Annotated in this window: 43 protein-coding genes (1 of these 43 only partly in view); 12 read left to right on the top strand and 31 right to left on the bottom strand. The window is 39.4% G+C overall.

Annotated features, from left to right (window positions below; genetic code table 11):
- Window positions 1–369: 369 nt before the first annotated feature.
- Window positions 370–1,146, bottom strand: a complete 777-nt coding sequence (locus RM549_RS04190; RefSeq protein ID WP_311681861.1) for a sterol desaturase family protein — start codon at window positions 1,144–1,146, stop codon at window positions 370–372.
- A 145-nt stretch (window positions 1,147–1,291) separates the two neighbouring features.
- Window positions 1,292–1,888, bottom strand: a complete 597-nt coding sequence (locus RM549_RS04185; protein ID WP_311682239.1) for a Crp/Fnr family transcriptional regulator — start codon at window positions 1,886–1,888, stop codon at window positions 1,292–1,294.
- 240 nt (window positions 1,889–2,128) lie between these two features.
- Here RM549_RS04185 and nirK point away from each other — a divergent pair, with 240 nt between their 5' ends.
- The 3 genes from nirK to RM549_RS04170 are packed head-to-tail and all read left to right on the top strand — an operon-like array spanning window position 2,129 to window position 5,004.
- Window positions 2,129–3,583, top strand: coding sequence for a copper-containing nitrite reductase (nirK, locus tag RM549_RS04180; RefSeq protein WP_311681859.1), 1,455 nt, complete (start codon window positions 2,129–2,131; stop codon window positions 3,581–3,583).
- A gap of 14 nt (window positions 3,584–3,597) precedes the next feature.
- Entirely contained in the window at window positions 3,598–4,374 is a 777-nt protein-coding gene (locus RM549_RS04175) for a formylglycine-generating enzyme family protein (RefSeq protein WP_311681857.1), read from the top strand.
- A gap of 12 nt (window positions 4,375–4,386) precedes the next feature.
- Window positions 4,387–5,004, top strand: coding sequence for an SCO family protein (locus RM549_RS04170; RefSeq protein WP_311681855.1), 618 nt, complete (start codon window positions 4,387–4,389; stop codon window positions 5,002–5,004).
- A 152-nt stretch (window positions 5,005–5,156) separates the two neighbouring features.
- Here RM549_RS04170 and RM549_RS04165 read toward each other — a convergent pair whose 3' ends face one another.
- Window positions 5,157–6,197, bottom strand: coding sequence for a helix-turn-helix domain-containing protein (locus RM549_RS04165; protein ID WP_311681853.1), 1,041 nt, complete (start codon window positions 6,195–6,197; stop codon window positions 5,157–5,159).
- A 240-nt stretch (window positions 6,198–6,437) separates the two neighbouring features.
- Between RM549_RS04165 and RM549_RS04160 the strand changes: the two genes are divergently transcribed.
- Window positions 6,438–6,644, top strand: coding sequence for a hypothetical protein (locus tag RM549_RS04160; protein WP_311681849.1), 207 nt, complete (start codon window positions 6,438–6,440; stop codon window positions 6,642–6,644).
- 146 nt (window positions 6,645–6,790) lie between these two features.
- On the opposite strand, the gene RM549_RS04155 is transcribed toward RM549_RS04160, so the two are convergent.
- The 28 genes from RM549_RS04155 to RM549_RS04020 form a co-directional block, all read right to left on the bottom strand.
- A complete protein-coding gene (locus RM549_RS04155; protein ID WP_311681848.1) occupies window positions 6,791–7,990 on the bottom strand; it encodes a hypothetical protein in 1,200 nt (399 codons plus the stop codon).
- Window positions 7,991–8,101: 111 nt separating this feature from the next.
- On the bottom strand, window positions 8,102–10,369 hold the full coding sequence (locus tag RM549_RS04150) for a nitric-oxide reductase large subunit (RefSeq protein WP_311681847.1): 2,268 nt from the start codon (window positions 10,367–10,369) through the stop codon (window positions 8,102–8,104).
- Window positions 10,370–10,491: 122 nt separating this feature from the next.
- Window positions 10,492–11,214 carry an iron-sulfur cluster repair di-iron protein gene (ric, locus tag RM549_RS04145; RefSeq protein WP_311681846.1) on the bottom strand — a complete coding sequence of 241 codons (723 nt, stop codon included), beginning with the start codon at window positions 11,212–11,214 and terminating at the stop codon, window positions 10,492–10,494.
- A 275-nt stretch (window positions 11,215–11,489) separates the two neighbouring features.
- Window positions 11,490–13,067 (bottom strand): NADP-dependent glyceraldehyde-3-phosphate dehydrogenase, encoded by a 1,578-nt coding sequence (locus tag RM549_RS04140; protein WP_311681844.1) that lies wholly within the window; start codon window positions 13,065–13,067, stop codon window positions 11,490–11,492.
- 269 nt (window positions 13,068–13,336) lie between these two features.
- Complete coding sequence (fucP, locus tag RM549_RS04135; RefSeq protein WP_311681840.1) at window positions 13,337–14,653, bottom strand: L-fucose:H+ symporter permease; 1,317 nt, start codon at window positions 14,651–14,653, stop codon at window positions 13,337–13,339.
- A 161-nt stretch (window positions 14,654–14,814) separates the two neighbouring features.
- Window positions 14,815–16,053, bottom strand: coding sequence for a tagaturonate epimerase family protein (locus RM549_RS04130; RefSeq protein ID WP_311681833.1), 1,239 nt, complete (start codon window positions 16,051–16,053; stop codon window positions 14,815–14,817).
- Between the two features lie 11 nt (window positions 16,054–16,064).
- Entirely contained in the window at window positions 16,065–16,871 is an 807-nt protein-coding gene (locus RM549_RS04125) for an SDR family oxidoreductase (protein WP_311681830.1), read from the bottom strand.
- Between the two features lie 185 nt (window positions 16,872–17,056).
- The gene (locus tag RM549_RS04120; RefSeq protein ID WP_311681826.1) at window positions 17,057–18,250 is read right to left on the bottom strand and encodes a Gfo/Idh/MocA family protein; all 1,194 of its coding nucleotides are present in this window, start codon (window positions 18,248–18,250) and stop codon (window positions 17,057–17,059) included.
- A gap of 11 nt (window positions 18,251–18,261) precedes the next feature.
- On the bottom strand, window positions 18,262–19,878 hold the full coding sequence (locus RM549_RS04115; RefSeq protein WP_311681823.1) for a UxaA family hydrolase: 1,617 nt from the start codon (window positions 19,876–19,878) through the stop codon (window positions 18,262–18,264).
- Window positions 19,879–19,896: 18 nt separating this feature from the next.
- Entirely contained in the window at window positions 19,897–21,360 is a 1,464-nt protein-coding gene (locus RM549_RS04110; protein ID WP_311681821.1) for a tagaturonate reductase, read from the bottom strand.
- A 15-nt stretch (window positions 21,361–21,375) separates the two neighbouring features.
- Entirely contained in the window at window positions 21,376–22,665 is a 1,290-nt protein-coding gene (locus RM549_RS04105) for a TRAP transporter large permease (protein ID WP_432264696.1), read from the bottom strand.
- A complete protein-coding gene (locus RM549_RS04100; protein ID WP_311681819.1) occupies window positions 22,662–23,129 on the bottom strand; it encodes a TRAP transporter small permease in 468 nt (155 codons plus the stop codon). The genes RM549_RS04105 and RM549_RS04100 overlap by 4 nt, the downstream gene beginning before the upstream one ends.
- Before the next feature lie 4 nt (window positions 23,130–23,133).
- Complete coding sequence (locus RM549_RS04095; protein WP_311681817.1) at window positions 23,134–24,117, bottom strand: TRAP transporter substrate-binding protein; 984 nt, start codon at window positions 24,115–24,117, stop codon at window positions 23,134–23,136.
- Window positions 24,107–24,784, bottom strand: coding sequence for a bifunctional 4-hydroxy-2-oxoglutarate aldolase/2-dehydro-3-deoxy-phosphogluconate aldolase (locus RM549_RS04090; protein ID WP_311681816.1), 678 nt, complete (start codon window positions 24,782–24,784; stop codon window positions 24,107–24,109). The genes RM549_RS04095 and RM549_RS04090 overlap by 11 nt, the downstream gene beginning before the upstream one ends.
- Window positions 24,785–24,798: 14 nt before the next feature.
- On the bottom strand, window positions 24,799–25,824 hold the full coding sequence (locus tag RM549_RS04085; protein WP_311681815.1) for a sugar kinase: 1,026 nt from the start codon (window positions 25,822–25,824) through the stop codon (window positions 24,799–24,801).
- Complete coding sequence (gene uxaC, locus RM549_RS04080; RefSeq protein WP_311681813.1) at window positions 25,824–27,227, bottom strand: glucuronate isomerase; 1,404 nt, start codon at window positions 27,225–27,227, stop codon at window positions 25,824–25,826. The genes RM549_RS04085 and uxaC overlap by 1 nt, the downstream gene beginning before the upstream one ends.
- Before the next feature lie 86 nt (window positions 27,228–27,313).
- Window positions 27,314–28,075: an SDR family NAD(P)-dependent oxidoreductase gene (locus tag RM549_RS04075; protein WP_311681810.1), complete on the bottom strand. Its 762-nt coding sequence runs from the start codon at window positions 28,073–28,075 to the stop codon at window positions 27,314–27,316.
- Window positions 28,076–28,083: 8 nt separating this feature from the next.
- Window positions 28,084–28,920 (bottom strand): 5-dehydro-4-deoxy-D-glucuronate isomerase, encoded by an 837-nt coding sequence (gene kduI / locus RM549_RS04070; RefSeq protein WP_311681802.1) that lies wholly within the window; start codon window positions 28,918–28,920, stop codon window positions 28,084–28,086.
- 291 nt (window positions 28,921–29,211) lie between these two features.
- A complete protein-coding gene (locus tag RM549_RS04065; protein WP_311681794.1) occupies window positions 29,212–31,344 on the bottom strand; it encodes a hypothetical protein in 2,133 nt (710 codons plus the stop codon).
- A gap of 160 nt (window positions 31,345–31,504) precedes the next feature.
- Window positions 31,505–33,325: a rhamnogalacturonan lyase gene (locus RM549_RS04060; RefSeq protein ID WP_311681788.1), complete on the bottom strand. Its 1,821-nt coding sequence runs from the start codon at window positions 33,323–33,325 to the stop codon at window positions 31,505–31,507.
- A gap of 99 nt (window positions 33,326–33,424) precedes the next feature.
- Window positions 33,425–34,900, bottom strand: coding sequence for a glycoside hydrolase family 28 protein (locus RM549_RS04055; protein WP_311681785.1), 1,476 nt, complete (start codon window positions 34,898–34,900; stop codon window positions 33,425–33,427).
- Window positions 34,901–35,038: 138 nt separating this feature from the next.
- Window positions 35,039–36,457, bottom strand: a complete 1,419-nt coding sequence (locus RM549_RS04050; protein ID WP_311681783.1) for a purine-cytosine permease family protein — start codon at window positions 36,455–36,457, stop codon at window positions 35,039–35,041.
- Between the two features lie 3 nt (window positions 36,458–36,460).
- Window positions 36,461–37,042, bottom strand: a complete 582-nt coding sequence (locus RM549_RS04045) for a LutC/YkgG family protein (RefSeq protein WP_311681782.1) — start codon at window positions 37,040–37,042, stop codon at window positions 36,461–36,463.
- Window positions 37,035–38,402 (bottom strand): lactate utilization protein B, encoded by a 1,368-nt coding sequence (locus tag RM549_RS04040; protein WP_311681778.1) that lies wholly within the window; start codon window positions 38,400–38,402, stop codon window positions 37,035–37,037. The genes RM549_RS04045 and RM549_RS04040 overlap by 8 nt, the downstream gene beginning before the upstream one ends.
- Window positions 38,399–39,139 carry a (Fe-S)-binding protein gene (locus RM549_RS04035; protein ID WP_311681775.1) on the bottom strand — a complete coding sequence of 247 codons (741 nt, stop codon included), beginning with the start codon at window positions 39,137–39,139 and terminating at the stop codon, window positions 38,399–38,401. The genes RM549_RS04040 and RM549_RS04035 overlap by 4 nt, the downstream gene beginning before the upstream one ends.
- A 20-nt stretch (window positions 39,140–39,159) precedes the next feature.
- Window positions 39,160–40,545: an FGGY-family carbohydrate kinase gene (locus tag RM549_RS04030; protein ID WP_311681773.1), complete on the bottom strand. Its 1,386-nt coding sequence runs from the start codon at window positions 40,543–40,545 to the stop codon at window positions 39,160–39,162.
- 13 nt (window positions 40,546–40,558) lie between these two features.
- On the bottom strand, window positions 40,559–41,839 hold the full coding sequence (locus RM549_RS04025; protein ID WP_311681758.1) for a sugar isomerase: 1,281 nt from the start codon (window positions 41,837–41,839) through the stop codon (window positions 40,559–40,561).
- Window positions 41,840–41,945: 106 nt separating this feature from the next.
- Window positions 41,946–44,042 (bottom strand): bifunctional aldolase/short-chain dehydrogenase, encoded by a 2,097-nt coding sequence (locus tag RM549_RS04020; protein ID WP_311681754.1) that lies wholly within the window; start codon window positions 44,040–44,042, stop codon window positions 41,946–41,948.
- Window positions 44,043–44,213: 171 nt separating this feature from the next.
- On the opposite strand from RM549_RS04020, the gene RM549_RS04015 reads away from it, so the two are divergent.
- The 8 genes from RM549_RS04015 to RM549_RS03980 all read left to right on the top strand — a co-directional run.
- Window positions 44,214–45,260 (top strand): GntR family transcriptional regulator, encoded by a 1,047-nt coding sequence (locus RM549_RS04015; RefSeq protein ID WP_311681747.1) that lies wholly within the window; start codon window positions 44,214–44,216, stop codon window positions 45,258–45,260.
- 165 nt (window positions 45,261–45,425) lie between these two features.
- Window positions 45,426–46,805, top strand: coding sequence for a 3-keto-disaccharide hydrolase (locus RM549_RS04010; protein WP_311681744.1), 1,380 nt, complete (start codon window positions 45,426–45,428; stop codon window positions 46,803–46,805).
- 9 nt (window positions 46,806–46,814) lie between these two features.
- The gene (locus tag RM549_RS04005; RefSeq protein WP_311681742.1) at window positions 46,815–48,155 is read left to right on the top strand and encodes a Gfo/Idh/MocA family protein; all 1,341 of its coding nucleotides are present in this window, start codon (window positions 46,815–46,817) and stop codon (window positions 48,153–48,155) included.
- 442 nt (window positions 48,156–48,597) lie between these two features.
- Window positions 48,598–49,908, top strand: coding sequence for a rhamnogalacturonan acetylesterase (locus RM549_RS04000; RefSeq protein WP_311681740.1), 1,311 nt, complete (start codon window positions 48,598–48,600; stop codon window positions 49,906–49,908).
- 16 nt (window positions 49,909–49,924) lie between these two features.
- On the top strand, window positions 49,925–52,792 hold the full coding sequence (locus RM549_RS03995; protein ID WP_311681738.1) for a glycoside hydrolase family 2 TIM barrel-domain containing protein: 2,868 nt from the start codon (window positions 49,925–49,927) through the stop codon (window positions 52,790–52,792).
- 10 nt (window positions 52,793–52,802) lie between these two features.
- Window positions 52,803–54,323: a rhamnogalacturonan acetylesterase gene (locus tag RM549_RS03990; RefSeq protein ID WP_311681734.1), complete on the top strand. Its 1,521-nt coding sequence runs from the start codon at window positions 52,803–52,805 to the stop codon at window positions 54,321–54,323.
- 37 nt (window positions 54,324–54,360) lie between these two features.
- On the top strand, window positions 54,361–57,351 hold the full coding sequence (locus RM549_RS03985; protein ID WP_311681732.1) for a glycoside hydrolase family 2 protein: 2,991 nt from the start codon (window positions 54,361–54,363) through the stop codon (window positions 57,349–57,351).
- Window positions 57,344–57,671, top strand: partial view of a glycosyl hydrolase 115 family protein gene (locus tag RM549_RS03980; RefSeq protein WP_311681730.1) — the beginning only. 2,555 nt of this gene lie beyond the right edge of the window; the window shows 328 of its 2,883 coding nt (coding positions 1–328); the start codon lies at window positions 57,344–57,346; its stop codon lies off the right edge, out of view. The genes RM549_RS03985 and RM549_RS03980 overlap by 8 nt, the downstream gene beginning before the upstream one ends.

The raw sequence follows: 57,671 nt of genomic DNA, 5'->3' as shown, positions 1-57,671 counted from the left end.
AAATAAATTTAGAATGGTTAATAATAATTTTCTGTGTACCAACCGGCATCTCTTTATAATTAAGATCACCTGTATATACATATATCCAAGTTAGGAAAAGCAATAAGCTCTCACCGTTAATCACGTACTAAACTAATGTTACAAAAACAATAAAAAAGATAAGACGGCTAGTTCTAGTGACTATAGCTAGTGAAAGATATTTCTGGAAGAATAAAATTTAGTATAGAATTACTCCTACCTATTCCTGATCAGGAATGTGAAAGTTTAAATAGCTATGTTGATTGGATGTATCATTTCTTCTGCGGAATATAAATTTCTTAATGAAACCAAACAGCCTTCGAGGCTATTCAACGATAGCTATCCCCTGCTCTACGCCTTTCCCTGATTAGTATCTTCGGAAACTTCCATTTTTGAGCTTTCGGTTTTCATCCACTTATCCCAAAATGTAAAATAAAGTCCGTAGTTCGTTTTGAATTCTTCATGATGGTAATGATGATGTGTAGCACCTATAAACAGTTTTCCGAATTTACTATTCTGAAAAGAGACAGGGTAAATTTCAATATCCAGATGGTTTATTACACTGCTCAAAGTCATTAGTAACAAATAAGTTCCCAACACAAAAATATGAACAGGAATAAAAATAAGAATCAGAGGTAAAATTAATGCCTCCAGCAAAGATTCCCAGGGGTGAAAGGAAAAAGCAGTCCAGGGAGTAGGCGTCAAACTATCATGATGAACTTTATGTACTTTTCTGAAAATTTTTGGATGATGCATCCATCTGTGCACCCAGTAATAATAGGTTTCATGAATAAACAAAATAACCAAAAGACTAACCGGCAGATACCAGTACCCGAATTCAGAAAGATTTAAGTAAATAGCCGTAAAGTCGTTTTGCCAAAGCCAATAGGCACATGCCCCGAAAAAGGCAAATATCGCCGAAGAAATTATACTCCAGCGAATTTCCTTCTTCAACTGGTTTTTTCGTAATTTCCTGCGGCTCAACACCCTTTCTTTAAATTTGCTGGAGTTCCAGACAAAATAATAATAATAAAAAACCCCTGCCGCCAGCAAATATCTTACAAGCACGGCAAAGAATAATATCGCAAGGCATATCAGGAATCCGGTTGGTTGATTTACGTCAATCATTACTAAAATTATGTACAAGAATATTGTAAGAACTCAAGATAACAGAAAAAATCAGGTTAAGATTATTTGACGGAAATTATAACAATTGTTTATTAAAATGAAGTGTCGCAGTTACGAGGATCGTTCCGCTACAGATTTAGCTAAATTATCTAAACACTTTTCTCTGTACAATTTTTAGTTCCCCTTTCTTCTGAAGCGACTTTGTTGCCCTGATAACGGTCTCCACTCTAAGTCCGGTTAAATCTGCGATTTGCTGCCTGGTGAGGTCCACCTTAAAACTAAAAGCTCCTTCTGTTTTATGAACATGTTTCTTCAGGTAATCAAGTACGCGCAAAATACGATGCTCCGGCTCCTGGCTGGAAATTTCGGAAGCCATTATAGCTTTGTAATACAATCGTTTGGCTAAGGTTTCCGTCACCTTCAGGTGCATTTCCGGTTTTGCTTTTAAAAGATCCAGAAATCCTGGCTTATGAAGTTTAAAGACTTCACTTTCTATTATAGCTTCAGCATTGGCAGGATAATTTACATTGGCAAATAAAGGAGGTTCCCCAAAGCTCTGGCCAGCTGTGAAAATTCCCTGAATAAACTCTTTTCCATCTGCATTGTAATTGTTCATTTTCACCTCTCCCGAAGAAACCTGATAATAGTTTACTGCTGTATCTCCTTCCCTAAAAAGCTGATCGCCTTTAGAAAAAACATCTCTTTTTGCGCCAAATTCCAACAGAATATCTTCTTGTATCATCACTTTTCTTCCTTTAATTTCAAATATGCTATAGAAATTGTTCTTTTTCTATGACCAACGTCAGATTTCTATTAAACCAGAAATTGTTTTTTTTAATAATTTCATATTTAACATCCTCTCACTTCCTTCAATTTTTACAATCCCTCAAAATTCCATCATAAGTTTTGCCAATATGATTATAATCATAATCTACAAGGCAGGTAATATTCATCTTTGTCACAGAATATTAAACATCAGATCATGAAGAATTTAAATCGAATTTCACCAAGAGGCTTTTCCCTTATTCTTTTTGCCATTGCGCTTTCCTTTGGACTCTTTACTTCCTGTAAAAAAGCCGAAGCCACCAGTAAGAAAGATCCAGAAACAATGAAGATATATGGAGAAATGGAAGCTGAATTGACTGCCCCTCCCCTTGTACCCAGATCTGTGGGAAACCGGGCAGCAACTAAATTAGTTATAAATATGGAAGTTGTCGAGAAGGAAATGGAGATGACAGACGGCGTTAGTTATGTCTACTGGACCTTTGATGGTACAGTTCCCGGAAGTTTTATAAGGACCAGAGTTGGGGATGAAATAGAATTCCACCTTAAAAACCATCCGGACAGTAAACTACCGCATAATATAGATTTACACGCAGTAACCGGACCAGGTGGTGGGGCAGAATCTTCTTTTGTTGCCCCGGGTCGTGAGGCTATATTTAACTTTAAAACTATGAATCCGGGTCTTTACGTGTACCACTGTGCTACTGCCCCTGTGGGAATGCACATTGCAAACGGAATGTACGGGCTTATTCTTGTAGAACCGGAAGGTGGTTTACCTCCTGTGGACAAAGAATATTATATCATGCAGGGCGATTTCTATACTAAAGGTAAAAACGGCGAAAGAGGATTACAGCCTTTCGACATGCAAAAAGCTGTAGATGAAAATGCAGATTATGTAGTCTTTAATGGTAAAGTGGGTGCTTTAACCGGCGATAATGCCATCACTGCAGAAGTTGGAGAAACTGTGAGACTTTATGTTGGAAACGGTGGACCAAACCTCGTTTCTTCTTTCCATGTAATTGGGGAAATATTTGACAAGGTATTTGTAGAAGGAGGTGATATGGTTAATAAAAATGTACAGACTACTCTTGTACCTGCCGGTGGTGCCGCTATAGTAGAATTTAAAGTTGAGGTTCCCGGAGAATTTATACTTGTTGATCACTCCATCTTTAGAGCTTTTAACAAAGGTGCTTTGGGTGTATTAAAAGTTGAAGGAAGAGAAAATACCAGAGTTTTTTCCGGTCAGGTTGAAGAAAAAGCTTACCAGCCAAATGCTGTTGCTTCTAATGAAATTAATGATGAAGTAATTGAAGCTCATCTTGACGGTGCTTTGGGTGAGCAAATGGAACGCGGAAAAAGTATTTATGCTCAAAATTGTCTTGCCTGTCATCAAGCTACAGGAGCAGGGATTCCTAATGCCTTCCCTCCGCTTGCCAGTTCAGATTATCTAAACGCAGATGTACATAGAGCTATAGAAGTAGTAAAAAGAGGCCTTAACGGCGAGATAGAAGTTAACGGCAATGTTTACAACAGCGTAATGCCAAAAATTAATATTTCTGATGAAGAGGTTGCAGATGTACTTACCTATATCTATAACAACTGGGGCAACAACAAAACCCTTGTAACTACCGAGATGGTAGGTAAAGTAAAATAATTAAAGAAACTATCATGGCAGCTTTAAGACTGGTAATCATCTTCGCAGTATTTTTTCAAAGCACGGCTTTTTGCCAGTCTTCTGCGATGGTAGAAATAAAAGGAGGGGAATTTATCCCACTCTACGGAACAAAAGAAGAAGTAAAGGTCAACGATTTTTTAATGGATGTTTATCCTGTGACCAATAAAGAATTTCTGGAATTTGTAAAAAGTAATCCGCAATGGAAGAAGTCACAGGTAAAAAAACTTTTTGCAGATGAAAGTTATCTTTCCGGGTGGAAAAATGATGAAGACTTTGGAGACAATCAACTTCCCAATGCCCCGGTAACGCACATTTCCTGGTACGCAGCCAAAAACTACTGCGAATGCCAGGGCAAAAGACTACCTACGGTAGATGAATGGGAGTATGCTGCCATGGCCAACGAGAAGGTGCCAGATGCAAGAGAAGAAGCTTCTTACAACCAGTTTATCCTGGAGTGGTATGAAACTCCAAATGCCTACAGAAATCCTATTGGAGAAACTTTCAAAAATTACTACGGCGTCTATGATCTTCATGGTCTGGTTTGGGAGTGGACGATAGATTTCAACTCCGTATTAATCTCAGGGGAATCCAGGAAAGATTCATCGGGGGATGCAAACCTCTTTTGTGGTGCTGCCGCAGTTGGTGCAACAGATTTAATGAACTATGCCGCTTTTATGCGATACGCGTTAAGAGGAAGTTTAAAGGCTAATTATTCTATTAAAAATCTCGGCTTTAGATGTGTTAAAGATGTAACTACTGAAGCTCTTTAAAAATTTTAAATTATGAAAAATCTAATAATCCTCTCCTTGTGTATAGCATTTTTTACCTCTTGTAACAGAGCTGATGACGGCCTCATCTTAAATGCTGAATCTGAAGATTTTACTGCTGAAGTAAATTCAGAAATTCCTGAGCTTTCTATTTATAACTTACCTTCTACCTGGACCACACAGGACGACGAACAGATTGAATTAAAAGACCTCCGAGGCAAAGTTCTGGTTATGGTGATGATCTATACTTCCTGCAAAGCAGCTTGTCCACGATTGGTTGCTGATATGCGAAATATAGAAAAACAGGTAGCTCCAAAAGATCTTGATAAAGTAAAATTTATTATGGTGAGTATAGATCCTGAAACAGATACTCCAGAACGTTTAAAGCAGTTTTCTATAGATAATTTTATGGAGGATGATCAATGGATGTTCCTTCGTGGAACTCCAGAAGATACCCGCGAATTTGCTGCTGTATTAGCTGTTAGCTATAAGCAAATATCTCCAATAGATTTCTCTCACTCCAATATCATAAGTGTTTTTGATGAAAACGGGGTAATGGTTAATCAGCAGGAAGGGCTGGGAGTGGACAATGTAGAAACCGTGGCAGCAATTAACAGGGAAATCTCGAATTAAAACTTGATATAAAATGAATTCTATAAGGATATTCTTAATTTCTGAAATCTCCGGAAGGAGAAGAAGGAAATCAGGAGTATGAAGATGCCAGCGATGCAAAATCAGAAGCAAACGGGATAGAAAAAAGCCTGAAAACAAGAAATTTTCCTAATTTATTTTTCATCCTGATCGCCTTCATCTTTTTCTCTATGGGATTTCAGAAAGTACTTAGGACTAACTCCATATCGCTCTTTAAAAATTTTGGAAAAATAACTCCTATTATTAAGTCCAATAAGGCTAACAATTTCAGAAATATTATTATCTGTGGAATATAACATTTCCTTGGCGCCATTTAATTTTACCTCCTGTACATATTTATTTACAGTAAGACCGTACAAGTGCTTAAAACCTTCCTGAAGCTTGTTCACGTTAGTCCCAACTTCTTTTGCAAGGTTTTCTACAGAATAGCTTTCACTAATATTCTCATTTATTAACCTACTTGCTTTTTCTACTTTTTCAACATCAGATTTCCTAAGTATCTGGGGCAACTCATCTCCCTGATTATCATCTTTATACTGCTGAATTTGCATGGTGAGCATTTCGAAAAGCTTTGCTTCAAGAAAAATAGAGCGCAGGAAACCATCCAGTTTCTGCGTATTAATTTCATCTACAATATCTGCCGATCTAATACTATAGTTACCCTGATAGAAAAATTTCTTTTCTGCCACAGAATCCTGAAATAATTCTTTTAAATCTTCCGGCAGACCATTAAAGTGATGATTGTCACGACGGCTAAAAATGCTCCTCATAATCTCTATGCTGGTGACATGCACTTTCTCATTAGCCCTGAATTTTAGGAGATGGCCATTATTCCCACTGCTTGATACTATTACATTTTGAAAAGTCTGGATAGTATGCCTGTCATCATCTTCGTTAAAACCATGGTCTACTTCACCTTTCGAACAAAAAATAAACTTTAATGGATGCGTTTCCTTTTTCGTAAAAGTGATTTCATAATCCTTTACGAAAGCACAATTATATTCAATCACCCCAATTCCAGATTCAAAGGTCGTCCCCCTAATAAAACCTTCTCCCAGGTTTTCGGGCAGTTCCAAAATAAGCTCCCCACTTTCCTGCTTAATTCCAATCTGCCATTGCTCTGCTAGGTCTTTAATAATATCATCTACCGGTAATGCGGTTACAGAAATCCCCATATTCAAATTTTAAATTTTTAACCCGACCTGGAGAACCTCAAATCCTCCTTTCAAATCCCCTGAGTGCAGCCAGATAGTTTCCTTGATTAATACCCAAAGTAAAAAAATTAGTCTTAGAAAAAGCTAAAATCATGTTATATATAGGATAAATAACTCCAAAAACGGCAAACCAACCAGTTTTAATAGCTCAACTTTACATGTTAGTAAATTTGGTCCAAAACCAAAGTATAAAAAGACATAATGACATATATTTATTTCTTAGGTGCTCTTGAAATTCTTGTAGTATTGGTGGTGGCCTATTCATTACTAAAGAAGTTAAAGAATGAGGATAAAGAAAAAAAATCGGGCAGGGTTTCTCCCATTTCTGTTCGGAATTTTAAATTTCCATTTTTGGGAGTGAGGCGTTCCTGCAAAAATCCGGAACACAGAGCAAAAACATTTTTTTAGCTATTTCTGAAGTTGCTATAAACTTCATACTTAATCTGATTTAAAAGAAAAAAGCGATCCTGAAGGATCGTTTTTCATTAACAGACTTCTTAAATTCGCAACGTTCCCCACTACAGGTCGATATTTGCCATTTTTGGCCTCTTCCTTTAGGAACGGATATTTTTAATCAATAATATCCCTACTGAAACCAGTATCAAAGAACTTACAAGCACCAAAAGCGGAAAATATTCACTGAAAAACGGCAATCCAAGCCACATAGAGGTCCCTTTATAGAAAATTAAAGCTTCAGAAAGCACAAAACCGGTGAAATAGAGCGAAAATACAGGTTTTGGGAGCTTCATGAGCCTAAAATGATGAAAAAAGGCAAATAATGCGATACTCACCATGCCCAAAAAGACCCAATGTAAATAACCAATGACAAAGTCGGTGTACAAAAAGGACAAATCGGCAAAATATGGGACAGCAGTAAGTAACTGCATCAGGATTTTTACAGCTATCAGCACCCCACAAATCTTCAACAGAAAGCCAACAAAAGCTGAACTCGATATTTTGAATTTTTGCCACACCTTCTTCAGCATTAAGTAAAGTTTATAGAAAGCCAATACCTGCAACACGGCCCCGGCTGCTGCCAAAATATAATAAACTGCATGCGGCTCCACCCATAGTACGGAAAGGAAAAAAGTCAGAATAATTCCGCTATTGATCAGCAGAAAAAAGTTTCTGAAATCTTTCTTTTCCGGCGTTAATTCCGCCTTATCCAGCAGGAAAAACAGAACTCCCAGCAGTACAAGTATAAACCATGCGTTGTACTGAAAATGAAGATAATAATAGATCGCCATTTTGTACCACATAGATGTTTTCCCCAAAGTAACCATTATTGCACCTAAAGCCCACGGACCGATGCTGGAAAATATCATGTACCATAACGCTGCTTTTATACATTTAAAGGAATAGGTTCCACGATAAACTACAGGTGTATGCTTTAAAACAAACCAGGCAAAAAAGTAAGATGAAACCAGAAATAGTGAAGAAAATATTATAGAAAATAAAGCATATCCCTGGAACGGAAATGTTACCAACATTCCCATAATTGTAATATTGGAAAACCAGAAAATGCGCCGGTACAGCGTGCCTTTATTTGCTTCAGTAAAATAAAGTTTATAAATAAGAGTGGTGAGTCCAATGTATACCCAGCCTAATAATGCAATGTGCGAATGGGTATGTACCACCCACCGGTAATTTGCAGCGATGGGAGTAACAAAAAAAAGCCGTAACAAAATACCCAACAGTCCTATCAGAAGGAAATAACCGAAAGCAATATTCGTATGTCGCTTTAAATTTACCATTTTTGAAAAGCTTATTCTGAAAAACTCTTTCAGCAAGATATAAAAAGCTGCTCAAAAGTCCGGACACTCCAACTTCAGAACAGCTTTTTTTTATCATAATTTACCTGAGGATTATTTTGATTCTCCTCTTGATTTTTCATCCATTGGGACTTTCTTCTTGCTGTTTAGAGAGAAAACAAACCACACAAATGCAAACAATCCTGCTGCAAAAATGGTGTCTCCCACTACCCTAAGCCATCGCAAAGTGTCCATACCCGGTTGCTGCATAAATTCTGCAGATCTCGCATACCACATCCCCTCGTTCACACTGGCAACAGTTTGTAGTAAACCTATTGGCAGTACGCTTAAAAGCACCATGAGCAACAAACCGATGTTAATAGACCAGAAAGAAAACTTCAGCAGTTTTTCGTTCCAAACCTGGACCCTGTAAAGGCTACGTAATACAAACATCATCAACCCTATTCCCAGCATTCCGTACACTCCAAAAAGAGCAGTATGTGCGTGTACGGCAGTGGTATTTAATCCTTGCATGTAGTACAAAGCAATGGGCGGATTAATAATAAATCCAAAGATACCCGCACCAAGAAAATTCCAGAATGCCACGGCGATAAGACAGTAAATTGGCCATTTATAATCCTTAATCCAGTCTGTCAGTCTGCTTAACTTGTAGTTTTCATAAACTTCATATCCAATTAAAACCAGCGGTACAACTTCCAGCGCGCTAAAAGTAGCTCCCAGCGCCATAACCGCTGTTGGTGTTCCACTAAAATACAGGTGGTGAAAAGTTCCCAATATTCCTCCTGAAAGGAAGATTATGGTTGCCAGCAGCACACTTAAAGTTGCAGTTTTCGTCCGCAATAATCCCAGTCTTACAAAAAGGAATGCTGAAACCACAGTCGCAAAAACTTCGAAGAAGCCTTCTACCCAAAGGTGTACCACCCACCATCTCCAGTATTCTGCAATGGCCAGGTTCGTCTGGCGTCCCCACATTAAGCCCGCACCATAAAACAGTGCAATTGCTGCGGAAGAAACCAAAAACATGATCAATAAATTCCTTTCTGAAGTTTTACTTCGTATTACCGGCAACAAAGGGCGCACCATTAAAGCCAGCCATAAGAACAGACCAACTAAAAGGAATATTTGCCAGAACCGGCCTAAATCCACGTATTCATAACCTTGGTGACCAAACCAGAAATTCTCTGCCAATCCTAATTTTTGCATAATTCCCATCCATTGTCCGACCATAGAACCAAGAACAATGATTAGAAGACAGATGAAGAGAAAGTTTACTCCCAGCTTCTGAAATTTAGGATCTTTACCTGAAACCGCCGGAGCAATATAGAGACCTGTGGCGAGCCATGCTGTCGCAATCCAGAGGATTCCCAACTGCACGTGCCAGGTTCTGGAAATAGAGTACGGAAGGATATCTGCGATATCAAATCCATAAAAAGCATCACCTTCTACCCCATAATGGGCGGTAACCACACCAAACGTAACCTGAATAAGGATAAGAAGGCTTACCACCCACATATACTTTTTCACTGCAAGCATAGACGGAGTAATTGTCTGCCGCATAAGCGGATCTTCCACCGGAAGTTCCGGCTCCTCCTCTTCTTTCATCCTCGCATGATAGAATACCATCACTCCAATCCCGAATAGAAGAAGGATAATACTAAAGCCAGTCCAGATAAGAAGATCCCCGGTGGCTTTATTTCCCACAAGCTCGTCAGGAGGCCAGTTATGAGTGTAAGAAACTTCGCTTCCTGGTCTTTCTGTCACAGTTGCCCAGGTTGCCCAGAAAAAGAATCCCGTCATTTGATGCATCCGGTTTTCATCCTTTACAGAATTTGGTGGGATTGCATAATCTGCCCTTAGCTCATCCAGCTCGGGATTCTCCATAAAGAGGCCCTTGTAATAATCATTTAAATAATCTACAGCGTCAGCTCTTACGGGTGAAATGGTGATTGTACCATTGCCTTCATCATACGTGTTTTTACGCATTTCAATTTGCAAACGCCTCTCCAGTCCTGCCTGTTTTTCGCTGCTCAAATCTTCGTAAGATGTATTATACTCAGCTTCTGCCCAGTGATTGAGGATAAAAAGAGCTTCCCGGTGAAGCCAGTCGGCAGTCCAGTCTGGAGCGGTATAGGCACCATGGCCCCAAATGGATCCAACTTCCTGGCCACCTATACTTTGCCATACATTTTGACCATCTTTAATGTCCTGGCCTTCAAAAACTACTGTCCCTTCTGTGGTAACAATTTTCTCTGGAAGAGGTGGTGCTTTTTGATAAATTTCAAAACCATAGTAGCCAAGAACCGCAAAGGACGATACGGTTATAAGAATAAAAGTAATCCAGAGTTTTTTTTCTTTACTCATAAAATTATAGTTTAAAAAAAGAGGCAAAGTTGGGATTTTGCCTCTCAAGAATGCACAGGCTTTTTCTGCTGAAAATGGGGGAGATTCAGTTTACGGACTGTGCAAAATAAAACTTCAGTTAATTATTGATTTAGTTCTTTTTCCAGCTGTAAAGCCTTTGGGAATAGAATATTGTTTTCCAGGTGCACGTGCTGATGTAAATCCTGCTCGAATTCTTCAAGTTTTGCATAGAAAGCACGATAAGTGTTACAAGCACCTTGTGGCGGAGTATAATTATTGCTGAGTACAGAGATTTTGCGGAGTAGTTCCCCGGCTTCTTCGTGCTCTGCTTCCATCATCTTAATAGGGTTGACCACCGTTCCAAAATGTGCTTCGGGTAAAGCACTACCTTCTTTTTTAGCTTTCACCATTTTCTTGATAAACGGAAACAAAATTAATTCTTCTTTTCTTAGATGTCCTCCCAGCTCTGTAGCAACCAGAGAAAACAACTGCTGGATTTCTTCAAGCTCGGTATAATGATGACCATGTACTTTATTTACCCTTGCGGCATACTGTATGAGCAACGGAATATTTTCTTCTACATAACTATGGTGTACATTAATGATATGATCTGTAAGAAAATCCAGTTCCCAACTGTTGTAATTGGTTGCGCGGCTGTTCGTGTTATCCACGTTTAGCAAGTCTCTTTCAAGATCGGTATAATTGATATTTGCCTTTTCACAAGCCTTCTGGATACTAATCCCACCACCGCAGCAAAAATCGATGCCGTATTTTTTAAAAATATGGGCGGTTTTAATATTTTCGGTAACAAGGTCTGCAACTGTTTTTGTTTCGAGAGTATTCATAACTTTAGGTTTTAATTCTACTTATTCTACGATACAAAGTTGCAGAAACAGTTATCCGCCGGTTATGATTCTAATCATAATGAAAAAAATTCCTTCGGAAGAAGAAATCAGGAATAATGAAGTATTATAACCTTCAGTAATAGAAGACCTTCAGCATAGATTTTTCAGCAAAAAAAACCGGAAGCTGAAAATGGAAATTATCGCCTTTCAGTTTCCGGTAGTGTATAATTTAGATTTAATTTCTTCAGCTAAAACAGCTTCTGAAGAATTTAGAATTACAAAATATAATCTGTATTAACAAAATTAGATTCTTTACTTGCAAGCAATTTCTGCAGGATATCGTTGTTATATGGATTGTCCTTGGACGCTACAAAAGTCCTTATCGAGAACGATCTTAAAGCATCATGAACGCTTAAAGTACCCACGGCAGAATCTTTTCTTCCTGTAAACGGAAAAACGTCTGGCCCACGCTGGCAGGAGCTATTTAAGTTCACCCTACACACCAGGTTCACCAAAGTATCGATTAATGGAGCAATCTGCACAATATCCTTTCCAAAAAGGCTAACCTGCTGACCGTAATTTGAATCAGCAATTTCATCCAGTAAATCTTCAATAGAGTTGAAAGATTTAATCGGAATCACAGGTCCAAATTGTTCTTCCCGGTACACCCGCATATCCTGCGTCACCGGATAAAGCACCGCCGGAAAAATATAATTATCAGAAACCTGTCCGCCTTTAGCGTTCAATATTTCAGCGCCTTTGTCTTTGGCATCGCTAATTAATTCCTGAATATACTGAGGTTTATCTGGTTCTGGCAACGGAGTAAGTTGCACTTTTTCTTCCCATGGATTTCCGAATTTTAACTCGTCCACTTTTTGAGCAAAACGCTTGTTGAATTCCTCGCGGATATCTTCATGAACATGAATAATTTTAAGCGCGGTACAACGTTGACCATTAAAAGATAATGTTCCGGAAATACATTCCGCAATCGCTAAATCCAGATCTGCATCTGGAAGTATAATAGCAGGATTTTTCGCCTCCAGGCCAAGAACCAGCCTCAACCTGTTCTTATGCGGATGCTGATCCTGCAAAGCTATTGCAGATTTACTATTCCCAATTAAAGCCAGCACGTCTATCCTACCAGATTTCATTATTGGGGCGGCCACTTCCCTTCCTCTTCCGTAGATTATATTTACTACGCCCGGAGGAAAGCTGCTTCTAAAAGCTTCCAGCAACGGAGATAATAGGAGTACCCCATGTTTGGCGGGTTTAAAAATTACAGTGTTCCCCATTATTAATGCTGGAATTAATAAGGCAAAGGTTTCATTTAGCGGATAATTGTACGGACCAAGGCACAAAACAACACCTAACGGACCACGACGAATATGTGCATTCACATTATCACGTTTTGAAAACTTGGCGCTATCCCTGTCCAGTTGCTTATAATCTTCTATCGTATCGTAAATATATTCTACAGTACGGTCAAATTCTTTTTCTGAATCGGGTAAAGATTTCCCAATCTCCCACATAAGTAGTTTTACTACCTTCTCCCGCTGAGTCTTCATCTGCTCAACGAACTTTTCCATGCACTTAATCCTGAAAGCTACTTTGGAAGTTGGCCAGGTGCCTTTCCCTTTGTCGTAAGCCTTACAGGCATATTCCAGAACTTCCAAAGCCGTAGCCTGATCCATATGTGGCACCGTTCCAAGCAAGGTTTTGCTATAATCTGAAGTTGATGAAATTGTGGAGTGTACTTCATCTTTTTTGCCGTTCCAGGGCTTAAGCTCTCCGTTCCCCAAATAGGTTTCCTGATGTAAAAGCTCGTCAATTTGAGAATAATTTGAATTACTCATAATTCATGATTGGTTTGAAAAAAAATTATAGAATTTATGTTAGTATTACCTGTGCAAGAGAACCTATATTACGCATTTTGCAAAAAAAATATTCGAAATCATACATCTCTTTTCAAATTGTCCTAATAATTACAACATTTAAGAGGTGCACTAAAGTTTTATTTCAAAAAAATTATATAATAGAAAACCCAAAATACTGAATGTAAACATTTTGATGATCATATAAATCTTTTCAGAATTAAAAAATTTAAACAGAAAAGGAAAATGATTTATTCCTGAAAAATCATCCTCTTTTTTGAAGCCCAGAAACCATACATCATAATAATTAGAAAACACAATGCAGGTAGGATAAAGGAAAAATTCACTTCAGAAACACCCAGGATTTTGTAATCGTCTACGGCAGCACCGCCCCAATCGATAATCATCCCCTGCAGCTTTGGCATTAAGGCGCCACCTACAATTGCCATAACCAAACCCGCAGCTCCTATTTTAGATTCCTCTTCCTTTAAACCTTCCAGGGCAATACCGTAAATAGTGGGAAACATCACAGACATAAATAAAGAAGTAGCTACAAGGCTGTAAAGACCCATTGTTCCTTCTAGAAAAATTACTGCTAAACAACTCAGCACCCCCAAAACAGCAAAAACGCCTAATAGTTTCCCCGGATTCATAAATTTTAAAAGGTAAGTTCCTATGGCGCGGCCAACAGTAAAAAAAATAAATGCTGCTAGCTGGTAATTAGCTGCAACACTGCTGGAAATATTAATAGATTCGGCATATTGATAAATGTATGTCCAGCACATAATTTGAGCACCCACATAAAGAACTTGTGCAAATACACCTAAATAATAACGCTTATTGCTGACCAAACCCGAGAAGGTTTCAGATAAGGACGGGATACCTCCCTCCTCTTTTGCCTGCGGCATCTTGTTAACTACAATAAGAACAAACACTAAAAGTACCACAAGACCCAGCACCACATAAGGATCGCGAATTACCATTAAATCTGTTGTCCTTATAACAGTTTTCTGAATCTCCTCTAACTGGGAATAACTGGAAATATCATCTGATCTTAGCTTATCCAGAATAAAAAACTTTGCCACCAGTAATCCGGCTAATAATCCTACCGGATTAAATGCCTGGGCAAGATTGAGCCTTTGTGTCGCAGTTTTTTCCGGTCCCATGGACAGGATATAAGGATTTGCCGTAGTTTCTAGAAAAGCGAGACCAAATGTAAGAATGTATAATCCAAGGCAAAAGAACCAGAATTGTTCTGAAGTTGCCGCAGGATAAAACAAAAGAGCTCCTGTAGCATATAACCCCAACCCGATAAGCACACCGGTTTTATACGAATATTTTCTTACGAATAACGCCGCCGGTAGCGCCATACAAAAGTATCCGCCATAAAACGCCATTTGAACCCAGGCTGCCTGGGAATTACTTAGTTCCAAAACCTTTTTAAAAGCCTGAACCATAGGATCTGTCACCGCATTTGCAAAGCCCCAAAGAGCAAAAAGAGTAGTAATAAGTATAAATGGCAGAAGAAACTTCTTCGGAACAACAGGTAACTTTTGCGTAGTAGACATTAAACCGGTTAATATTTTTTAAATATGCTCAAATTATTTAAATAATCTGCTGCTCCTGTTCAGGTCTTCTAGAGGCAAGAGAAGAAAGGAGAGACCGCTCACGGATTTACATTTTTAACTTCATACCTCAAGATAGATCGAAAATTGCCAATTTCGCCACCTCATTCAGAAAAAAGTGGCTTCAAATGCCTTTCGAAAAGATTATAAGTCACATTTTCCTCAATTTTATCCCGATGTTTAACCAATAACTCTGAAAAATCCTCTTTTTCAGCAGCTATTTTGTAAGCACAGTGAATCAATTGCCGAAAATTGGCATTATAGGCATCAGACTTTTGGTCGTGGCGTAGAGCATTTGCAAATTCATTTCCGTTATTAAAGCTGTCTGCAGCAGGAAGCTTTTCGCGATCTATAGAAAGTACCGAAATGTAATCTTTTGTTAGTTCTTCATAACGTTCTAAAGCTTCGGCATAGATTTGCTTTGCAAAATTGAAGGCCTCGCCTTCACTTTCTGCTAAACCAATTAATTCTTCCAGCCACGTCGTGCCGGCAGTTTTTAAATGCAGTCCTGTATTGTGTTTCGAAATCAATTTTTGCATCACCGGATAGATGGAAAATTTATCGCTCCCGCTATGTACGCTGAGTTTCAGGTTTTCGGGAAGTCCGAACTCTTTTATGGCAAATTTCAGCACTAAAAGATCTTCTTCAAACTCTTTTTCAAATTGTTTGAGGTCACCTCTGTAGTCAATTCCTTTATTAAATTCCCCGGTGAATTTAGGCGCGATCGTATTTAACGGCACCTCATAAAAAGCAAGGGCAGCCAGGATAAATAAAAGTTCTACAGGAGATTGCGGCTCTGCCACTTCATCTATAGAAACTTCAGTATAAAAATCTTCTGGTTTTTTGGTTTTTATATGCTGATAAACCCCTCCTGCTTTTTTCATGGCAAAGAGGAAATTATTCAGCATATCTTCAAGCCGGGCCTCAGAAATGTCAATTTTCGATGCTATTCCTTCAATTTCAATTCCGTTTGTGTATTTCGAGAAAAACTGAAGAAAAGCTTTCTTTTCATCTTCCGGAGCTTCTTTTCCTATAAAATCGGCTACATCTATCGTAAAAAAATCACTAACGGGAATGTAAGGATCAACAGTTTTTAGGTTGATGTGATCTGCATCCACAAGATAAGCACCCGTGTAGCTTAAGGATTTAACAGCCAGATCTGCCTCTTTACGCGTGTTGGCAGCTGTTGTACCCACTGTTTCGTGTTCGCGGTTGGATTTGTTCCAGACTGGCGTAACCTCCACGCCCAAATCCATCATTTTTAAAACAGCTTTTAACTGCGCTTTTCCTTCTTTGCCAAACCGGTCGCCCGTTCCAAACGAATATTTGCCTAATTTCCCCATTGTTACTGATTTTATACTCCGCTGAATGCGCCAAAACCTCCATCTACAGGAATTACAACTCCTGTAACAAATGCAGCCTCATCTCCTGCAAGCCAGTTTGCCACACCCTGAAGTTCTTCGGGTTTCCCAAAACGCTTCATTGGTGTCTGATTTACAATTGTTTCTCCTCTGGCGGTCAGGCTGTCGTCATCATTTAGCAATAAACTCCGGTTTTGTTCTCCAATAAAAAATCCCGGAGCAATAGCGTTTACACGAATTCCGTCGCCATATTTCTGCGCCATTTCTACAGCAAGCCATTTTGTAAAATTATCTACGGCAGCTTTTGCCGCTCCATACCCCATAACCCTGGTAAGGGCTCGTTCAGCAGCCATAGACGAAATATTTATAATGCTTCCTTTTTTTTGTTCTACCATTCCTTTCCCAAAAATGAGCGTGGGCAAAACAGTGCCTTTAAAATTTAGGTGGTTTACCTTATCGAAATCGTCCAGGTCCAGGTCAAAAATAGATTGATCTGGGCTAATTGTCGCTCCTTTCATGTTTCCGCCGGCAGCGTTAACAAGGATATCGATAGTTCCAAATTCCTTTACTATCGCATCTTTGGCCGCAATTAGTTTTTCTTTGTCCAGCACATCTGCTACCAGAGGGAAAGCCGCTCCTCCCTCGGATTTAATTTCGTCCACCCGTTTTTGCACGGAATCTTCGCTTCTCCCCAGAATGCCAACTTTTAACCCGTTTTTGGCCAGGCCTTTTGCTATCGCGCCACCAAGCACACCGTTTCCTCCTGTTATTACTGCTACCTTATTTTCTAAATTGAACATATTTTGCTTTATTATTTTCTTCGGAATTTTTTACAAATAATTTTCAGGACTGATGTAAAATTCTCGTTTGGAAACCTCAACACCAACCATATACTCTAATTTACGTAATAATTTTAGGTCTCCCCCGAAAGAACAGTTGAATTCTGAAATACGTATTCTATGATTCAGCAACTAAATCATCAGATTTAAGATAAAACTGAAGGAATTTCTACCTCACTACCTTTTCTTTCTGCTGAAAGATAGGCTGCGTAAATCGTTGCTATAACATCTGCGGCAAGTTCACTGTTGCTTTCCAGTGCCTCTCCATAAGCTGAAGACCTGTAGAAGGCTTCCATCTCGTGCTGATAGCCATTAAACCAACTTTCATCGGGTGAAATGTTAGACCACCCCTGCTTTGTACCTGCTTTTTCCACAACATAGATGTCGTTGAAATTTTCTTCCGAAGGATTATAGGTCTGCATTGCATTATTGGGCGTCAGGTTGCAGACCGTTCTATGGTTACTGGCGTGAACCTCCAGGTAATTTTTTACTCCGCCATGCAGCAATTCGCTTGCAACAATATCTGCCACCGTTCCATCTTCAAAAACAACATGAGTTAGCGCATAATCTTCAACATCGGTATAAGAATCTTTAAGATATTCCTCGTTTTGGTAATTTGGCATTCGGGTAATAGCATGAACCCTGCAGGTTACCGTTTTCGGCCGAATAGGTGTTCCGTTCCGCATTCTCCCTTCGACATGTTTAAGATAAATGGCCGCCGAAAGTGGATGACAACCTTTCCCCATTAAAGAGCCTCCTCCAGAGCGTTCCCACCTGCCATAATCTAGAGAATGTGACCCGGAGTGGGATTGCTGCGCCTGGATCCAGAGAATCTGACTTTTTGTTTTTTCTATGACTTCCCGCTCTTTCTGAATTGCAGGAGCATAAATCCAGTTTTCAGCATACATGATAGAACCTTTGCTCGATTTTTCGGCATGAAGCATATTTTTTACACTCTGTAATGCCTGCTTCAGTCCTTTTTCCCTCGGAAACTCATCTCCGGAAAAATCTTCCTCTTCGTCTCCAAAGTAGCCCGTCAATGGCTTTTCAATAATTACATCTTTATCCTCTTTTAGAACCTGAATAGCCAGAGGCTCGTGAGTTACGGGTGGCGTACATAAATGAAGAACATCTGATGCTTCAATCAAATCCTGAAGTGCTTTAAAAGCCTTCACTCCTTTTTCCTCTGAAAACTTTTTAAGGTTCTCCGGGTTTCTGGAATAAGCTCCAACCACTTCCACTTGTACTCCATAAACTCTCTGTACCGCATCAAAATGGAACCGGGCAGCAAAGCCTGATCCTACTATTCCCGCACGAACAACCTTCTTCCCTGGTTCCATATTGTTAATTTTTATAGAGAAACTCCGCGTTTCCACGGTATAAAATCATCCTGATTTAACTGATCTGCTTTGGATTCTTCTTCCCCACTGGCAATTTTAACTATAAACTCGAGGATTTCTTCTCCCATTTCTTCTATCGTCTTTTCTCCACGAATTACTCCACCAGAATCAATATCAATAATATCCGGCATTGTTCTGGCCAAAGTAGAATTTGAAGAAACCTTAATAACAGGCGCAACAGGATTTCCCGTTGGCGTTCCCAGACCGGTAGTAAAAACTACCACGCTAGCGCCGGCTCCTACCATGGCAGTGGTACTTTCCACATCATTCCCCGGAGTACAGAGCAAATTTAATCCCGGTTTGGTGACATAGTCTCCATAATCCAGAACATCCTCTATAGGGGAAGTTCCACCTTTTTTAGCCGCTCCCGCAGATTTCATTGCATCTGTAATTAAACCGTCTTTAATATTTCCCGGAGAAGGATTCATATCAAATCCTGAACCGGCAGCAATTGCAGAATCTTCGAATGCGCGGGTAAGCGAGATAAACCTTTCGGCAATTTCATCGTTCACACATCTGTTCACTAATTCCTGCTCGATCCCGCATAATTCCGGAAACTCTGAAAGTATCGGTGAGCCTTTTAAGGCCGATAATAAATCTGAAGCGTAACCAAGTGCGGGGTTTGCAGATATTCCGGAGAATCCATCAGATCCACCACATTCAAGTCCGACTTTTAGTTTAGACAAAGGAGCCGGCTTTCTCGGAATCTGATTTGCTTTTTTAATTTCAGCAAAAGATTCTTTGATAATGGTGTTCATCATATCATCCACCGTACCCATTTGCTGTTGCTCATAAATGAGTACAGGCTTTTGGATATCTGTATTTATCCTTTTTAAAGCACTCTTAAAAATATCAATCTGAAGATTCTGACATCCCAGGCTTAGCACCGTTGCACCCGCCACGTTGGGGTTGTTAATATATCCCGCAAGTAAACGTGCCAAAGAAGCCGAATCCTGACGGATACCGCCACAGCCGCCCTGGTGGGTTATAAATTTAACTTCAATATTATCAAAAATGCTGCTTTCCTCAGGTTCGACATCTTGCATAACATCAGAATCTGTACCGTGGATAAGGCTGCGCAACAACAATCTTTGCTTACTGGATTTATGAAAAGAAAGTTCATTTTCAAATACGTCCTTCAGCAATTCTATATTCCGGTTTTCACAAAACACAAGCGGAAAAAACAACCATACATTCTTTGTGCCTACCTGTCCATCGGGCCGGTGATATCCGTTAAAGGTACGGTCTTTCCATTTCGAAATATCTGGTGCATTCCAGGCGGTAGTTTCTGTTTTTCCGGAGGCGTTGTTGGCTTCATGTTTTACATTATCTACCGTTAAAACTCCTCCCTTCTTTATTTCTTCGGTGGTTTTACCTACCAGAACACCATACATATAGATTTTATCTCCAGACGCAAAGTCTACCATTGCCATTTTATGCTTGGCTTTGGTGTCCTTTATTACGAAAATATCTTCTCCCTCAAAATTCACTATATCACCCTGCCATAAATCTACCAATGCAATGGCAACGTTATCTTCAGGATGTACTTTTATCAATTTACTTTTCATAACATTTTTCTTTTCATCTTATTCAGATTTCTCTGAAAACGCTTTAAACCCTTCTTCTATTCCCTTGTTATCAATAAGCTCCAGGGCAGTTGCTATCTTTTCTTTGAATTGAGGAACTTCAGTTAAATCCATATCCCAAAAATTGCCATTTTTAAGCACTCTCTCCGCAATCTCATTATAGCTATTTAGTTCCCAAGCCTGTTTTAATTCTGAAGTGGTTTTTTCATCATCATTTACCGGCAGACTTTCACCTTTCCACTCCCCCTTATAAAACCTTATTAAACAAGCAAAAGCGTATGTCAGGCGCAAGGGTAATCGATTGTATTTTTTCTGAAAAGTAAGAATACTAGGTAACACTCTAACCTTAAATTTAGAGATGGAATTAAGAGCAATGCTCGAAAGTTGATGTTTAATAAACGGATTTCTAAACCGGTCAAAAACTTCTTCAGCAAACGTTCTTAATTCTTCTTCTGAAAGTTCCAGTGTGGGGTTTATTTCTTCAAAAACAGCTTCCCTTATATACTTACCTGTAAATTCATGATCTACAGTTTCCTTTACGGTTTCATTCCCGTAGAGAATAGAAAATGGCACCATGGTGGTATGTGCACCATTTAGTATACGTACTTTTCTTGTTCTGTAAGGCTGTAAATCTTCAACGATTAGGATATTTTCATCTATTTTATCGAATGGTATTCTGGATTTCAGCTTCTCACCTCCTTCAATAACCCATAATAAAAACACTTCAGCAGAAACGATTAACTTATCCTCCAGTTCCAGCTTTTCCTGGTAAGAATCAATATCGTCCTTGGGATAACCGGGAACAATCCTGTCCACAAGAGTGTTGTGGAAATCGTTATGATCTTTAATCCAGCTCACAAACTTATCCTCCAGTTTCCATAGCTCTGCATACTTTAGAATAATATCCTTAAGAGCATCTGCATTATAATTTATCAATTCGCAAGGAATGATGCTCAGACCTTTGTCTTTAGCACCATTAAAATGCTGAAACCTTTTATAAAGTAATGCAGTTACCTTTGCCGGAAAACTGTTATGAGGATGCCCCTCCAGAGTATCATTTTCATTATAGGCAATTCCGGCTTCAGTAGTATTGGAAATTAAAAATTCCAGTTGCTCTTCTTTTGCCAAATTTAGATAAGCTTGATAGTCTTCATACGGATTAATCCCCTTCTGAATACAGGAAATTGTCTCCTGCTCCTGAATTTCTTTGCCTTTTTTTATACCTTTCATAAAAAGGTTGTAAAGACCATCCTGTTTATTTAAAACATCTACCAGACCGCCTGCTAACGGCTGAATAACAGCCACACCAGCATTAAAATCTGCTTTTTTATTAAGTTTATCGATAACATAATCTACAAAAGCTCTTAAAAAATTCCCTTCTCCATACTGGATAACTTTTATAGGTAGTTTTTGAGTGAGGCCTGCAGCTTCTCTGTTTAAGCTCTTTTTTGTAATTTTTTCCATTTTCAAATCATTAAATTATTCAAATAAACTGGGAAGCCACAGCGTGATTTCCGGTATAAAAGTGACCAGCAGCAATACGATAAACATAGCCACATATAATGGCAAAAGAGGTTTTATAACTTTCTGGATAGTAGTATTGGCGACACTTACCCCAATAAATAATACAGAACCAACAGGCGGAGTACATAATCCCACACATAGGTTCATCACCATCATGATCCCAAAATGAACGGGATCTACACCTAACGCTTCAACCACAGGTAAAAAGATGGGGGTGAAAATGAGAACCGCCGGAGTCATGTCCATAAAAGTTCCCACAAAAAGGAGTAGTAAATTTATGATAAGCAAAATCACGAAAATATTATCACTCAGCGCCAATAAACTGTCACTTACAGCCTGGGGTATATTTTCGTAGGACATAACCCAGGACATACTCATTGAAGTTGCTATAAGTAGCATTACTATTGCCGTTGTCCCGACTGAACCAAGAAAGACACCATATAAATTACTCACCTTTAGTTCACGGTTAATAAACGACAATATTAAGGTGTAGAGCACTGCTATCCCTGAAGCTTCTGTTGCAGTAAAAATCCCTGTCACTATTCCTCCAATTACAACTACCAGCAACAATAAACTGGGAAATGCATGTAAGAAAGTTGACATGATGTGTTTAAAACTACTTTTTTCACCAGCCGGATACTTCTTCTTTTTAATCCATACTGCGGCAACCAGCATTAAAGCAAGTCCCATTAAAATACCGGGAAGATATCCAGCCACAAACAAAGAAGCAATAGAAACACCACCACTGGCAAGGGAATAAACAATTAGCACATTAGAAGGCGGAATTACCAGCCCCGTAGTGGACGCAGTAATATTAACCGCCGCACCAAATTCGTTGGAATAGCCCTCCCTTTTCATAGCCGGGCCCAATATCCCTCCCATTGCAGAAGTGGCAGCCACTGCAGAACCTGAGATTGCTCCAAACAACATAGCTGCAATTACATTTACATAGATCAGCCCGCCGGGAAGTGCGCCCATGAGCGCCTTGGCAAAGTCAATGAGCCGATTCGCTATTCCACCCTGGTTCATAATCTGGCCGGCGAGGATAAAGAGCGGAATGGCCAGCAGGGAGAAACTATCCAGACCGGTTGCCATTCGCTGGGCCACAGTAGTAAAAGCTGCTAAAGATTCTATAGATGCCAGGATGGTAAGTATACAGGAAATACCAATAGACCATGCCACCGGAACGCCAATTGCCAAAAGGACAACAAAGGATAAAACGAGAATTAAAACCTCTGACATCATACTAAATATTTTTTTGAATAAATTATTTCATTCACTTTATAATAGATAACGAGAATACCGCTTATTGGCACCACCGTGTATACAGAAGAAAGAGGTAAATTTAAAGCTGCAGAATATTGCCCCAGTAAATAATTTATATATACAAGATTTCCACCGCCTATGACCAAAACCGTCAAACTGAAGAGAATGATTAGAATATTAATTCCAATGCGAAGCCTTACCCTATTCACGGGATTTAGTTTTGGTGGTAAAATATCAATAGCAAGATGAGTTTGCTGCCCTGAAGCATAAGCTGCTCCTAAAATTCCGATCCAGATAAACAGGTAACGTGATAATTCTTCTGTAAAAGAACTTGCTGAGTCCAATAAATAGCGGGAAAAAACCTGCCATAACACAGATATCACCATTAATACCATTAGAAGAACCAGAATTCCACCTAAAGTTTTATCCAATTTTTTTTTCATCTTTTTAATTTAAAGATTGAATAGCTTCAATAACTTCTTTCATCTCAGGATCCTTCTTAAACTCCTCATACATAGGCTGCACCTTCTCCTTAAAAGCATCTTTATCAGTTTCAGTAACTGTTACTCCCGCCTTTTTTATTTCCTCCAAAGCCTCAAGCTCTGCCTCACGCCAAATCTTTTTTTCAAATTCTGAAGATTCCATAGCAGCTTCTTTTAACCAAACTTGTTCCTGTTCTGTAAGGCTGTTCCAAATTGGCGTTCCTATCACCAGGATATCGGGTAAGGCCGTATGCTCATCCAAAACAAAATATTTGCACACTTCATAATGTCTTGAAAGGTAAAAACTGGGCAGGTTATTTTCTGCACCATCTACTATTCCCTGTTGCAAAGCTGTATAAAGTTCTCCCCAGGCAATAGGCGTAGGTGATCCACCAAGGAGTTTGACCATATTTATAGCAGTCTGACTTTCCATAACCCTCAATTTAAGCCCTTCAAGATCTTCGGGACTATCTATAGGAGTTTTGCTGTAGAAACTACGACTGCCGGCATCATAAAATGTGAGCCCTTTTAAACGTTTATCAACACTGGCATTTAGGAAATGTTCCCCGATTTCTCCCTCAAGAACATCAAAACGGTGTTCCCGGTCCCTGAATAAAAATGGCAGTCCGAAGACTTTTAGTCCGGGAGCAAAATTTTCCATAACCCCTGTAGAAACTTTGGTCATCCCCAGGCTTCCAATCTGAATTAATTCTAATGATTCGCGCTCAGATCCCAGTTGCTGACTGGGATAAATATCCAAAAGCATTGTGCCATTTGATTTCTCCTTAAGCCGTTCGCCCATAAAAACCATAGCTTTATGCACCGGATGACCAGTGTCCAAGCCATGCCCCAGTTTTATGATTTTTTGATCTCCCTTTGTAGCACAACCTAAAGAGAGAAGCATCACCAGGAGCATCAGAAAAACGGCAGATTTTTCTTTAATTTTCATTCCGGAGATTTTGAACTGTTTGAATCGCTGAACTTACTGTTTTTGAAATGCCATCATAATCAAAAGAACCATCTTCCTTTTTGGTAAGAAGTTTAGAACCAATTCCTACACAATGTACTCCTGCCTCAAACCACTCTTTCAGGTTTTCTTCTGTAGGACTAACTCCTCCAGTAGGCATAATGCTCGCCCATGGCAAAGGTCCTTTTACAGCTTTTACAAAAGAAGGGCCTCCTACCTGGGAACCAGGAAATATTTTTACTACTTCTGCTCCCAGTTCTTCTGCATAAGAAATTTCAGAAACCGAACCGCAACCTGGCATCCACGCTACTTTGCGGCGGTTACAGGTTTTTGCCATTTCAGCATTTACCAGAGGAGAAACTATAAAATTTGCACCAAGTTGAAGGTACAAAGCTGTGGTTCCGGCATCTATTACAGATCCTACTCCCAAGATCATTCCATCCAGATTTTTGGTTACATATTTGTTTAATTCCCCAAACACTTCGTGAGCATAGTCTCCTCTGTTGGTAAATTCGAAGACGCGGGCGCCGGCATCGTAGCAGGCTTTTACAACCTTTTTGCAGGTTTCGAGATCCTTATGGTAAAAAACAGGAACTATTCCTGTTTCTTTCATGGCCTGGGCCGCTTGTATACGTGTAAATGTTGCCATTTCTTATTTTCAGTTTATCGTTTTATTCTTCCGCCAGTGTTACCGTGTACCACTTCCAGCACCTCTTCTACACTTACCAGATTGGCATCGCCTAAAATGGTGTGCTTAAGGGCGCAGGCAGCATTGGCAAATTCCAGTGTTTTTTGGTCGTCAAAATGTTGCAGACCATATAAAATTCCTGCTGCATAAGCATCTCCGGTACCTATTCTGTCTACCACATCTGTAACCTCATGCTCTTCTGTAGTAATGTATTTTTCTCCCGTCCATGCCTGTCCGTAGATTTTTTGCCAGGAAGCACTTAAGCCGGTTCTGACTTTATCAAAAACTTTTTCGATTTTTGGACATTCTTCTATCAGTTTTTTACTTGCACCAATAAATCCTTCTTCTTCAAAAGGAAAATCTGTATTCAAAATTTCGTTGATTTCATTTACCCCACCAATAAAAATATTGGAAAGGGAAACTAATTCTTTCAAAACTTCCTGTCCGTTACGACCATATTTCCAAAGATTACTTCGGTATGCAGGATCTGCGGTAACAGTGATACCTTTTTGCTGGGCGAGTTCCAATCCTTCTTTTAAAGTTTGATAAGCTCCTTCTGAAATGGCCGGAGAAATCCCGGTCCAGTGCAGATAATTGCAATTTTCAAGCACCGACTCCCAATCCACCTGTTCCGGAGAAATGTTGGCAAAGGAGCCATGAAGCCTGTTATAGGCAATCTTACTTGGCCGCAAAGCCGATCCCACTTCCAGAAAATACAGGCCTAAAGGATGATGTACTTTATTAACAGCAGAAACATCAATCCCGAATTGCCTCATTGAGGTTATAGCTGCGTCCCCAACTAAATCGTTTGAGACATTTGTTACTTGTTGAACATTTAGTCCGAAGTAAGCAAGAGAGGCTGCTACGTTCATTTCTGTCCCGCCAAAAAAGAAATCCATTCGGTTAGACTGCTGTAATTTCCTGTTTTCAGAAGGGGAAAGCCGCATAAGGACTTCTCCGAAGGTGACAACTTTCCCCTTATTTATTATATTTTGTTGCATTAAAAGTCAAAATATTCTTTAGCATTGTGATAACTAATATCTGCAATAGTTTTACCTACCAGCTCCATATCATCGGGTAGTTCCCCGCTTTCCATTTCTTTGCCGAACAAGTTACATAAAACTCTTCTAAAATACTCATGCCGCGGGAAAGAGAGGAAGCTCCTGGAATCTGTGAGCATTCCTATAAAGCAACTGATAAGTCCCATATTGGACAAGGCATTCATTTGTCTTTCCATACCATCTTTCTGGTCTAAGAACCACCAGCCGGAACCAAGTTGCACCTTTCCTTTTACACTACCGTCATTGAAATTCCCGATCATGGTTGCAAAAATCTCATTATCGGACGGATTGAGGTTATAAAGGATGGTTTTTGTTAGCTTATCCTTTCCGTCCAGAGCATCTAAAAATTTCGATAGATTTTCTGCCTGGCTATAATCTGCAATAGAATCCCAACCTGTATCGGGGCCTAACTGCGCCAACATTCTTTTGTTGTTATTCCTTAAAGCACCAAGATGAAATTGCTGCACCCAACCGAATTCATGGTAGGTCTCACACAAATGGAGTAAAATTGCAGTCTTAAATTTTTCAGATTCTAATTCTGAAACTTCTTCGCCGCTTCTCTTCTTCTTAAAGATATCTACAATTTCGGCATCTGTATAGTCTTCAAAGGAAATATAATTGAGCCCGTGGTCGCAAAGTTTACATCCGTTGGCATCGAAATATTCAATCCGCTGGCGCAAGGCTTTTTGTAAATCCTGATAAGAATCAATTGGAACACTGGTTACTTCTGATAATTTATCCAGATAATCATTATAAGTTTCAGCTTCAATCATCACCGCTTTATCGGGACGAAAAGCAGTACTCATTTTTATACTGAAGTCACTTTTTGCCAATTTTTGATGGTATTCCAATGTATCGATGGGGTCTTCTGTAGTACAAACCGTCTCTACATTCATTTTCTTCAGCAAACCACGACAGGAAAATTCCGGTTCCTGAAGCTTTTTATTTACCAATTCATAAATACGCTCTGCAGATTCTTCATTTAGCAATTCATCTATTCCGAAGTACCTTTTTAACTCAAGATGCGTCCAGTGATAAAGCGGATTTCTTAAGGTATGTGGAACGGTTCTGGCCCAGGCCAAAAACTTCTCTTTATCTGAAGCATTTCCGGTAATATATTTTTCATCTACACCCAAAGTACGCATTGCACGCCATTTATAATGGTCTCCTGCAAGCCATACCTGGGTAATATTGTCGAAACTGCGATCTTCGGCAATGTCTTTTGGCGACAAATGGTTGTGGTAATCTATAATAGGCTGTTTTGCAGCGTAATTGTGATAAAGTTCTTCTGCATATTTATTCTGCAGCAAAAAATTATCATTTATAAAAGTTTTATTCTTCATGGTTGGTTTTAATCTCATTCATTTAACTCCGGAAGAGTTGGACATCACTTTTTAGCAATGCCCAAAATTTGGCAATTATCGACCTTTTATCTTCCCATCCATCCACCATCTACCAACATCACAGAACCGCTCATGTAATTACTGGCCTGGGATGCAAGGAAAATAATAGGACCTTTAAAATCTTCTGGCTCTCCCCATCTTCCTGCGGGAATCCTGGCTAAGATACTTTCACTCCGCTCTTCGTTATCCCGAAGCGCCTGAGTATTGTCTGTAGCAATGTATCCCGGCGCGATTGCGTTTACCTGCACGCCTTTGGAAGCCCATTCGTTTGAAAATGCCATTGTTAACTGCCCAATTGCCCCTTTGGAAGCGGCATAACCTGGCACTGTAATTCCGCCCTGAAAGGTAAGTAATGACGCAGTAAAAATCACTTTCCCGCTTCCTCTTTTTAACATTTCCTTACCAATTTCCCTTGTAAGGATAAATTGGGCATTTTGGTTCACCTCTATTACCTTATCCCAATATTCATCTGAATGTTGCGCGGCTGGTGCCCTCATTATTGTTCCTGCATTGTTTACAAGAATATCAATTTGTGAATGCTCAGATTTCACTTTTTCGATAAAAGCATACAGTGATTTCCTATCTGAAAAGTCACATTGATAGCCCTGGAATGTTCTTCCTTTAGCCTCTACGGCTTTTCCAATTTCAGAACCTTCAGTTTCCAAAGAAGCTGAAACTCCCAGAATATTTGCTCCGGCTTCAGCTAAAGCTTCTGCCATCGCGAATCCTATTCCTCTTTTGCAGCCGGTTACTAAAGCTGTTTTACCTTCTAAACTAAACATTTTCATACTTTCACTTATTTTAATTCGTCTACCCCTACTTTATCCATATCTCCATAATCCAGATTTTCACCTGCCATTCCCCAGATAAACGTATAATTAGATGTTCCTGCACCGGCGTGGATAGACCACTCTGGCGATAACACGGCCTGATGGTTCTTTAGAAATATGTGTCGTGTTTCGTCGGGTTGTCCCATATAGTGACTTATTGTTTGCCCCTCTTCCAAATCAAAATAGAAATAGGCCTCCATTCTGCGGGTATGAGTATGTGGCGGCATTGTGTTCCAGACGTTTCCTTCTACCAACTCGGTCATTCCCATCTGCAATTGGCACGTATCAACAATGCTGTTCACAATTAATTTATTCAAAATACGTTTATTGGCATATTTTGAATCTCCCAGTTCTATTACTTCAGCATCTTTCTTCCCGACTTTCTTAGTTGGATATGCTTTATGGGCAGGAGCAGAATTTAAATAGAAATAAGGTTGCTCACTTCCTGATTTTTCAAATACAATATCTTTTTTTCCCTGGCCTACGTATAGTGCTTCTTTATTTGCCAGTTCATAAACTTCTCCATCTACAGTAACTTTTCCGGCACCACCCACGTTAATGATCCCAAGCTCGCGGCGATCAAGAAAATTTTCAGATTTTAAATCGTCAATCGTCTCCAGTTTTACAGCTTCATCAACAGGAAAAGCTCCTCCCACAATAAAACGGTCATACATGGAATAGGTGAGGTTTATCTCATTCTTTTTAAATAATTTCGGGATTAAAAAATGGTCCCGAAGTTCACTGGTAGTATATTTTTTTACATCTTCCGGATGATGTGCGTATCGAAATTCTGAATTTGTCATAATTTAATATTTTGGTTTAGTTATTATTAATAAATCGCTCTTCAGTAAGTTGGGTATAAATCTAAAAAAATGCATCCTGTACCGTCCTGAGAGTTTCTTCCACATATTAAGAAATTACATGCTCATTACCAAAAAAATGTAATCGATTACACAAATATAATCAAAAAAAATAATTCGTTGGGTAATCACAACTTTTTTACAAGAAAAATGAAATATCCTTATTCAGGGAAGACTAAAATAATAAGTAAAAATGTTTTTACTGAAAAGCTTCGGGTTAAGAAGCAGAGAGTATTAAGGCATTTTCATAAGACCTTCCCATTTTACCTCCCAGTTTCCATCATCTGGAAAACCAGGATTTCTTTCTGTGCTACCATCCCATCCGGCGCACATCATAGCTACCGCGGTAAGTAATCCTCCATTACCGGGAAGGTAAAGTCTTAGCCGCTTATCCTGGTAATTATGACCATTCTTAAGGTACGTATTTGTTTGCACGTCCATAAACAAAGCATCTATAGCCTTATTTGGTTGTCCCAGCCTTGCAGCCGTCATCGCTGTCATTGGAAAATCCCATCCCCAGGTTTCTTCCCAGGACCATTCCTTCCATACTTTATTAAAGGTACTGTTCATGGTTTCCTGATCCAGAAATTCGGTTGCGGGTAACATTCCAAATGCTCCCAGAACTGATGGGTGATCGGTTTTATATTCGGTATTTGTATAAGAATCTACGGCATTTTCTGTCGCCAGGTAAACATTATTTTGAACCGGTAAATCGGATATCTTTTCTGCCACATCTGCCCATCGGGGATTCTTATCCTGGTTCAAACGGTTTTTCCATTTGAGGGCTGTATTTAAGCCCCACTTCCAGTAAGCCAATTCGTAAGTAGGGTTATAAGTTTCAGTCTTTTTAAAGCGTTCCTGAGCAGGAATTACCGGGGGTCCCAGCTCATATCTTTTCTTCTGCGGATTAAACTGCGCAAAGGAAGCCATAAAATCTGCCGTCGCAAAAACTCTTTCTGAATATTTCTCAAGTGTCTCCTTATTCGGATTTGCTCTATACATCAATTCTGAAAAGGTAATAAAATGAGGTTGTTGCCAGATTAAAAAAGCTCCCACAGAAGACGGACCTTCATCTCCGTAAGGATCGGTCATTTTTTGCCAGCGCACTCCATCAAAACCTTGCCGCTCGGCTATTTTCCTGGCTTTATTAAATGTTTTGTCGTACCAGGGCAGGCTTTTCTCCAGCAACTCCGATCTTCCCCATAATGGAAAATGGACTCCGTGCCACCAATGCATTTCCAGATGTGGTTTCCCGTACCAGCTGTTATAAGTTAGTCCGTTTTCCTGCGGCGGTATTTCACCGGTACATTGTAATTTGGTAAGATATTGAGAAAGAACCACCCTTCTCTCCAGTTCCATTGCGCGACTATCTTTGCATTCGGAAAAATCTACTGCTCCCCCACTCTCCCAGAATTTTTCCCAACCTTTTTTACTGCTACTTTTTACTGAAGAAAAAGAAGGATTTTCTGCTATTCTTTTATTGCTGAACTTACAACTGAAGGAAAACGAATTACCTTCTAGAGGTTGTAGTAAAAAATAATGTGTCTCTTTTTTAGCTATCCTTGCTTTTCCCTTCCAGGCCAGGCTTATATTGTAATTAATAGAATCCATTTTATGGAAAATAACAGCTTCATCATTGTTTTTTTGCGATAGACTGCTGTCGTAATCCTGATTTCCTTCCCATTTTGTTCCGGTATCCATCCATTCTCCCGTAGGATATGGAATTCTTATCCTGATTTTTAGTTGTTTCTGCTTAATTAAATCTGACTCGATTTTTATACCAATCACATCTTCTTCCTGATGAACAAACGTTTGAACAGAAACAGGAACACCTTCAACTTTAAAATGACTAATAATCCCACCTGTCCACAAATTCAGAGTCTGATCTATATCGGTTATATCTTCAGGTTGAACTTGTTCACCATCTTTTTTATATAGCTCAAATCCCAGGCTTCCTAAATGCAACCGGTGCGGATTGGCTCTAAAATATTCTGCTGCTTCTTTCGCTCTTTCCGGCGTTTTCGGCTGGACACCGTAGGTTACTTTTCTTCCATTTTGATCGTACTCTTCCAGGGTTTCTTCAAACGTATAATTTTCTGTGTTAGGAAAACTGTCCCAACCCCAGTCGGACTGTGTCCCCAACGGCACCCCATTTTGATAATAATCTGGAAAAGTCTGTAAACCCGTTGCATCTACGGTGAAAGCAAAGGATCCATTTCCTACAGAAAGCGAAGCAAGTGTATCTATAGCATTCACTTTTACGTTATGGCGACTAACCACCGCTTTTCTGTCAATTTTGTTTTGCCCAAAACTGAGAAGATTGCAGAATAAGAAGATAACCAGGTAAAACTTTCCTAAAATATTCATTTGAAATGATTTTACGGAGTTATTTCAGTCATTCACTTCACTCACTCCCTTTAAACTCGTTGCATTATTTATTATTGTTTTGCCATTACGCTTCAAAATATACCCACTTTCAGCAGCATAGAAGTTACGAGATGAAACTTTTCGTTCCTTTACAATATGATTAAGGATAGACAACTTCAATATCTGGTTTAGGAGCAGACTTCATTCCTGTTCCCATATAAAATCCTGTATGAGGAGGCTGATTGTAACCTACATTTTGCCAGGCAATACTCAGCCGGTATTGAGGGTCGTGCATTAGGGTATACTGCCGAATTTCAGTAGGAATCGTAGTGGAATAAATTCGTAACTCGGTATTATCCTCACTCCTTAGAATAAGTTCTTCGCGCCAGTCCCCCAGAATATCTGCTGAAAGGGTTGGAGTTGCTTTAGTGCCATTATTTGAAGTAGCATCATTAGCTGTAAAAATGCGCCCTTCACCGTATTTGTCAATATAATTCCTGTTTAGAAGCTCACGTGAAGCATCTCCATCCCACCAGATGAGGAAATTTGTAGAATTTGGTTCATCTCCTATACGGTTGCCCTTGATATCAAAAAGTCCGTTAGAACCAGACCACCACATTTGCGCTCCTTTACGGCTGCTGTCGATATTGGCTGCTACTCCGCGACCGGCATCCCTGTCTTCTGCATCCCGAAATAAAATTTTTCCGTCTTTAGCTGAAAAAACTGCAACTCCAGGACCTTTTGTGCCTTCTTCAATTTCATGAATACCAAATACTTCCAGTCCTTCTGTATCTGGATCAAGATCTGTTACATGTAGTGCATCTCCATGGCGCAAACCAGTGGTGTATAAACCTTCACCATTATCGTCCACCACCATTGCTCCAAATATAATTTCATCATTTCCATCTTCATCTACATCTGCTACTGACAGGTTGTGATTACCCATTCCTGAATAAGGGTTGTCTCTATTTTCACTATCAAACACCCATCTTGAGGTTAGTTCCCCATTTCTAAAATCCCAGGCTGCGAGAACAGATCTTCCGTAATAACCTCTGCCCATTACCACACTGGGACGTTTCCCATCCAAATAAGCAATGCATGCTGTAAAACGGTCTACGCGATTCCCCGACCGATCGTTACCACCATTTCCTCCCACACCTCCCCAGGCACCTATATTCCCTCTTCCCGGAATATAATCTGTAGTAGCCAGGGCTTCACCGGTTTCACCACTGAAAATTGTAAAAAATTCTGGTCCTTTTAAAATTTTGCCATAAGTTGGAGAATCAGGATCTTTATCCCTCCAGTCTTTATTTAAATTGCCAATTACCTCACCTTTTCCATCTACTGTACCGTCGGCAGTTTTACAGGCGAATTCTGCTTTCCCGTCTCCATCAAGGTCATAGACCATAAACTGAGTATAATGTGCTCCTTCCCTGATATTTTTTCCCAGATTTATCTCCCACAATAGCGTTCCGTCGAGTTTATAAGCCTGAAAAACCGGTTCATCAGAAAATCCTTCATGAGAATTGTCTTTACTACGCCCGGTTTGGTGCAGTACAATGTCATAAGCTCCGTCTCCATCGAGATCTCCCACGGAAGCATCATTGGGAGTGTAGCCTTCAATGTATTGTAGAGGAAGAGAAAGATATTGTTTAGCTTCAATATTAGCTGCTATCGTAAAATGGCAATTTTCGTCTTTTTCTCTGCCGCTCTGTACAGCTTTTACAAACCAGGTGTTTTCTTTTTTGGGATTGGCAGTAGAATCTGTAAAATTTGTTGCTCCCGTCAAGAGACTTGAATTAAGTTTAACAGGACCGTCACCTGTGGATTGCCTATAGAGATTAAAGGCCAGATCATCTGGATCATTTCCTAAAAGTCGCCACTGAACAAAGAAATTTCCGTCGTTCTTTTTCAAAACAATTAGTCCCCGATCAAGGTTTTCCATTTGCCGCTGTGCATGAAGGTCCAAGTGGTTTGTCATAACGGTCAAAATCAGGAAAAAAGAAAATAAACGGTGAAAAAGAATCATTATTGAAACGTTTTTTTAAAATGACCAAGAAATTGATAAGCAATGAAAATATTATTCCTTTACATACACAGAATCCATAAACTCTACATTTACAGTCTCTTCAAGTTTTACTTCAGAGTTGTCATCTGTTTCTATAGTAACATTTTCAAGTTCCCAGTTTTTGCTGTAAGCGATCTGACCTGCTGTTTCTGCCTGAATACTCACATCTTTTAAATTAAAATTATTGATGTAAGATTCTTCAAGACCATTCACGTTTATAGCTCTTTTAGCCCCTCTCACATTAATATTATATAGGGTTATGTCTTTAAAAGTAGGAATACCTTTGGATGCCGGCTCCACCTTTTGGAGTAAGGTCTTCCAATGTTCGGGGATAGAATCCCGGTTATAACCTTCAGGCAGTTTGGAATAACTGTAACTAGGGTTCCAGTTCATAGAAACTTCTATAAAAGTACCCACACTGTCCATCTCAATATTTTCCAGGTAAACGTCTTCTACCGTTCCTCCGCGTGTGACTGCCGACTTAATATTAAGTCCGTTTTTAGTTCCTTTTCCCTGAATATTAGAAACATACACGTGCCTGATATCTCCAGCCGTTTCACTACCTATGGTAAACAAGCCTGAGCCCTGTCGCGCAATGCAATCTCTAATAACCACATACTCTGTAGATCGATCTACACGCTGGCCATCCCAATCCCGACCGGCTTTAAGGCAAAAGTTATCATCGTTACAATCTATATCACAATTCTGGATTAGAATCCACTTTGAGGAATCAATATCAATACCGTCTGTACTTGGGCCATGTCCTCCGATATTATTTCTAATGGTTAAGCCATCTACAGTAATATATTCGGAATATAAAACCTGCACAGTCCAGAATCCAGCTTTCTGAATATTCAAATCTTTAAGAAAAACATTTTCAGAATTCGAAATCAGAAAAGTTCTTGGTCGCTTAGCATCATAATCTACGATCCACCGCAATCCTTTGGGTTCATACTCCCGGCGCAATTCCCAGTAATAATCCCAAAAAACTTTTCCCTGCCCATCTACCAGGCCTTCGCCATCTATAGTGACATTTTTTTGATCCCTTACATTAATGAGTGCAGCGGGCCATTCCAATTCTATACCTGCTACCCGTGTTTGAATATCAGGATAATCATTTATGTCTTCACTACCCCTAATTTCGACTCCTTCAGGGATATTAAAATGGACACCTTCTTTTATAAAAACAGACCCTGTTAAGTAGACTCCGGGTTTAAAGGTTACTTTTCCTCCTCCATTTTCCGCACAGGCATCAATTGCTTTTTGAATAGCTTCAGTAGTCAGTTTAGAACCGTCGTCTATTGCACCGTAATCATTTACATAAAAAACATCTTCTTTAAATTGAAATTTTTTGGCGCCAACATCCTCCACCCAATCAGGTTTGAAAATTTCGGCTTCTGCAATTAGTTTTTGCTCTTCCTGCGACTCCTTTTCTTTACAGGATACAAAGGAAATTATCAAAAGAAATAGTATGAAGATTTTTTTCATTTAAAAGCTGATTATTAAAATTGAAAGCAATATCACTTTTCTAATTAATAAAGGTATCCTGCACCTACCTGACACATAATGAAAAAGAGCCGTCAAATTTTAATGACGGCCCCTCTAAAACACATGTAAAAACCACTCTTATGTGCTCACCTTTTTTTGATAAAATTTACTGATTATCAGGAATAATATTCCGCAGGATATCCATGCGGGTAATGTGAGAAATGAAAGAAACACATCAAACTGCACGGATATGGTGTAGAAGACTGCAAAGCTGATTAGCCATGCCCAGAAAACTGCCTGATTAAATTTAATTCCTGTTTTTTCCGCATAAAAAGATTGTATCCCGAATCTTTTTCCGAAGAAATATTCAAAAACTATTACTGCTCCTATTGGTGCTAAAATAAATCCGTAAAGTGCTACGAAATCCAATAATTTCATGGCAAAAGCAGGGAATAACCCAGCGATTGTAGCTACCGTTCCTGCTATTATTGTAACCCAGAACGTAGACGTTTTAGGAATAACAGCCTGGAATGCAAGTCCTGCACGATAAATTGTAGGATTTGCGGTTGTCCAGCCTGCCAGGATTACTGCAAGAATGCCGAATACCCCTATAGCATTGTAAGCAAGCGGACCGGGAGCTACCGGTGGCGCTTCACCATTGCCAAGGAATACCTGAGCTTCCGGTGACTGCAAGTAAACCGCGTATAACAAAGCCGCAGAGATCCACGCAATATAGTGTCCAATATAAATTCCGGCTGCAGTTGTCCATCCCACTGAAGGTTTTTCGGCGTATCTGAAAACAGATAAGTCGGACATCCCAACGTGCATCGCAGCATTGGCAAACCAGGACCATAAAAGAACATGCCAGAAAGTATATTTTATCTGCCCAGGAAAAGGTTCGCTACCTTCGCCCCAAATATTCCAGAAGTCAGAAAAACTAGCGACCTCAAGATTTATCAGGGAAACAATTCCGCACGCTACAAATGCTAATACTATTATTGGTGACATCCAGTTCGCTGCCTTTGCTACTGTATTATATCCACGGGCTGCAACTACAGAAATTACAGCGCCTATACATAAGACAATAACCACCCAGGTAAGGCTGTTGGGCATTGTATCTGTAAGACGTGGCATTTCCATATTAAATGGAATACCTACTGCTGTTGCAGAAATGGTAATCATGGCTCCTGCTAAAAAACAAAACAACAGTCCGTTGGATAAATTATAGACCGTGACCAATCTTTTTCCACAAATTTTTTCCAGATGATAATACAATGTATAGCGAAATTTTGTGCCAATTTCTGCAGTCAAAAAACGCCAGCTTAGTACAGCCAAAAGATTCCCGAGGAATAAACCTACAATTAAATCGAAGGCACTTACCCCGGTCGTTAAAAAAAGCGGACCGATTACAAATTCTGTTCCGGCAGCGTGTTCCCCGGCATACATTCCCAAGAAGCTTTTCCAGCTTTTCCATTGCGATTGGGGAACGGCCTGCCGTTCGAATTCACCTGAAGTTTCAACTTCAATTACTTCCTGTTCTATTTGGGCCTGACTCATATTTCAAATTAGTATTACAGTGTTACTTACCGCTCCCTGCGCACCAACCACCAGGGACTGCTCGATATCTGCGGTTTTAGATGGACCGGCAATGAATACTCCGTATCCTGTTCCGGATATGCTTATTTTTTGGTAAGCCTGGTGCATTGTTGGAACAATTTTTTTGTGATTAATAATCATTAAAGTATGCTCACAGGCAAAAGTCGATATTCGTTGTTTTAAGATGCTGTCATCAAACCATAATCCGCCGTTTTCTGCAACACCCAGTTTTGCTTCAGCAATAAAAAGATCAATAGGTTTCTGCGTGAAATCTACTTCTGAAGAATCTTTTTCGGAATTTAAAGTGTCGTAAAAAGTAGTTGCCAATGGATAATTTTCACTGATAAACTCCTTCAGGTAAGTTTGCAGAGGAACTTCAGAATCTATTATACTTACAACATTGCTCATATTGCCAGTGGAAACCGAAATGAAGTCTTTAATAAGTTCTTCCCGCGGCACATCATGCTGAAAAACAGATAAATCGGGCAACGCAACCAGTTCCGGCTTGTTCCTTTTTATTATTTCTAAAATCGCTGACTTACTCATTCCTGTTCTTTTTGTACCATTGCTTAAATCCTTCTTTTGGAGCATCGGGTAAATCGCGCTGTTTTCCCCATGTATTGAAATTATTATAAATCATAAATCCCGGTAAATTACGCAGTGATCCACGCGCGATTTTTCCTAAAGAATTATAAACCGAAGGGTTCTCAAAAATCCTTGTTGTAATTTTCAGCGGAATTGTCTTTGATTTCGGGAGTTGGTTATTCTTATAGATTTCCTGCCGCCATTTGTACAGCTGCTCATGAATATCAATTTTCACCGGACAAACATTGCTACAGGAGCCGCATAGAGTGGATGCAAAAGGTAAATCACTATATTCCTTAAGATTTTTGTTTGGTGATAAAATAGCACCTATAGGCCCCGGAATGGTAGAATGATAACTATGCCCTCCACTTCTCCGGTAAATCGGGCAGGTATTCATACAAGCTCCACAACGGATACATTTTAAACTGTTTCTGAAATCTTCTTTTCCCAGGTGGATACTTCTGCCATTATCAACAATCACCACATGCATTTCTGCACCGGGTCTTGGTTTGTGATAGTGGGAAGTATAAATGGTACTTGGCTGCCCAGTAGCACTCCTTGCGAGCAAGCGGATAAAAACACCCAAATGTTCAGCTTGCGGTAGGAGCTTTTCTATACCCATACAGTGGATTTGCACGGGAGCTGAATGACAACCCATATCTGCATTTCCTTCATTCGTGCATATGACCACTCCCCCGGTCTCTGCAATTCCGAAGTTCACTCCGGTAATGGCTGCATCGGCTTCAAAGAATTTATTTCTTAGATGTGTACGGGCCGCTTTAGTGAGATATGTAGGATCAGAATTGCCTTTTTCGGTACCCAATTTTTGATGAAAAAGTTCGCCTACTTCTTCTTTTTTAATGTGAATGGCCGGCAAGACCACATGGCTTGGCGGCTCTTTACGTAGCTGAATAATACGTTCCCCAAGATCTGTATCAATAATTTCGATGTCCTTTTCTTCCAGAAAATCATTCAGCTTACATTCTTCAGTAAGCATGGATTTGCTTTTTACGATTTTCCTGGCGTTGTGCTTTTCCAGAATTTTACCGATAATCTGGTTATGATCTGCTGCATCTTCAGCCCAGTGAACAATAACCCCGTTTTTCTTTGCTTCAGCTTCAAACTGTATGAGATAATTATCCAAGTTACTCAGTACATTGTCTTTGACCTGTGAAGCTGTTTCGCGCAATAATTCCCATTCAGGAAGTTGTTCTGCACTGGCATCTCGTTTTTCCCGTACATGCCACAATGCTTTATCATGCCAATCTGTACGAGCTTCGTCCTTTATAAAACTATCTGCTCTTTTCGAATGTTGGCTCATAATTGATCTCCGTTTAAAATATTGGCGATATGTACGATTTTGGGTCCGGATTTTTGTCTTTTGGCAATCCCCTGTAAATGCATAAGACAGGACATATCTCCGGAGGTGAGGACTTCTACATTATTTTGATTATGATCTGCCAAGCGATCTTTTCCCATTTTAACCGAAACTGCTTCTTCGGCAACGGCAAAAGTGCCACCAAAGCCACAGCATTCATCTGCCCTGTTAAGCATGGCCAGATCTATCCCGTCTACCATCTTTAAAACTTTGTCCCATTTGGAGGGAATATCATTCATTAATTCTGAAGGTTTCCCAAGGTACATTCCACGTAGGCCATGACAGCTTTGGTGCAGGCCTACCCTATGTGGAAAACTTGCCTCCAGATGATCAATTTTTAAAATGTCCACCAAAAATTCAACAATATCGAACGTCTGTTTCCGCAGATGTATAATTTCCTCTGTTTGCTTCACAATATCATAATGTGACCTTATGTGATGCACACAACTTGGGGAAGGAGCTACGATATATTGGCAGTTGTAAAAAAGACCGGCTAAATCATTATAAATCTTTTTGCCTTCCTGTTCCATACCACTATTGGCCATAGGTTGCCCACAGCAGGTTTGCTTTTCGGGAAAAATGACTTGACAATCATGCTTTTCCAGCAATTGAAGTGTTGCAATACCTACCTCTGGAAAAAACTGATCTATATAACACGGAACAAAAAGTCCTACTTTCATTAGTTCTACTTTCTAATATTTTATAATTCCAGAAAAAGCGGCATTAGCTTTTTCATTCTATAATTCTCTTTTAGAAATTTGGAGGTAACCTTTTTGTTAGATATTACCATAGCCGCACCCAATGCCGAGCCAAGAGGAGATTGCGTAGAAAGAATTTTAAATTTACTGAAGTGATGCGACATTAATTTCATAAAAACATCATTATCTGTAAACCCTCCATCAATATAAATCCTGTTAATATCTGAATTACCAATAGCCTTAGTAATGGTCTGGATTTGAAGCTCCATAAGTTCTATCATTAACTGATGATAAGCTTCCTCAAAAGTTTTAAAAGGCTCCAAGTCTGTTTTATGCAGTTGCTTTCTTTTAAGGGAAATCCCTTCAAATTTGAAGTATATCGAAGGTTTCTGCACCAGTTGGAGATATAATTCCTGATTAAACTTTACATTTCGATGATAACCGTATTCCTTTCCGTAATACTTACTTAAAATCTCTACCTGGATACGATATTCATTTCCCATAAAAAAGCGGGAAGCTTTTACCCGTTTACCATCCACCCTCAAATAATTAAGGCAGTTATTCTCAACATCTTCTTCCGATAATTTTTCAGAATTAAAAGGATTTAAAGCTATACTCCAGGTTCCTGTGGAAAGCAGTAAAAAAGGCTTCTTTTTACTTAAAATATAAGGTAATAAAGCGGAAGAACTATCATGAATACCTACTCCTATTTTTAATTTTTTCCCCTTATAAGAAGTATTCATACTTGCCGAAGTTGGAACTATAGGAGCCAAAATTTTATCCATTCCTTCCTTATAAACCCAACTATGATAATCTTCCTTCTCATAATCCCAAAGATTTGTATGACAGCCAATACTTGTATAATCACTAACAGGAATTCCTGTGAACAAATAAGATAAGTATTGCGGCAGGTGAAGACTATACCTTATTTTTTTAAATATATCCGGTCGTTTCTTCTTTAGCCAATATAACTGCATTCCAGAATTAAGCATTCCCGATTGTGGAGAAGCAGTTTCGGTTGCTACGGTAAGTTCACCTCCGTATTTAGCATAGAACTCATTAGAAACAGATCCTTCAATCGATTTCGTATAATTGTATAACGGAGTAAGCACTTTTCCGTTATGGTCTAAATGAACAAAGCTAGCACCATAAGAGGAAAAATTAACTGCTTTTACTTCATATTCCTCTTTCTCCAGAATGGCATCAAAGGTGGTTTTAATCCATTTTTGTAGCTCTTCTATATTTTCTGAAGCATAACCATCTTCATCTTTGGTTTCGGGCAGGCGTGTATACTCCCGAAAAACTTCCTTATAATTTTTATCAAACAGGAAGAATTTCTTATTCGTTTTACCGATATCAAAAACGGCTGTAACTTTTACTTGCGTCATTCTGAAAAAAAATTTACAATCCTGTGGCCAATGTTTTTGTTCCTCTTTCTTTTATAAGCTGCTTTCGAACTTCAAAATTGCGATAAGCTTGCAATGGATTAACAGCTGCTCCCGATTTCTCACGGGCGGCTTTTAAAATAGGACGAACATCGCTGCGGTAAGCATCCTGCAAAATTTCCTGGCATTTAACCACATCATTCTCCTGCTGGGCATTTCTTAGTGCTTTTTGATCAACCAGAAGAGCTTGTGTATAGGCGATTAAAATAGCTTCCAAAGACTGAATAAGATCTTCTAAAGGATCTTTGGTATTATGACTGGCATCTATCATCCAGGAGAAATCTGGGTTTTGCGGATTATTTTCCATTCCATAGACCAGCTCGTTAAAAATCAGGAACAAAGCATAAGGTTTAATAGAGCCTACAGTCACATCATCATCTCCGTATTTACTGTCGTTAAAATGAAAACCTCCCAGTTTGCCTTTAAGCATTAAAGTGGCTACAATTTGTTCAATATTTGTATTTGGTAAATGATGGCCTAAATCCACAAGGGTATAAGCTCTTTCTCCACAGGCATTGGCCAGCATAAAAGATGTACCCCAATCCTGGATTACAGTACTGTAAAAATTTGGCTCGTAAGGTTTATATTCAATGAACATTTTCCAGTCTTCAGGCATTGTTTCATAAATGCTTTTGAGACTTTTTTCAGTATTAATTAAAGCTGTTTGGAAATTATTCTGACCTGGAAAATTAGCACCATCTGCCAACCACACGGTTAAACTTTTGGATCCAAGTTCTTTTCCTATGTTAATAACATCTTTATTATGTTGAATAGCATATTCTCTCGCAGCTTCATCTGCACTACTCAATGAACCAAACTTATACGTTTCTTTAGCATCTGGTTGATCCTGAAAGGTATTGGAATTCATTGCATCAAAAGTAATTCCGTGGTCTTTTGCCACATCTTTTATAGCCTTCACATCGCCGGGAATATCCCAGGGAATGTGCAAGGAAACAGCTCCTGCCGATTTAGTGAGGGCGTGTAAAACCCCAATATCGTCCAGTTTTTGTTCTAAAGAAGCGGGTTCTCCTCCATACGAGAACCTCCCAAAACGGGTCCCGCCTGCACCCAATGCCCAGCTGGGAATAGCTACCTGAAAATCGGCAACTTTTTGGACGATCTCATCAAGGGTAATTCCCTTTTTTGAAAACTTGTTTCTTAGGAAATCAAGTTCTGAACTATAAGAATCTTCCTGTTTTTTATTTAATGCTGAAATATGATCAGTATTTATCTTCATTTTTATGACTTATCATTTAATTAAAATAGAGCCTCACCGTCTTGATTTACTATCAAAACCTGTGAGGCCATATTTGACTAACTAACAAACTAACCAACTTTTAATCTTATCTTACAAAAGCATTGGCCATACCACCATCTACATTAATAGTGTTTCCTGTGCTTTTCTCCAGAATTCCTACACAGACAAATACACCATTGGCAATGTCTTCCGGCAGGATAATTTCATTTAATAAATTTCTTTTAGCATAATGTTTAGGCAAGTCTTCTACTTTTATTCCATGAGCCTTGGCACGACCTTCAGCCCAATCTCCTTCCCATATCTTACTACCTACGATTACACCATCAGGATTTACAGTGTTCACCCGAATTTTGTCTTCCCCAAGTTCCGCAGCCAGTAAACGTGTCATATGCTGTTGTGCAGCTTTTGCTGTTCCATAACCTACATTATTAGGTCCTGAAACCAATCCGTTTTTACTTGCAATATTTACGATATCACCTCCAAAACCCTGTTTTTTCATTATGGCAACTCCTTCCTGAGCCATTAAAAACTGCCCTTTAACTAAAACATCCTGAAGTAAATTCCAATCTTTTAGTGTTGTATCCTCAAGAGATTTAGAGATGGCAAGTCCCGCAGAATGAACTATAATATCTACGCCTCCAAAAGCTAAACAGGCTTGTTTATAAGCCTCTTCAATAGAATCCCCATTAGTAACATCACAAATAGCTCCTGCCACCTGGTCTTTCTTATATGTTTTCAGGGCTTCCTTAAGGGCATCTTCAGTTACATCTGTAAGCACAACATTTGCTCCTTCTTTTACAAGTTTATCAGCTATTGCTTTCCCTATTCCTCCGGCTGCACCGGTAACAATGGCCACCCTTCTTGAAAGCGGCTGTTCCGCAGGCATACGCTTTAGCTTCGCTTCTTCCAGGAGCCAGTATTCTATGTCAAAAGCTTCCTGTCTTGGCAGTGAAGTATATGCTGTAATGGCTTCAGCACCACGCATCACATTAATGGCGTTTACGTAGAATTCACTGGCCACCCTGGTGGTTTGTTTATTCTTAGCGAAGCTGAACATCCCAACACCTGGATAAATAATAATCACAGGGTTTGGATCTCTTACCGCAGGACTGTTATCATGTTTACAGTTCTCGTAATATTCCTGGTAATCCTCCCGATATTGGGCAAAAGCAGGTTCTAACTTTTTTAATACCTCTTCTGTATCATCCACATCTTCAGAAGCATTTAAGTTTAGAATAAGAGGTTTAATTTTCGTCCGTAGAAAATGATCTGGACATGAGGTTCCCATAGGAGCCAGCCTTTCAAGATCATGACTGTTAATATACTGCAATACAGTATCACTATCTGTAAAATGACCAATCATTTTATTTTCCGAAGAAGCCAATCCGCGTAACAGAGGCATTAACTTTGCAGCCTTTTCCTTCCTTTCTTCTGAAGGTAGACTTTTTATCTTCTGCCCGCCAAAAACTTCACCATTTTCTTTGATTTTCTTCTCAATATATTCTGAAGCTGTTTCAATAACCTCAAGACTGTTTATATAACAATCATAAGACGTATCACCCCAGGTAAAAAGGCCATGACTTCCCAAAACAATACCTCTTATACCTGGATTTTCTGCAAGACATTTTTCCAGCTGAAGACCCAAGTCAAAACCGGGTCTTTGCCATGGCACCCACCCCATTGCGTCTCCCCAAATTTCTTTGGTCACCTTCTCGCTATCCTTTGCTGCTGCAACAGCAATTAAAGCATCAGGATGCAGGTGATCTATATGTTTAAATGGAAGCAAACCATGCAAAGGAGTATCTATAGACGGAGCTTTACTGTTCAAATCGTAGATACAGTGATTGAAAAGTCCAACCATCCTATCCTCATCTTCAAGACCTCTGTAAACATTCTTAAGATCCCTTAATCTTTCTGTATACAAACCAGCAATACCAGACCTATCCAAAGTTCCAATATCCCCACCAGAGCCTTTAACCCACATTACTTCCACATCCTCGTTTGTGAGCGGATCTTTCTCAATAGTTTTGCAACTTGTATTACCACCACCATAATTGGTAATTCTCAAATCGGCTCCTAATATATTGGATCGGTACAGGAATAAAGCGACCTGGTCATCGCCTAAATCGGCAGCTTTTTTCTCATCCCAGAGATAGTCTACGTATTGAAATGTTTTTTCCATAATTTTATCTAAAAGTTAACATCATATTCAAAAGTAATTTATAAAAATCAAGCGGCTATCCTGTGGTGTACTGCAATTAAAAAGTTTTCTTATAAATCATTTCAAAATGAATTTTTATACTACCTTTATGTTAATAATCTCCTAAAAATTAAATACTCCTATTTTTTAAACATGACTCAAACTTTTGATATAAAGATTAATGCGAATTCCCGTATTCCGAAATATAAACAAATAGTAGATTCTATTATTGCTGATATTTCCAATGGGAATCTAAAAGTTGGAGAAAAGATACCTTCAATTAATGAACTTAGCGAGAGTTGTTACCTTTCAAGAGATACTGTGGAAAAAGCTTATAAACAGCTAAAGAAACAGAAAGTTATTATTTCTGTAAAAGGAAAAGGTTACTACACCACTAAAACAGATTTAATTTCAAAATCTAATATTTTTTTCCTGGTTAATAAATCCAGTACTTATAAAATGATGATCTACAATTCCTTTGTAGAGGCGATTGGAGTTAATGGACATGTAAACATGTACATATATCATTGTGACGAATCCTTATTTATAAAAGCATTGGAAAAAAATTTAGGTGCTTATGATTATTATGTTGTTATGCCTCATTTTAGAGATGAGAACTCCAATCATGTAAGCTATACAGAAGACGTCCTTTCAATTTTGGAGCAAATCCCTAAAGATAAACTGTTGATGTTGGATAACACTAAACCGGGAATTAAAGGAGAATATGGATCTATTTATCAGGACTTTCAGAACGATATCTACAGAGCTCTTAAGGAAGGTTTAGAGAAAATTAGAAATTATGATAAGCTAATCCTGGTCTATCCTGATAAGTCAGCTAATCCTTATCCCCGACGAATTTTAAAAGGTTTTCAGCAGTTTTGTAGGGAATATGATCTTGATTATGAAGTATTGGAAGAGATATATGATGATATGGAACTTCTGAGTAAAGATGTTTATATAACCATTCAGGAGCGGGATTTGGTAAACCTGGTGCGCCAGATAAGAAAGAAAGATCTGACCTTAGGAAAAGATATTGGAATTATTTCTTACAATGAAACACCTTTAAAAGAATTATTAGGAATAACAGTTATTAGCACAGATTTTAAAGCAATGGGAGAATGTGCAGCTTATATGGTTTTGAAAAATAAAAAAGAAAGGGTTAAAAATGTATTTAAGTATATAGAGAGAAATTCTGTTTAGAAATTTTTCTTCCTTAAAGGGAGATAGTTTTTTTCCTTTTCTGATTAGCTAGAATATAAGCCTGAGCTGAATTCAAAATTTTATATAATTATTTATTCCAGATACGCTATAAATTTGCCGGCACACTGTCCGCTCATTCATTTAACAAATTAATATATTAATATCATGACTCGTACCAGGATTCTCATCTATAAAACCGCCTTCTTGTGTTTTGCTTTTATCCTTTTTCAATCTTGCGGGAGCTCTGAAGCAAATGAGACGCCATGGAAAAGTTTATTTGACGGAGAAACTCTTCAGGGTTGGACCACATCAGGAGGGGAAGCAAAATATAGAATAGAAAATTCTGCTATTATAGGCTCTACTGTACATAACACACCCAATACCTTCTTAACTACGGAAGAAAATTACTCGAATTTTATTTTAGAATTGGAGTTTAAAGTTGATTCCAGCATGAATTCTGGAATTCAAATAAGAAGTAACAGTAATGAACAATATATGGATGGCCGGGTGCATGGTTACCAGGTAGAGATTGATCCTTCAGAAAGAGCATATAGCGGTGGCATCTATGATGAAGCAAGGCGGGGTTGGTTAGTGACTTTAGAGGGAAACAAAGAGGCCCAGGCTGCCTTTAAACAAAATGAATGGAATAAATATAGAATAGAAGCCATAGGAGACACCATAAAAACGTGGATTAACGGAGTTCCTGCCGCTCATCTTATTGATGAAAAAACCTCCAGTGGATTTATTGCGCTTCAGGTACATAGCATTGGACAAAATGACAGGGAGGGTACCGAGATTATGTGGAAGAATATAAAAATTCTTTCTGAAGATATTGAGCAATATTCCACAGATACTCCCTTAGAACCTGTTACCACAAGGAATAGCTTAACTGGAAATGAAGAAAACAACGGCTGGGAACTTTTGTGGGATGGAGAAACCACAGAAGGTTGGCGCGGAGCCAGATTGGATAAATTTCCCGAAGAAGGTTGGATAATAGAAAACGGTGAACTTATTGTTCTTTCTTCCGGTGGACAAGAATCTGCTGCTGGAGGAGATATAGTAACGACCGAATTGTACGGTGATTTTGAACTGAAATTTGACTTCAAATTAACAGAAGGTGCCAACAGCGGTGTTAAATATTATGTAGATACGTATATTAACAAAGGTCCAGGTTCTTCCATTGGTCTGGAATATCAAATTCTGGATGATGAAACCCATCCAGATGCAAAACTTGGTAACCACGAGGGAAGTCGTACTCTTGCCTCTTTATATGATCTAATTCAGGCAGATCCGGAGAAGCCTGTAAACCCTGTTGGAGAATGGAATTCAGGCCGCATTGTCTCCAAAGACAACCATGTAGAACATTGGTTAAACGGGATGAAAGTTCTGGAATACGAAAGAAAAAGCAACGATTACCGGGAACTGGTTGCAGAAAGCAAATATGATCAATGGCCGAATTTTGGAGAAAAAGATAAGGGGCATATCCTGTTACAGGATCACGGGGATCGTGTCGCTTTTAAAAACATTAAGATCAAAAACCTCTAAATCTGAATAATGGCTTCAAGAAGAGATTTTATAAAAAAAACAACCTTAGGCAGTGCAGGGATGGCCGTAGCAGGATCGGCAATGGGAATGTCTGCCCAAAGTTATAGACGTATTATTGGCGCTAATGAGAGAATTTATATAGCAATTGCAGGACTTGGGCGTAGGCTGGGAGCTTTTTATGAACCCATAGCCAAAAAAGAAGCTAATGTAGAATTGATTTACTTGTGTGACGTAATGGAAAGCCAACGTCATAAAGCCCTGGAGAAGTTTTCAGAACATATCGATTATAAACCCAAACTGGAGAATGATATAAGAAAAGTAATTGATGACCCTAAAGTAGATGCCTTAATAAATGCCACTCCGGATCATTGGCATACCCCCGGTTCAATTCTTGCCATAAAAGGAGGAAAACATGTATATGTAGAAAAACCTTCAAGCCATAATATGGAAGAAAATGAACTGCTTGTAGAAGCTGCTGATAAATATCAAAAAGTGGTTCAAATGGGGAATCAACAGCGATCTTCAGATCATACTATAGAAATAATTAATGACATTCACAGTGGGGTAATTGGCACTCCTTATAAAGCAGTTGCCTTTTATACCAACGCACGTGGGGAAGTCCCACTTCAGAAAAAAGTTCCCGTGCCGCAGGGACTGGATTGGGATCTTTGGCAGGGACCTGCTCCCCGACGCCAGTACACCGAAGAAACCTGGGATTACAACTGGCACTGGTACGGCTGGCAGTACGGAACTGCAGAAACCGGAAATAATGCTACTCACGAACTGGACATTGCACGTTGGGCTTTACAGGTGGACTTTCCTCTGTATGCAGATGTGGAAGCAGCGAAGCGGCATTTTTTAAATGATGGCTGGGAAATGTATGATACCATGGAAGCCACCTTTAAATTTCCGGAGAACAAGATTATTCAGTGGGACGGCAAAAGCCGTAATGGCTATGATACATATGGAGGAGGTCGCGGTACAATTATTTACGGTAGCGAAGGAAGTGTTTTTATTGACAGGGAAAAATATATTCTTACCGATAGAACAGGTAAAGTAATTAAAGAATATCATTCCGGCTCCAGTGAAGCCGGCACTGCTCTTGGTGGAGGAGGCGATGTATCAACATATCATGTGATGAACTTTCTTGATACTATAAGAGGAAAAGAGAACCTTAATGCTCCTATTGACGATGCTAACGTAAGCATGGCAATGGTGCATTATGCAAATATTGCATCCAGAATAGGAAGAGGTTTTGAAATTGATGACAAAACGGGACGTATGTTTGATCGTGACGCCATGAAGTTATGGAGTAGAACTTACGAACCCGGATGGAAACCTGAAGTATAGATAGAGGGAAGAGATTTTAGTAGAAAGTACCAGAGCTATTCTTTCACATAATTAACATCATTTGATTCCTTATTCTGAAATGATCAAATTCTTCATATAGCTCTTCGATTATCTGTTGATTCGTGTCGTAACCTTCCTGTTATTAAAGACATTGCTGACGTAGAAAAGTAGGAACACGTATGGCCATTTTATTCCTATGTCTGTTATTTCCAATTCTTGAGCTACTCAGTGTATACTTAAAGCCCTATAATTGAATATGCCTTTTTTCGGAACTATCAGAAGCGGATATTAAAAGCTAGTAAAAGAAATGGATTAAAATCAATCATCACAGTACAGGACAGTTTTATTTCATCTATAGTCTATTTTAGTCAAATCTTTGGTTAAACTTAATTTCCCATAAATTAATGGTACTGAACGAAAGAATAGCCTTCTTGTATTAATTATGAAATATAAAATTAAAATTTGCCTCCTACTTCTTTTCGCCACTTTTAAACAAAATGCGCAAACATCACAAGAAAGAAATTTCAGCTTCGGCACAAATTGTCCAGAAAAGGAAAAAGGGGTTGTAATATCTGATGCTCATGTTTTTGAAGAATCAAAAGACGATTATTTTTTCGACTATGGCACCGCCGGGAAAGTGACTTTCGAAGAAGATGCCTTTACCGCAAGTTCCCCTGTTTACTTTTCGATAAAGCTTCCGGAAGACAACTACAAAGTTACTGTCGAATTTGGTAGTGAAAACAAGGATTCCAGAACAACGGTAAAAGCCGAGTCCCGCCGCTTGATGCTAAATCAGGTAACTGTTCCAAAAGGGGAAAGCAAAACAAGGACGTTCATAGTAAACTTACGTACCGTAAACGAGGTAAACGGTCAAAAAGATATTAATATCAAACCCCGTGAAGAGGATGATCTTAACTGGGACGACAAATTAACCTTGGAATTCCTTGGGGAAGTGGCCGTAAAAAGCATTAGCATAGAAGAAGCAGCCGGTGTAACGAATATTTTCCTGGCAGGGGATTCCACGGTAACAGATCAGGATTTCGAGCCTTGGGGATCATGGGGGCAAATGATTACCAGGTATTTTACACAAGATGTTGTGATTGCAAATTATGCAGCTTCCGGTTTGTCACTTAATTCCTTTAAAGGAGGAAAGAGACTGGATAAAATCCTTTCACTAATGAAACCCGGGGATTACTTGTTCATAGAATTTGGCCATAATGATCAAAAAGAAAAAGGGGAAGGAAAAGGCCCCTGGCAGTCTTACACAAATTCACTTATTGAATACATTCAAGCTGCAAGGGAAAAAGGCGGAATCCCTGTCCTGGTTACTCCTACTCAAAGACGCCATTTTAAAGAGGACAAAAACTTAAAGGACACCCACGGGGATTATCCAGCTGCCATGAGAAAAGTAGGAAAAGATATGGATGTGCCTTTAATAGATATTACTGAGATCACCACCCAAATGTATGAGGCCTGGGGAGCGAGCCTCTCCCGTAAAGCTTTTGTGCATTATCCTGCAAATACCTTTCCGGGACAGGATGATGAGTTAAAAGATGACACGCACTTTAACAGTTTTGGTGCAAACGAAGTTGCTTTAGCAGTAATAAATGAGATCAGGAATTCAGATCTAAAGCTAAAAGAATTCATTAAACCTGAAGTACCTGTTTATAATCCGGAAAAACCCACCGACCCTTCAACCTGGAGCATTCCGTCAAGTTCTAGGTTTGAAGCTACCAAACCTGAAGGAAATTAATTAGAAGAAAAACAGAATGACTACTCTAAATATTAAGTTTTACAGCCTCTTGATGATCCTTTGCGGCAGCATTTCTATTGGCATAGCTCAACAGACAGAAAAAATCTATCTCTCTGGAGAAAGTTTCGAAGAACCGGTAGAATGGGATTTCATGGTAACAGATGGCATGAACAGTAATAAATGGTCCAAGATCAATGTACCTAACCAATGGGAATTGGAAGGTTTTGGCACTTATACGTACGGTAGATGGTATAAGGAGCTGGAACAGGACGAACCCAGTAAAGAAGAAGGCTTTTACAAATATGAATTTGAAATTCCACAAAGCTATAAAGGCAAGGCTGTCAAAATTGTTTTTGGTGGCGCCATGACCGACACAGAGGTGAAAGTAAACGGAAAACTTGTGGGTCCAAAACACCAGGGAGGTTTTTACCAATTTGAATACGACATTAGCGACTTCCTTGACTACGGAAATAAAAACCTACTCGAGGTACATGTATGGAAACATTCTGAAAACCATAATGTGAATCGTGCTGAACGTTACGCCGACTGGTGGTTGTTTGGTGGAATTTATCGTTCCGTATGGCTGGAAATAAAACCTAAGTCCCATATCGAACATTTTGCCGTTGATGCCAGAATGGATGGCTCTCTGACTGCCGAAGTGGATTTAAAAAATATTCCTGAAAATGCTCAAATTGAAGCTTCAATTCTTCCTTTAAGAGAAGAAAACGGGGATTTTGAGACTTTTAGTTTCCCCATTTCAGAAAACTCGAGTAAGGATACCATTCATGCAAAATGGGAGAACGTAAAACCATGGAATCCCGAAGATCCTAATTTGTATAAATTAAAGCTGAAGCTTACCCAAAATGGAAAAACCCTACATGAAGCTACAGAGCGTATAGGTTTCCGTACACTCGAATTTCGTAAAAAAGATGGTATCTACGTAAACGGCACTAAAATACTTATGAAAGGAGTAAACCGACATACAATATGGCCGGAATCCGGGAGAAGCACCAGTAAAAGAATAAGCGTAATGGACGTGAACCTCATCAAGGACATGAACATGAATGCGGTACGCTTCCACTATCCGCCGGATAAGCATTTCCTGGAGGTCTGTGATTCGCTGGGATTATTTGTTCTAAATGAACTTGCAGGATGGCAGAATCCATACGATACAGAGACCGGCACCAAACTTGTCAAAGAAATGGTACAGCGTGATGTAAACCACCCTTCCATCATCATTTGGGATCAGGGAAACGAAGGCGGTTGGAATTATGAACTTGATTCGGTTTTTCACGAATACGACCCTCAGAAACGGATTGTTATTCATCCCTGGGCCGACTTTGATGGCTGGGATACGCACCACTACCCTACTTACCTAACCGGTATGCACAGGTTTAATAGTGGGGAGAACGTTTTCTTCCCAACTGAGTTTATGCATGGTACTTATGACAACGGCCATGGAGCCGGACTCGATGATTTCTGGGATCGTTATACAGAAAGTCCGTTGTTTGCAGGAGGATTTCTATGGGTATTTAATGACGCCGCCGTCTTACGTACAGATTGGGAAGGAGAACAAAAGTATGATTCAAAAGGAAACTTAGCCCCAGATGGAATTTTAGGTCCTTTTCGTGAAAAAGAAGGCAGTTTCTACACCATTAAGGAAGTTTGGGCACCAATCCAGTTTGAACCCAGGCTCATATCTGAAACTTTTGACGGTTCTTTTCTTGTTACAAACGATTTCCTGTTCAATAATCTAAACAGTGCAAGAATGGAGTTCCGGGTAAAAAAAGCATCTGAAAATACTTTTTATTCTAATATTGAACCCGAAACAATTGCATCCGGAGAGGTTTCCCTTCCTGATTCTGAACCGGGAGAAACCCGAAAAATAAAGTTTGATGTGCCTGCAGGTTTTTTTGAAGCCGACTGGCTGGAGATTACAGCCTGGGACAAACACGAGAGAGAAATATATACCTGGACATGGCCCATTCATCGTGCAGAATATTTTGCAGAAAAATTTCTACTGAAGCAAGAAGCTCCTGCTACTGCCAGTGTAGAAAAAAAGCAGGACGAAATTATTCTTTCTGGTGGAGACATTGAAGTAAAAATTAGCGCTGAAACCGGCGAAATTCTTCAGGTCGAAAATGGGCAAAATAAGATACCCTTTTTAAATGGCCCCCACCCTGTAGGAATGAAGGCAGAAGCGCAAAAAGCGAACATCTACAGGGAAGATGGAAAAGCTATCTGTGAAATAGAATACGCCGGGGGGATCCACAGCATAAAATGGACGATGCATCCGGATGGACGACTAAAAATGGAAATGATCGCCTTGAAAAACGCCCGTGGAGGCGACGGTTTCGATGGAGCTTTCTTTGAAGACAATATTGACAAATTTGGGATCACTTTTGATTTTCCCGAAGAGGGAGTCGAAGGGTTTAAATGGCTGGGAAAAGGTCCTTTCAGGGTTTGGAAGAACAGATTGAAAGGAACAGAATATAACATCTGGGAGAAAGAATATAACACTACCATCACCGGGGAAAGTTTTGAAAATCTTATTTATCCCGAATTCAAAGGATATCATGCAAACGTGATTGGAGCACACCTGAAGGCAGGGGAAAACAGTTTTCGAGTGTTTAGTGAAAATGACAAGCTGTTCCTAAGATTATTCACGCCTGATGAGCCGAAAAATGCAATTTCTAACGTTAGCCCTTATCCAGAATTTCCGCCGGGGGATATCTCCTTTATGTACGAGATCCCGGGAATGAGAGCTTTCAAACCTCTGTCACACCAAGGTCCAAGCAGCCAACCTACAAATATCAGGATTAAGAGTGGTGATGAAGGCATTAAAATGAATCTCTGGTTCGATTTTAGAAATTTTTCAGAATAAAAGTCTAGTAATGAAAACCATAAAATCTTTTAGTTTAATAATAACTCTCATAATACTGAGCTGTAATCAGAATAATTCCGAGGAAGATAAACCGACGGTCTATCTCGTGGGTGATTCTACCGTAAAAAACGGACAAGGAGATGGAGCCGGCGGCCTATGGGGCTGGGGCGTTTTTATAGTTCAATTTTTGGACACTACTAAGGTGAATGTTCAAAACCATGCCCTTGGAGGCACCAGTAGCCGGACTTTTCAAGCTAAAGGACTATGGGAGCCTGTCAAGGACAGCCTAAAGAAAGGAGATTATGTTTTAATTCAATTTGGACATAATGACTCTGGTCCTATAAATGACGATTTTCGTGCCAGGGGCACAATTAAAGGAATAGGAGAAGAAACTGAAGAAATAGATAATATGCTAACGGGAGAACATGAAGTTGTTCATTCCTACGGCTGGTATATCCGCAAAATAATCCAGGATACCAAAGAAAAAGGTGCAATTCCTATTGTAATGTCCCCCATTCCACGAAATGATTGGAATAACGGCAAAGTTCCCCGTAACGCAGATTCCTATGGTGGCTGGGCAAAACAAGTAGCAGAGGAAGAAAACGTGACCTTTATAGACCTTAACGAGAAAATGGCTTCTGCTATGGAAAGCAAAGGTGAAGAAAATGTCACCGGAATTTACTTTTACGATAGAGACCACACTCACACTTCAGCAAAAGGAGCAGTTATGGCAGCATCACTGGTAGCAGAAGGAATTAAAGAAAGTGAAAATTCCCTGCAGGCATATATTCTGGAAAACCCTGAAATTAAACTTCCTCCTAAAAAGGATGTATATATCATCGGAGATTCCACAGTGGCAAGTAACAATGACACCTTAGTTGGCTGGGGAGTGCCTATTGATAAATATTTCGATACTACCAGAGTTGATGTTTACAACAAAGCACGCGGCGGGAGAAGCAGCCGTACATTTAGAGGGGAAGGCCTATGGAATGCAGTTGAAGAAAATTTAGATGAAGGTGATTTCGTCCTCATCCAGTTTGGACACAATGATGGTGGCCATATTGATCAACCTAAATATCGCGGTTCTTTAAAAGGGATGGGAGATGAAACCCAGACTGTGGAATTTCAAAATGATAGTACTGAAATTGTCCACACCTATGGCTGGTACATGAAAAAATATATTGAAGAAGCTAAAGCTAAAGGTGCCACTCCTATCGTGCTAAGCATGATTCCAAGAAATATCTGGCATGGTAACCAGGTAGAACGTAACGGAGACAGCTATGCTGGTTGGGCCAAAGCAGCCGTGCAGGAAGCTGGAGGCTACTTTATAGACTTAAATGATTCCATAGCTAAGAAGTATGAAAACTTAGGACATCAGGAGGTGCAGAATTATTTTCCTAAAGACCATACCCATACAAATATGGAGGGTGCAGAATTAAATGCTTTAATAGTCGCTAAAGCTTTGGACCAACTTAAAGGCAGCGGAATAAGAGATTACATTTTTATTCCTGAAGAAGAAACCGAAGAATAAGGTAAATACTTAATAATTGTCATTTAAAAAATTCATAATGAAACTTCCATCAAACTCTTTTCTGAAGAAAATGTTTAGCTTCCTCCTGCCCGGATTAATACTAACGGTCTTCTCATCTGTTAATGCCCAGGAGTTCCACCGCAAGGAATATAATTTTAATTCGGACTGGAAATTGAAACAGGGGGACATTGATGGAGCAGAAAATCCCCGGTTTAACGACAGAAGTTGGGAAGAAGTAACACTTCCCCATGCCTACAATCAGGAAGAGGCTTTCGAGAAATCCATTGAAGAACATTCTACCGGAATTGTCTGGTACCGGAAAAAATTTAAACTTCCCGAAGAAGCTAAAGGCAAAAAAGTGTTTCTTGAATTTGAAGGGATACGTCATGGAGGAGAAATCTTTTTAAATGGCAAAAAAATTGGTCTTCACGAAAACGGGGCGATGGCCTTCGGACTTGATATTTCCGATCTTGTAAATACCGGGAATAAAGAAAATACTGTTGCGCTGCGCATTGACAACAGCTGGGATTACCGTGAGAAAGCCACCAACGCGAAGTACCGGTGGAATGACAAAAATTTCAATGCCAATTATGGAGGAATTCCGAAAAACGTTATGCTGCACATAACCAATGAAACTTATCAGACGCTGCCATTGTATTCCAATCTAGAAACTACCGGAACTTATATCTATCCTTCAGAATTTAATATTCCCAATAAAACCGCAAGAATTAATATAGAATCCCAGGTTAAAAACGAAAGCAATTCCAATAAAAACATTTCCCTTGAAGTTGAAGTTTTCGATATGGACGGGAACTCTGTGGGAATTTTTTCCTCTCAACCTGTTACAATGGCTCCTGGGGAAATTAAAATGTTAAAAGCAGACAAGAACCTACAAGACCTGGAATTCTGGAGCTGGGGCTATGGATATCTCTACGACGTGGCAACGCGACTAAAGGAGAATAATGAAATTATTGATGATGTGTCTACAAAAACCGGCTTCAGAAAAACAGATTTTAAAGATGGTAAAATTTGGTTGAACGATCGGGTGCTTCAAATGAAAGGCTATGCCCAGCGAACCAGCAATGAATGGCCTGCAGTCGGGATGTCTGTTCCGGACTGGATGAGTGATTTCAGCAATAAATTAATGGTTGAAAGTAACGCCAACCTGGTAAGATGGATGCACATAACCCCTTGGAAACAAGACGTAGAATCCTGTGATCGAGTAGGTTTAATTCAGGCAATGCCCGCAGGGGATTCTGAAGGGGATTCCAAAGGTGCAAACTGGGATCAGCGTGCGAGTCTTATGCGCGATGCGATTATTTACAACCGGAATAATCCCAGCATTATCTTCTATGAATCCGGAAATGATGCCATCAGCGAACCTCATATGCGCGAAATGAAAAGCATACGGAACACCTTCGATCCTCATGGCGGCCGCGCCATCGGTTCGCGGGAAATGCTGGACAGCCGGGAAGCAGAATACGGTGGGGAAATGCTTTACATTAACAAAAGCGCAAATATTCCCATGTGGGCAACCGAATATTCACGAGATGAAGGTCTGCGAAAATACTGGGATGAATATACTCCTCCATTTCATAAAGAAGGAGACGGGCCGCTCTATAAAGGAGAACCCGCTCGTGCATACAACCATAACCAGGATGCCCATGCCATAGAAAACATTGTACGTTGGTATGATTACTTCAGAGAACGTCCCGGAACAGGCGAAAGGGTAAGCTCAGGCGGAGTGAATATTATTTTTTCCGATTCCAATACCCACCACCGCGGGGAAGGAAATTACCGTGGCAGCGGAGAAGTAGATCCTATGCGTATACCTAAAGATGGCTTTTTTGCTCACCAGGTAATGTGGGATGGATGGGTTGACATAGAGGATCATAGTTCCCACATCATTGGCCACTGGAATTATAACGATACTATTGTAAAAGATGAGTATGTAGTGTCTACGGGGGATAAGGTCGAGCTTTTTCTGAATGAAAAATCCTTAGGTTTTGGTGAACAATGTCATAGGTTCTTATTTACATTCGATAATGTTGATTTTGAACCCGGAACTTTAAAAGCAGTGAGTTATGATGCTGAAGGGAAAATTTTAAGTGAAACTGAAAAGAATACTGCAGGAGAGCCGGCAGCGATTAAACTAACACCTAGAGTTTCCCCTACAGGTTTTTTAGCCAATGGTGCAGACATAGCTTTAATAGATGTAGAAGTAGTAGATGCAGAAGGAAATCGTGTTCCTACTAATAATTCCGAAATAAATTTCGAATTAAAGGGACCCGGTAAATGGCTGGGAGGAATTGGTTACGGACCCGGAAACGATATTCTATCCAAAGATCTTGCAGTAACGAACGGAATAAACCGTGTGATGGTTCAATCTCTTAACAATGCGGGAAAAATTACAATAACTGCAACAGCCGATGGATTGAATTCCTCTGAAGTAGTATTACAAACTATTCCTTTTGAAACAAAAAACGGACTTGCAGAACATCTCCCGGGAGACGGCCTACCTTTCAATCTTGAACGCGGCCCTACTCCATCAACTCCTTCATATACTAAAAAGAGAAATCCGGTATTTATAGCAAGTGCAACCGCCGGCTCAAATGAAGAGGAAGTCTATAGAAGTTTCGATGATAATGAACTGAGTGAATGGACCAATGATGGAAGAATAAACACAGGGTGGATAAATTATGAATTTGTTCAACCTTCTCAAATATCCCAGGTGGTGATAAAACTTACAGGATGGAGAACCAAAAGTTATCCAATTAGGATTACGGCCAATGGAAAAGAATTGTACGAAGGTGAAACCGAAAGAAATTTAGGATATCTCACTATTCCTGTAGAAACTGTCATGACAGAAAATGTGAAAATCGAGTTAATTGGAGCAAATTCAGAAGAAGATGCTTTTGGAGATATCACTGAAATAGATCCCACCAAAGAACTGGATCTTTACAAAGATAAAGAGGCCGCAAACGCCAAAGGACAGTTGCGAATTGTTGAAATAGAATTCTATGAATAAAATCAGCTTAGTAATTTTTCTGATGTTTTCAATGATTTCTGCTGTTGGGCAGGAAACTCAGAGTGATTTTGTCATTTCCGGACCTAATGAAATTGTCACTATTGTTTATGATGAAAACGCTTCTTCATTGGATTCAATTTCAGCTAATTTACTGGCAGAGGATATCTACCAGATAACAGGTAAGAAACCGTCGGTTATTACCAATGCTGCAAATATTCAGGGTAATTTTATCGCTATTGGAGCTATTAAATCCGATTTTATAGCTCAGTTTTTAAGAAATGAAATGCTTCCTTCCGAATTTCACAAACAAAAGGAAAGTT

It is taken from the genome of Autumnicola patrickiae (assembly GCF_031846525.1).
Lineage (GTDB): Bacteria > Bacteroidota > Bacteroidia > Flavobacteriales > Flavobacteriaceae > Autumnicola > Autumnicola patrickiae.
This window is presented reverse-complemented; position numbering and strand designations above follow the sequence as displayed.

What these genes read in the sequence shown, in the direction of transcription:
- RM549_RS04160 (WP_311681849.1), top strand. Translation starts at nt 6,438, where the DNA reads ATGACATATATTTATTTCTTAGGTGCTCTTGAAATTCTTGTAGTATTG.
- RM549_RS04035 (WP_311681775.1), bottom strand. Translation starts at nt 39,139, where the DNA reads ATGAAAGTAGGACTTTTTGTTCCGTGTTATATAGATCAGTTTTTTCCA.
- RM549_RS04115 (WP_311681823.1), bottom strand. Translation starts at nt 19,878, where the DNA reads ATGAAAAGTAAATTGATAAAAGTACATCCTGAAGATAACGTTGCCATT.
- RM549_RS04040 (WP_311681778.1), bottom strand. Translation starts at nt 38,402, where the DNA reads ATGAGCCAACATTCGAAAAGAGCAGATAGTTTTATAAAGGACGAAGCT.
- RM549_RS04020 (WP_311681754.1), bottom strand. Translation starts at nt 44,042, where the DNA reads ATGGAAAAAACATTTCAATACGTAGACTATCTCTGGGATGAGAAAAAA.
- RM549_RS04010 (WP_311681744.1), top strand. Translation starts at nt 45,426, where the DNA reads ATGACTCGTACCAGGATTCTCATCTATAAAACCGCCTTCTTGTGTTTT.
- ric (WP_311681846.1), bottom strand. Translation starts at nt 11,214, where the DNA reads ATGAATACTCTCGAAACAAAAACAGTTGCAGACCTTGTTACCGAAAAT.
- RM549_RS04065 (WP_311681794.1), bottom strand. Translation starts at nt 31,344, where the DNA reads ATGAATATTTTAGGAAAGTTTTACCTGGTTATCTTCTTATTCTGCAAT.
- RM549_RS04045 (WP_311681782.1), bottom strand. Translation starts at nt 37,042, where the DNA reads ATGAGTAAGTCAGCGATTTTAGAAATAATAAAAAGGAACAAGCCGGAA.
- RM549_RS04095 (WP_311681817.1), bottom strand. Translation starts at nt 24,117, where the DNA reads ATGAAAATTAAAGAAAAATCTGCCGTTTTTCTGATGCTCCTGGTGATG.
- uxaC (WP_311681813.1), bottom strand. Translation starts at nt 27,227, where the DNA reads ATGAAGAATAAAACTTTTATAAATGATAATTTTTTGCTGCAGAATAAA.
- RM549_RS03985 (WP_311681732.1), top strand. Translation starts at nt 54,361, where the DNA reads ATGAAACTTCCATCAAACTCTTTTCTGAAGAAAATGTTTAGCTTCCTC.
- RM549_RS04050 (WP_311681783.1), bottom strand. Translation starts at nt 36,457, where the DNA reads ATGAGTCAGGCCCAAATAGAACAGGAAGTAATTGAAGTTGAAACTTCA.
- RM549_RS04155 (WP_311681848.1), bottom strand. Translation starts at nt 7,990, where the DNA reads ATGGTAAATTTAAAGCGACATACGAATATTGCTTTCGGTTATTTCCTT.
- RM549_RS04140 (WP_311681844.1), bottom strand. Translation starts at nt 13,067, where the DNA reads ATGAGTAATTCAAATTATTCTCAAATTGACGAGCTTTTACATCAGGAA.
- RM549_RS04175 (WP_311681857.1), top strand. Translation starts at nt 3,598, where the DNA reads ATGGCAGCTTTAAGACTGGTAATCATCTTCGCAGTATTTTTTCAAAGC.
- RM549_RS04025 (WP_311681758.1), bottom strand. Translation starts at nt 41,839, where the DNA reads ATGAAGATAAATACTGATCATATTTCAGCATTAAATAAAAAACAGGAA.
- RM549_RS04030 (WP_311681773.1), bottom strand. Translation starts at nt 40,545, where the DNA reads ATGACGCAAGTAAAAGTTACAGCCGTTTTTGATATCGGTAAAACGAAT.
- RM549_RS03990 (WP_311681734.1), top strand. Translation starts at nt 52,803, where the DNA reads ATGAAAACCATAAAATCTTTTAGTTTAATAATAACTCTCATAATACTG.
- RM549_RS04015 (WP_311681747.1), top strand. Translation starts at nt 44,214, where the DNA reads ATGACTCAAACTTTTGATATAAAGATTAATGCGAATTCCCGTATTCCG.
- RM549_RS04125 (WP_311681830.1), bottom strand. Translation starts at nt 16,871, where the DNA reads ATGTTCAATTTAGAAAATAAGGTAGCAGTAATAACAGGAGGAAACGGT.
- kduI (WP_311681802.1), bottom strand. Translation starts at nt 28,920, where the DNA reads ATGACAAATTCAGAATTTCGATACGCACATCATCCGGAAGATGTAAAA.
- RM549_RS04105 (WP_432264696.1), bottom strand. Translation starts at nt 22,665, where the DNA reads ATGATGTCAGAGGTTTTAATTCTCGTTTTATCCTTTGTTGTCCTTTTG.
- RM549_RS04055 (WP_311681785.1), bottom strand. Translation starts at nt 34,900, where the DNA reads ATGAAAAAAATCTTCATACTATTTCTTTTGATAATTTCCTTTGTATCC.
- RM549_RS04085 (WP_311681815.1), bottom strand. Translation starts at nt 25,824, where the DNA reads ATGCAACAAAATATAATAAATAAGGGGAAAGTTGTCACCTTCGGAGAA.
- RM549_RS04110 (WP_311681821.1), bottom strand. Translation starts at nt 21,360, where the DNA reads ATGGAAAAAATTACAAAAAAGAGCTTAAACAGAGAAGCTGCAGGCCTC.
- RM549_RS04005 (WP_311681742.1), top strand. Translation starts at nt 46,815, where the DNA reads ATGGCTTCAAGAAGAGATTTTATAAAAAAAACAACCTTAGGCAGTGCA.
- RM549_RS03995 (WP_311681738.1), top strand. Translation starts at nt 49,925, where the DNA reads ATGACTACTCTAAATATTAAGTTTTACAGCCTCTTGATGATCCTTTGC.
- fucP (WP_311681840.1), bottom strand. Translation starts at nt 14,653, where the DNA reads ATGTCTACTACGCAAAAGTTACCTGTTGTTCCGAAGAAGTTTCTTCTG.
- RM549_RS04120 (WP_311681826.1), bottom strand. Translation starts at nt 18,250, where the DNA reads ATGGAACCAGGGAAGAAGGTTGTTCGTGCGGGAATAGTAGGATCAGGC.
- RM549_RS04100 (WP_311681819.1), bottom strand. Translation starts at nt 23,129, where the DNA reads ATGAAAAAAAAATTGGATAAAACTTTAGGTGGAATTCTGGTTCTTCTA.
- RM549_RS04170 (WP_311681855.1), top strand. Translation starts at nt 4,387, where the DNA reads ATGAAAAATCTAATAATCCTCTCCTTGTGTATAGCATTTTTTACCTCT.
- RM549_RS04090 (WP_311681816.1), bottom strand. Translation starts at nt 24,784, where the DNA reads ATGGCAACATTTACACGTATACAAGCGGCCCAGGCCATGAAAGAAACA.
- RM549_RS04150 (WP_311681847.1), bottom strand. Translation starts at nt 10,369, where the DNA reads ATGAGTAAAGAAAAAAAACTCTGGATTACTTTTATTCTTATAACCGTA.
- RM549_RS04185 (WP_311682239.1), bottom strand. Translation starts at nt 1,888, where the DNA reads ATGATACAAGAAGATATTCTGTTGGAATTTGGCGCAAAAAGAGATGTT.
- RM549_RS04060 (WP_311681788.1), bottom strand. Translation starts at nt 33,325, where the DNA reads ATGACAAACCACTTGGACCTTCATGCACAGCGGCAAATGGAAAACCTT.
- RM549_RS04130 (WP_311681833.1), bottom strand. Translation starts at nt 16,053, where the DNA reads ATGGGGAAATTAGGCAAATATTCGTTTGGAACGGGCGACCGGTTTGGC.
- RM549_RS04075 (WP_311681810.1), bottom strand. Translation starts at nt 28,075, where the DNA reads ATGAAAATGTTTAGTTTAGAAGGTAAAACAGCTTTAGTAACCGGCTGC.
- nirK (WP_311681859.1), top strand. Translation starts at nt 2,129, where the DNA reads ATGAAGAATTTAAATCGAATTTCACCAAGAGGCTTTTCCCTTATTCTT.
- RM549_RS04165 (WP_311681853.1), bottom strand. Translation starts at nt 6,197, where the DNA reads ATGGGGATTTCTGTAACCGCATTACCGGTAGATGATATTATTAAAGAC.
- RM549_RS04000 (WP_311681740.1), top strand. Translation starts at nt 48,598, where the DNA reads ATGAAATATAAAATTAAAATTTGCCTCCTACTTCTTTTCGCCACTTTT.
- RM549_RS04190 (WP_311681861.1), bottom strand. Translation starts at nt 1,146, where the DNA reads ATGATTGACGTAAATCAACCAACCGGATTCCTGATATGCCTTGCGATA.